A 43,996-nucleotide genomic window follows, 5' to 3' on the forward strand; every position below is an offset into this window, starting at 1 on the left:
CGTGGTACGCCTCCCGTAGCTCGCCTTTGCTGCCGTGGAACGCGTGCAGCACTCCCTGGCGCTCTTCTTGGAGGTTGCGCATTCGTTTGATGTCGCGCCGGTAGGGTTCAGCGTCGACGTAGGACAACACATACAGAGTTTTGAAGATGCGCCCGAAATGCGCCAGCGCGATACCGAGTTGGGTTGGGTTCCCGCCGTGCTGCAACACGCGCATCACGTCGCGGCAGTCCCTCCCGCCTTCGGTCACTGGAGCATCGGCACTATCGCATGTGGACTCGGCTTCGGCTCGGCCGGCACGTTCAGCACGGCCTTCCGGCAGCGGTTCGGCGTCACTCCCCGCGCTATCCGCCGATCCTGACGTCATGCCCGGATGGCGCGATCAGCTCGAAAGATCTGCCCCGCTCAGGTATCGGCCGGTGCCGACCGCAGCGCGGGTAACAGGTACCGTCGCAGGTGGCACGATACGGCCGCGGTGTCGTCGGGATCGATCGTGTCACCCGGCACCGTGCCGAGGCTGATGAGGATGCGAGCCACCCATTCGGCGACCTCGGCGAGATCGTGGTCCGGATGGATTTCACCATGGTCGGCGGCACGGTCGATATACGGGCGCCAGAACGCGGCCAGGGCCGGTACCAGGGCGGATACGCCGGCGTCGGCGCAGGCGGCGAATTCCTCGGGTTCGACGGTGCGCAGGCGCATGAGCAGGGCCCCCGGATCGTCATAGGCGCCGCGGCCGATACGCACGCCGATGGCGAGTTGGTCGGCGAAGGTGCCGATGGTGTCCAGCTCGGCGCGGGCGTCGTTCCACCAGCTGTCGGTCAGCCGCACGATCGCCGCGCCGATCAGGGCGGGCTTGTCAGGAAAGTGGCGATACAGCCAGGCCCGCGACACCCCAGCCTCCTCGGCTACCTCGATCACCGTGGTCGCGCGAATCCCTTTGGTCGCCAGCAGCTTCTGCGTCGCGTCCAAGAGCCGATCGACCACCGTCGTGGTCGTCGCTTCGCTCATGTGCCGCCCCTTTCGCTCCGCGCCGGAGCGCGAGTTTCCACCGCTTGTTTCGGGAAAACTCTAGCAATGTGTGGACAGATCTGAGAATGTGTCTACTTGTAGACAGGATTCTCAATCTGTCTACTCACCTATCGGTGTGAAAGGAGTGGTGATGTATCAACCGCGTACCGCGGTCATCGGCGCCGGGATCAGCGGGTTGACCGCCGGCAAGATGTTGCGCGACTACGGGGTGCCGTATGTGTGCTTCGAATCGTCCGACCGCGTCGGCGGCAACTGGGCATTCGGCAATCCGAACGGGCACAGCAGCGCCTACCGCTCACTGCATATTGACACCTCCAAGCACCAGCTGTCGTTCCGTGACTTCCCGATGCCGGAGGAATTTCCCGACTTCCCGCACCACACCCAGATCAAGCAGTATCTCGACGACTACTGCCGGGCCTTCGATCTGAATCGATCAATCGAATTCGGCAACGGCGTCGAACACGCGCGCCGGCTGCCCGGTGGCGGCTGGGACCTGCGAACCCAGCGAGACGAGGTGCGGCACTTCGACTTCCTGGTCGTGGCCAACGGTCATCACTGGGATCCGCGCTACCCGAAATTTCCGGGCGAGTTCACCGGCGAGACCATGCACGCGCACCACTACATCGATCCCCGTACGCCGATGGAGTTCAGCGGCAAGCGGATCCTCGTTGTGGGCCTGGGCAACAGTGCGGCCGATATCGCGGTGGAACTGTCGTCGAAAGCGTTGGACAACAAGCTGACGCTGTCCACTCGCTCCGGGGCCTGGATCGTGCCGAAGTACATCGCGGGCCGGCCGGCCGACAAGTATTACCGCACCAGCCCGTATATCCCGTTCTCCTGGCAGCGCAAGATCGCGCAGTGGGGGCAGCCGCTGACGGCGGGCCGTCCCGAGAACTACGGTCTACCCAAACCCAACCACAAATTCTTCGAAGCGCATCCGACGCAGTCGGTCGAGCTGCCGTTGCGTCTGGGTTCCGGTGATGTCATACCCAAACCCGATATCGACCGATTCGACGGAGCGACAGTACATTTCGCCGACGGCACAGCCGATGATTTCGACATCATCATCTACGCCACCGGTTACAACATCACCTTCCCTTTCTTCGATCCGGACTTCATCAGCGCACCGGACAACCGCATCGACCTCTACAAGCGAATGTTCCTGCCCGGCATGGAGGATCTGGTGTTCGCCGGATTCGCTCAGTCCACACCGACACTGTTCCCCTTCGTGGAGTGTCAAGCGCGGCTGATCGGAGCCTATGCCGTAGGCCGGTACCGCCTACCGTCGGCGGACACGATGCGTCAGGTGATCGTGGCCGAACAGCAGCACTACACGGGGCATATGGTGCCCAGTGCCCGGCACACCCAGCAGGTGGACTACTTCCTCTACGAGCACGATATGCGGGCGCGCGAGATCCCCGCCGGTGCGCGGCGAGCGCGGGTGCAGGGCCCGCCCGCGTGGGCGAGAGTAGCGGAGACCGACGAACCGGTGGGAGTGCGGCAGTGACGAAGAAATATCAGCAGGTCAGCTTTTCATCCCACGGAACACAATGCGACGCATGGTATTTCGCCGGTGCGCCCGATGGCCCATTCGACGGGGCGGCGGGTCGCCCCGTCGTGGTGATGGCCCACGGATTCGGCGGCACCAAGGATGCCGGGCTGGAACCGTTCGCCGAACGGCTCGGCGCGGCCGGGCTGGCCGTGTTCGCCTTCGACTATCGGGGATTCGGAACCTCCGACGGGCACCCGCGGCAGCGGGTTTCGATGGCAGGTCAGGCAGAGGACTATCGTGCGGCTTTGAACGCGGCGGCCGCCCAGCCCGGTGTCGACCCGAATCGCTTGGTGGTATGGGGTATTTCGCTATCCGGCGGGCACGCGCTCACGGTGGCCGCCGAGCGCCGTGACGTCTGCGCGGTGGTTGCGGTGGTCCCACTGGTGAACGGATTAGCCGCGGGCCGAACTGCATTCGGTCAGGTAGGCGCCGCGGCGATCGCGAAATCCACCGTGTCGAGCGTCCGCAGCGCGGTCGCGGGCCGATTCGGTGGGCGCCGGGTCATGATCCCGCTGGTCGGCCGGCCGGGGGCGCAGGCCGCGCTGACCGCCGACGGATATTACGAGAGCTATACCGCGTTGGCCGGGCCATCGTGGCGTAACGAGGTGGATGCGGCGATCGGGCTGGAACTGGGCAGCTATCGTGCCGACCGGCGGGCCGCCCACATCACCGCGCCGGTGCTGATGCAGATCGCCGATTTCGACCGGGCCGCCCCGGCACACGCCGCGGCCAAGGCGGCTTTCGCCGCCCGCGCGGAGGTCCGCCACTATCCGTGTGACCACTTCGACGTGTTCGCCGGTAGCGACTGGTTCGATACCGTGCTCGATCATCAATTACATTTTCTGATACGACATCTCACCGATGCCGCGCGTGACTCGCAGGCTTCGGGCAGGAAGGTGAAGGCATGACGAACACCAGCGACGCGCATACTCGCTCGGCCATGGTGATCGGTGGCGGGTCCGGTATCGGTCTGGCCACCGCACATGTACTGGCGCGTGACGGCTACCGGGTAACGGTCGCCGACGTGAATCTCGAAGCGGCCCGGACCGTAGCCGCCGATATCGGCGACACCGCGACCGCGATCGGTCTCGATGTGACCGACGAAGCGTCGGTCGCCGCGGGATTCGCGGATGCGCGGGATCTGCACGCGGTGGTGAACTGTGCGGGACTGTCGCTACCGGGCCAGATCACCGAACTCGAACTGGCACACTGGAAGACCACCGTCGATGTGTGTCTGACCGGGACGTTCCTGGTGATCAAATATGCCGGCCGGCATCTCGAGGACGGCGGCAGCATCACCTGCATCGCCTCGCTCAACGGCCGTCAACCGGGCACCGGAATGGCGGGCTACTGTGCCGCCAAGGCAGGTGTGCTGATGTTGGTCGAGGTCGCGGCATTGGAGCTGGCGGCGCGCGGAATTCGCGTCAACGCCATCAATCCCGGTCTGGTCGACACCCCGCTCGTCGCCGGGATAGCCTTCGTGCCCGGGCTCACCGAGGAATATCTGGAAAACACGCCATTGGGGCGCAGCGGCCATCCCGAGGAGATCGCGGAGGCCGCAGCGTACCTCGCTTCCGAGCGTGCCGCCTGGATGACCGGATCGGCCATCGACCTCAATGGCGGGGCTCATCTCAAGCGCTATCCGGATATGCTGGCACGGGTGCGGGCGATGGGGGAGAGCTAGACGCCAATCCGAGGACCTGCCCGGTCCGCTCGAGATTGTCATCTACGCGGTGCTGGTCGATACCAACCGGCGAGGTCATGGCCGGCATCATCTTGTGAAGCATCGGCTCCCACCGGACCTTTTCGCGGGGGAAGCACCGCGCGAGAAGGTCGATCATGATCGCGGGGGCCGTCGACGCACCGGGAGAGGCGCCCAGTAGCCCGGCGATCGTCCCATCGGCCCCGGTGACCAGTTCAGTGCCGAAGGTGAGGACGCCGACGTTGCGAGCGTCCGGCTTGACCAACTGTGCGCGTTGCCCGGCCTGGACCAGATACCAGTCGGCGGGGTCGGCGGTCGGGTAGAACCGTTGCAGCTGTGCGAATTTCGCGCGGCGCGTGGAGAACAGTTGCCCGATCAGATAGCGAACCAGTGCCAGGTTCTGGATGCCGGCCGCCAGCAGGACCGCGATATTGCGGAAGCGCAGAGTGGTGAACAGGTCGATGAGGCGGCCGTGTTTGAGCAACCGAGTGCTGAATGTGGCGTAGGGGCCGAACAACAGCGATTCCCGGCCGTCGACCACGCGTTTGTCCATGTGCGGCACCGACATCGGCGGCGCGCCGAGCGACGCCTGGCTGTAGATCTTCGCATCATGGCGGCTGACCACGTCGGGATTGTCGGTCCGCAGGAACTGCGCGCCGAAAGGAAAGACTGCATAGCCACGGACTTCGGGCAGGCGTGCCTTCTGCAGTAGCTTGAGGGCATAGCCGCCCGCACCGACGAATACGAACCTGGCTCGAACGGTGAAGCGCCGCTTGGCACCGCGGTCCCGGCCCGTGATCGTCCAGATCCCCTCCGGGTCGCGATTCAGTCCGATCACCTCATGCTCGAGCTTCACCCGTGCACCAGCCTTGGTCATCACATCGACCAATGCACCGGTCAGAGCACCGAAGTCGACGTCGGTGCCGACTTCGTATCGGGTGGCGGCCACTGGCTCGGTGCGGTCGCGGCCGGCCATCAGCAGCGGCGCCCACTCGGCGATCACCTCGGGATCCTCGCTGTACCGCATCGCCGAGAACAGCGGCAATGACCGCAGTGTCTGGAATCGGCGACGCAGATAGGTCACGTCACGGTCGCCGAACACGACGTCCATATGCGGGGCAGGGTTGATGAATGCGGCAGGTTCGGTGACGGGGCCGTCCTCGACCAGCGCGGCCCAGAACTGCCGCGACAGATGAAACAGCCCGCCGATCTGCTCGGCCTTCGCCGGATCGTCCGGATCGGGCATGTAGTTCAATTCGCACAACCCCGAATGCCCGGTCCCGGCGTTGTTCCACGCATTCGAGCTCTCCGCCGCGATCTGTTCGAGGCGTTCGAACATGACCATCGAACAGTCCGGTTGAACCTTGGCGATCATGGCGCCCAGCGTCGCGGACATGATGCCACCCCCGATCAGAACTACGTCCAGAATACCCTCCGGGACAACCGGTTTCGGATTCTCGGTGTGCGCTACGTGCATGCGGATACCTCCCTGATTGCGGTGTCGAGGGAATCGTCACGCACCCAGAATCATCCGTCTACAACCAAGACTGGGCGGATACCATCCAAGGGTGGATGAATTGCTGTCAGCCGAGGTCGAGGCGTTGGTGCCACTGCTGGCGGCATTCGATGCCACCGCTGGTGAGGGCCACATCACACGCGCAGCGCAACTATTGGGAGTCCCGCAGTCCTCGCTGAGCCGACGGTTGAAAACCGTCGAGAAGACCCTCGGAGTGCAGCTGTTTCAACCGGCGGGGCGGGGTATCGCGCTCACTGCGGCCGGACGCGAGCTGTTCGAACGCACCCGCTGCCTCATGCGCTCCCTCGACGATGCCGTCAGCGTGGTGCGCAGCAACGCCGACCCCGACAGCGGACTTGTCCGGTTCGGGTTCCCACTCACACTAGGACCGATCAGTGTGCCCTCGCTGCTCGCTGACTTCCACGCCAGCGCACCCCGAATCCGACTCCACCTGGTCCAGGCCCACGGTGAAGCACTCGCCGAACAGATCCGGGATGGCCGGCTCGATCTCGCCGTGATGATCCCCTCACCCACCGACCTGCCAGCAATAGCGCTGGGACACCAGCGCATTCACCTCTACGTCGCACGCCTCCACCGTCTCGCCACCCACGACACCATCGACCTCGCCGACCTGTCCGGCGAAACCTTCATCGCCAACCCGCCGACCTACCATCTGCGGCGTATGCTCGACTCCTGGTGCGCCGAGGCCGGATTCACGCCGAACGTCGCATTCGAGATCACCGAATTCGAAACCTTGCGCTCCCTCGTCGCCCACAACCTCGGCGTCGCGCTGCTCCCTGAGCCCGAAACCCCACACCCCGACCTTTGTCGCATCACCCTCACCGCCCCCTGTGACCGCACAATCGGCCTCGTCGCCGGAAACCACCGACCCACCCCAGCAGTCGCGCGCCTCCACGGCTACATCGCCCAGCATGCGCTGACGCACATAAACAGATCGGGCACCCAAACGAGGTGAAAGTGACCCACGCGCCATCACCGTCCGCAACGCGGCCGAGAGGGCGCGCCACCTCATTCAGTCGGAAACATTCGCGAGACGCACTGGGCCGCTGGCGATCCCCGCAGGTCGGATTCCGTCGAATCTGTAACGGTTGCCGTGTACGCGGCAATGTCGGTAACCTCGCCAATCCGACTACCTGCAGCTACTACTGGAATCCTCCCATTGTGACGCTCGGCGACCCGCCACCGGATTTCGAGGCAATTGCCTGCGACTGAATGTGTTCGCGAGGGTTTCGGTACGCGGATTTGACCTCAATATATGTTGAGGTCAGATGCTGCTGGTATGACTACTTCAACAGCGCCGCTGCATCTGGCCGTGATCATCGGCAGCACTCGGGCCGGACGATTCGGGCCAACCGTTGCCAACTGGTTTGTCGGACGGGCGGCCGAGCGAACGGACCTCACCGTCGATGTCATCGATCTGGCGCAGGCGCGGCTGCCGGTGGATCTCTCGCACGATCCGGACGTCCGGGGGGCGCAGGCATTGGCCGACGTGGGCGGGCGACTCGGTGACGCGGACGCATTCGTGGCGGTGACCCCGGAATACAACCACAGCTACCCGGCCGCGCTGAAGAACGCGATCGACTGGCACTTCACCCAGTGGCAGGCCAAGCCGATCGGATTCGTCTCCTACGGCGGGCTTTCGGGCGGCTTGCGTGCGGTAGAACACCTCAAGCAGGTGTTTACCGAACTGCATGCGGTTCCGGTCCGCGACAGCGTGAGTTTTCACGGTGCCGCACAGCAATTCGACGCGAAGGGCCGCCCAACCGACCAGATCGCCGCAGCCACGGCCGCGACCAGGTTGCTCGATCAGCTCGCCTGGTTCGGCCGTGCGTTGCGGGTCGCTCGTGCGGAGCATCCGTATGCCGCCTGAGTCGGATCCGCGGCGAGCTGCGTCGGCTGTCATGGCAACCGACGCGGCTCGCCGTAAATGCTGATCCACGTTGCGTGATCGCCGCCGCCCACCAGACGGTGAGGCCGGGCATCGGTTAGCCGAGAGCTGCCCGCAATGCGGCGAGTTCCTCGCCGCGCGGGTTGCTCACCACCGCCGATTCGGGCGCGTCGAAGGTCTGGACCAACTGGGTATCGGGTTCGAATCGGGGCCAACCCGGGTCGCCTCCACGGGCGAAAGAGACCCAGGCCGAATGGATTTCGTCGGCGAGCGGTTGCGGCGGGTTCGGGCCGGTCAGGGAGTGGGCCGCGGGAAGTGCGTCGAAGACGAACGGGATTTCCAGTACGTGGCAGGCGCCGAGGCCCTCGATCCCGGACGGCCACGCGAACTCATAGGTGTAGGTCGGACGACCTGCCGCAGCGTTGGCGTGTGCCAAATCCAAAGTGTCCAGACCGAAGGCGCGGTCGGTCACTATGGCGGCGAATATTTCGGCGGGAGATTGCGTCGGGCGATTGGCGGCGTAGAGGTCCGCGAGATCGGGCGATAGGCCATACCGGGTGAGCATGTGGGGCAGGGTGTCGGTGGTGATCGCGGCGGCGATTCCCGTCGGCACGATGAAGAAGCGGAATTCGTCACGGGTGCTGCCCGCGATCAGCGGCACCGCCCGGTCAGGATGTGCGGCAAGGACATTCGTTGCCGGTCCTTCGATCACATCACCGTCCAGCACCGGGAACAGGCTCATGATGCCGAGTCCATTGCTGATGATCGACTCGCCCCAGCGCGCCGGATCGGGATCCGACACCAGCTCCAAAGTGGTGGCGTCCTGTGCGGCTTGCAGCTCGGATGGTCCGAGCTTGCCGAAAGCGTCGGCGGTCGGATCGATACTGAGCTTGGCGGCCAGCTGTTTCGCGAGTTTCGCGGCATCCTCGGCCGTGGCGAGAGTGGAACCATTGCCGCTCTGCATGATTGCCCGATGAAAGAGCCCGCGCGAACGTGGTGAGGTAACCAGTGCCGCCACGCTTATCCCACCGGCGGACTCACCGAAAATGGTGACGTTGTTCGGGTCGCCGCCGAACGCTTCGATGTTCTCCTGCACCCAGGCAAGCGCGAACAACTGATCATGCAGCCCCCGGTTCAGTGGCGCGCCCTCGATGGCGGCGAATCCGGAGATGCCGAGTCGGTAGTTGATGGAAACCAGCACGATCCCGTCCCGCGCGAAGGATGTGCCGTCATAGATGGTGCGGGCATTCGAACCGCGAACGAACGCACCGCCGTGGATCCACACCATGACCGGCAGACCCGAGCCACCCGGATCCGGTGACCAGACATTGACGTTCAGGTATTCGTCTCCCGGTATTCCATCGCTGCCGATCAGCGCATCAATCGGGGCCTGATAGGGCGACTGCGCACACGTCGCCCCGTAGGTGAGGGCATCGCGGACCCCCGACCAGTCCGGTGCCCGGCTCGGCAGCTGGAACCTCGTCGGCCCAACGGGCGCGGCGGCATACGGAACGCCGAGAAAGGCACTGACACCAGCGTCGGTCCGGCCGCGGATCTTGCCGCCGGTGACGGAAACAATCGGTTCCATGAGACTCCTTCGTCAGCGTCGATTGTCTACTCTGTACCGCCGACCGGCCAGGAATCGGTAGAGACCGATGTCGCAATCTCTACTACAGGTCGTAGTTTCGCGGTACGGTAAAGAAGTGGCCGACGACAGCGTGGGGAGCAGCGAATGAGAGCTATTACCAGGACACGGCATTACGTGCAGGCTATACGGCAGACTCGGCGACATCGGATGGATTTGGTCGGCTGGTTGGCGCGCAGACCATTGCTGCTGCTCGGCTCCGTCGGATACGAGACCGCCATGCTGTTGAGCAATCGCCTCGAGCCGAAGCTCAAGGATCTCGCCGAGCTGAAGGCCGCCGGCATGGTGAGCTGCGAATTCTGTCTGGATATCGGCTCCGTGCTAGCCCGAGCGAGCGGCCTCACCGAATCGCAGATCACCGACTTGCCGCGATACGCGACCAGTGACGCCTACAACGAACTGGAGAAGCTGGTGATCGCGTTCGCCGAAGGTATGACGACCACACCGGTGGTCGGAACCGAACTCGAGGAATTGCGCACGCGGTTGCTCGTCCACCTGTCGGAGGCGCAAGTCGCCGAGTTGGCGGCGACCGTTGCCTGGGAAAACCAGCGCGCTCGGGTGAACCAGGCGCTCGGCGTGCGTCCGACAGGAATGTCTGACGGCATGACCTGTGCGCTGCCGGAGCGGCCGGTCGGGTAGCCGCGCACGAGTCGTCGCCGAGGAAGTCCTCGAGCAGGATTAGCAGGGCTTCGGGAGCGTCGAGCGGAATGATGTGACGTACATGGGTGACGACCGGCGCCGCTGGCGAGATCGGTGGCTTGGTCGACCTGCTGAACTCGGTAGTGCCGTACACATACGCACAATAGTCGCCAGGTTCTCAGGAAACTCTCAACAAACCTGCGCTCAGATCTCAGGACCGGCCCGTTCAATGATCCGTAGCTGCCCCGCCGGTCCGCTCTAGCCTGGCGGGGCAGCGCCAGCTTCGGATGGTCGGCGCGGCGCCTGGAAGGTCGGTGGCGACGCGGAACGGTCCTGATCCGCGTCGCCGCGCATCAGGACCGTTCTCGACGCTGTATCAGAGGTCGAAGCCCTTACAGGTAGGCGCCACAGACCGGCCAGGCGCCGGGACCTTGGGTGGCGAGCACGTTCTCCGCGACGCGGATCTGTTCGGCCCGGCTGGCATTGCTGGGGCTACCAGAGCCGCCGTTGGCCTCCCAGGTGCTCTGGGTGAACTGCAGACCGCCCGCGAAGCCGTTGCCGGTGTCGATGCCCCAGTTTCCACTGCTCTCGCACTGCGCGACGCGATCCCAGTTGTGGCCGCCCTCTGCGGACGCGGTAGCGGTGGAGAGGCCGAACGGTACGGCAACGAGGGCGCCGACAACGGCGGCGGTGCCGAGAGCGCGGGTGGTGAACTTGCGGTTCTTAGACATATGAATTCCCTGCCTGTGCCCAACCGGCCCGCGGAATCTGCACTCGGGTCCCTGCCCCCAGGAATGTCGGGGATCCTCGAACCGTGGGGCAGGGTTGCCGGTGTTCGGCGATTCGAGTTAGAACCGGACGTTGATCCGGGCCGCCAGCGACGGTAGCGGAGAAGTCGCTGTAGATCACGCTGCGATAACGTACGGAATGCCTGAACTAGTCGATGAGACTAGTACTGTTTCTGCAGTTCGCGTCGAAAAAATCAGTTATTCAGGTCTGCTGTAATTCGTTCGTTATGTGTTTGAGATCACGGCGAAATAGTGACCTATGTCGCGTCTGAGCCCAGCTGAGACCGCTCCGGGATTGGCTTTCACGCACACGACGGCGAGCCGATGCTTTGTGTGTGACGTGCCGAGATGAATGGGTTCGCGCGGGCTTCATCGAACTTCGCCGGTTCGGCGCTTCGTCGCGCTTTCCATATAACCGCACCTCAGACGGCTGAAGATCATGCGTTCAGCTGATGGATCGGGTGTCGGGAATGTGAGTTCGGCGCCAGACTGTTGAGCCGCGCGCGCGGTCGAGACCATGTCGTCGGCGCGGTCGCCGAGTCCCGGCCGTCGGTGCGCTCTGCGTTAGTCACCGCCGCGTGATCTGGGTGGTGCGGCGGCGAGTTCCTTGCGGGTCTGGAAGTGTGATACGACCCGCTGTTAACGAGGGCTCGGGTGATTGCTGGAGTCATGCTGGAACATGTTTTGAATGTGATCTTGATAGCGTGCATCCAATTACGGGACGATTGTGAAAGTGTCCGATGGCTAATGCGATGCGATCGCTTCGTGCAGTGAATCCAATGCGCCCGAAGGGATTCAGAAAGTCGACCGCGCGATACAACAAATCACTGCTGCCGGATTCTTCGGAAATATTTGCCGCGAAACATATTTCGTTGACACTGCGCGGCGCTGGCGCTGAATCACCTTGGGGAGGGTGGTGTTTGCGCACGCCCGGCTTGAGTCGCCGGGGCCTCCTGTTGGAAGATTCCGAGGATTTGCGGCATGGCTACACGGGCCGTGGCGCCGTGGTCGATGGCGCCGAGGTCAACCAGTGTGGCCTTATCGCTGTGCAGCGCTCGCAGACAGTGTTCGGCGTTGGCGTAGGGAACATTACGGTCGCCGGAGGCGGCGTAGAGGTGGACCGCGACGCGTGGTGTCCAGTCGCAAGTGCCGTCGCTGTCGGTCATGGCCTGCAACGCGGCTCCGGTGGGATGGGTGGCCAAGGCGATGAACTGCGGTGTCAACAACTGTTGCGGTGTGGTGAGTAAAGCTGCGCCGATGGCGATCTCGTTGTGGTTGCCGTCGAAGAGCTCCGCCATACGCGCCGCGTAGGGGGGTTGAAACGCCTCGTCCGGAGTGTTGTAGAAGTGATAGATCAGGTTCATCGAGGTGACCCAGTAGCTGAAGTAGATCACCGCGCTCACCGGAATAACCCGGCCATCGAGACCTGCTGGTATCTCCACATGGTGCACGTCGTACGGCCCGCTGACCGGTGCCAGTGCGGCGAGACCGAAACCACTCGCCTGGCCACCCTGTAATGCCTTGCCCAAGGCCGCCGCGGCCTGCCCACCCTGGGAGAAGCCGGTCACCAGGATATCGGGATCGAACTCGCGCTGCTGCCCCTCGGCCACCCGGCGAGCCGCCCGTAACAGATCCACCGACGCGCTCACCTCCGATGGCGCATGCACATAGGGGTGGAAACCGGGGCCTTCACCGAGGCCGAGGTAGTCCGGAGCCAGTGCCGCGTATCCCGCGGCGGCGAACATGATCGCGCGAGCTCGGTCGGGGCCATCGCTGTTCACCGATGGCGCATCCTGCTTGCGTGTCATCGTGCCATGTTCGTAGCTGACCACGCGTAATCGGTGAGAGTCCGTGCGCGGCAAGACGACCAGCCCGCTGGCGGTGGTAGTTCCGCCGCTGGGGGAGGTGGTCCGGTACACGACACGGTAGGCGTCGACACCATTGTGGGCAGTGGTCTCGATTTTGCCCTGAAGATATGCCGCAGTCTGCTCCGTTGACATCTGCGCGACCGGCGTGGTCGACACGATCTCACCATCCGCCGGCAGGGTGGCGGTCGTCGCGATACCGCCGCCTGCGGTATGCCCGGCGTCGCTCCCGCAGGCGACCGACCCACTCCACAGTGCGAACACGGCGACGACGCCGACCACGCAACACTTGGATCCGATCATGAATGTGCCTTTCCGAGCCATTCACGTACTGCATTCGATCGTAGAACCCGGTGGCTATCCGACACGACCCCGCGCGTGTACGATTCGCCCGAATAACCCCACCGCGGGAGCTCGGGTACGGCCGGGCTGAGAGGGCGAACCGACGTTTCGCCGACCGCATGAACCTGTCCGGGTAATGCCGGCGTAGGGAGTAGTGCATCAGGCATGTCCGCACCCACTCAGGAGAGTTCCCAACCGCACGAGGCGCCGCTGACGCTCGACGAACCTGCCCCAAAGGTGCTGTCGTTCTGGGATCAGAGCGCGTTCTGGGCCAACCTCGGTGTCAGTCTCATCGCGTTCTCCGGCGCCTACACGGTGCTTGCTCCCAACACCGAATACGCCCCGCAGATTTCTATCGCCGCAGGCATCATCGCGATGATCCTCGGGACCGTAATCGGCGGACTTATGCTCGGACTGGCCGCGGTTCCTGGCGCGCGGACCGGCAGGCCGGCGATGGTCCTGCTGCGCGGGTTGTTCGGCGCGAAGCTCAGCTATGTCCCGACCGTGCTCAATATCGCTCAGCTGATCGGCTGGGGCACTTTCGAATTGATCGTCATCGGCAGTGCCGCGGACGAACTGTTCGGCGGCGGTCCGCATTGGCTGTATGTGGTGGCCGCGGGCGTGCTGACGACGGCGCTGACGATTTGGCCGCTCGGCTCGGTGCGGATGTTGCGCCGATTCGTGACAGTCGGCGTTGTGATCGCGCTGGTCTGGTTCTACGTCCAGTTCCTGCACAAGGGTCTGCCCGACCTGACCACCAATCCCGGCCCGAAGGGCAGCGGTCCGTTCGGTGTCGACTGGAGCCTGTTCTGGATCGCGACCGACGCCGCGCTGGCGGTCTCGATCTCGTGGGTTCCGGTCGCCGCCGACTACACCCGCCACTCGCGCAGCACCCGTGCCGCGTTCGGTGCGGCCAGCGCCGCCTACTCGATCACTCAAATCGTCGCCTACGTGCTCGGGCTGTTCGCGCTGGCCCTTGCCACCGGTGACGGCGGCCAATACTCACCGTTTCTCCAGGTCAGCCTCGGCGGGATCTTCTTTTTCATTTTCGTGTTCCGCGAGGCCGACCAGTCCTTCGCCAATGTGTATTCCACCGCGGTGTCGATCCAGAACCTCGCGCCTCGGGCGGACCGCCGCATCTTGTCGATCGGTCTCGGCATCCTGATCACTCTGCTCGCGCTGCGGCTGAACATGGAGAACTACTTCGGCTTCCTCGGACTGATCGGCTCGGTATTCGTGCCGCTGCTCGGTGTCCTCGTCGCCGACTTCTTCTTGCGCGCCAACGGCGAATGGAACACCGAGCGCGACGCACCGTCACGCTGGGGCATGATCTTCGCCTGGCTGGTCGGCCTGTCGATCTACCAACTCATCAACCCCGGCGACGCGGGCGTCTGGACCGATTTCTGGGTGAATGTCCAGGAGCAGCTGCACTTCACCAAGCAGGCGTGGATGAGCGCGTCAGTGCTGTCCTTCCTCACCGCGGTGTTGGTCGCGTGGGTTGTCGGACGAATCTCGACCATGCGGAAATCGGTCCGGTAGCAACGCAATTCGTATGTAGTGCTCACACGGTCAGCGGTTGGCGGCCGGGCCGGGTGCGCCGCCAGGCGACCGCGAGGAAAATGATCAGGCCGAGCAATGGCAGCGAACTTATGGTCCAGCTCAGCGGTAGTGGTGGCCCCGGTTGGTCGAGTATCTCGATGCCGTCGAGGGTTCCTTCCCCATGCCCGAGTGGGCCGTCGATGGCGAAGGTGAAGCTGTAGGCGCCAGGGGAGTCGAACGCCCTGATATCCAGACCCCAGGAGTCGCGCTTGCGCGGATGACGCACCAGTGGCGCGGCCTTGCGGCCGGGTCGTATCGCCGGGCCCGCCAACCGCAGCGTGCCGGATTTATCGGCGATCCCGCCCTCGGGCATGAAGGTGAAGTCCAAGGACTTCATTGCCCGGATCGGCCAGGTGGAGAACCCGACGGTGACGTCATACGGGCCGACCCGGACACGCTCGGTGTGGACGATGTCGACCGGCGCGTACGCGGATGCGGGAGACATCGCGACCAGTGACAATGTGACAACCGCGAGCAGTGTCACGGCGAGTCTGCGCAGCATGATCATCGGACTTCCTCCGCCACCGGTGTGAGCAGCATCGATGTGAATCGGCCACCGAGAAATCCCGCCAGCAGCCCGAGCGGAATCCCGAGGATCGCAATCAGCGCGACCTCGCCGATGGTGATATGCGAGGAGGCATGGGTGAGGTTCAACTGCAATGGGAACGTCACGGCGACAATCACGCCCGCCACGGCACCCGCCACCAGCACGATCTTCTTGGCGTCGTAGCCGCGCGTGCGGACGAGCCAGAACAGACCCTCGACGGCCAGTGCCGCCACGATCATGAACATCGGCATGATGGCGGGCAGCGCCGGTGGACGCCCCGTGAGACCGTCGCGCAGCGGAAGCCCGATCGCCGAGGCGTAGGTGTGCGCGGCCCATGGCGAAAACCACCACAGAATCACCTGCATGGCGCCGAGGGACGCCGCGATGGCGACGGCCGCACCAGGTCGAGCGAGCACCGCCGCACCCAGGATGAGTAGTAACGGCCCGAACAGCACGATCCCGACGATGGTCGGATCGACAGGTAGTTGCAGGTTGTACAAGGCGTTGGTGGGGAACGGAGCGAAGGTGATCAGGATCGGAATCGCGAGGACGATCCCGATCCGACCCCAGAGTTGGTCGCGATGGGATGCGAACACCATCACGCTGCCGATCATGGTGACCCAGATCGACAGAAACAGCGCAACGTGCGACGGAGTGTTCAGCACCGCGTCGAAACCGTAGATGGAATGCCACTCCAGGTCGAGTAGTCCGTAGAGCAGGAATGACGCGGCGCCCGCTCCCGCGACCATGTATCCGAGCGGCGCGGTGAGGTTACTGCCGAACACCCGAATCGGTGTGCCGCCCATGCGCGGAACCGGTCGTCCGGCGCGTTGGGCCGAGGTGGTGATGAGCACCATCGCGAGACTGGCGAATCCCGCCAGAGCGCTGCCGGAGTACAGGAGCAAATGGGGGAGCGTGAAGAACGTATCGGGGCCGACGTCGTCGTGCCACTGGATATCCCAGCTGAGCCCGACCAATGTGACCGCGGTGCCGAACAGCACGACCCAGGCGCCGATACGGGCCGCCGTGCTGTTGTCGGATGTGGATGTCGGCGCGGCCTCGGCGTTACTCGGGGCCGGCCCGGTGCCTTCGGACGCTTCGGGTGGGGCTGGGGTGCTCATGACGGACGATCCTTCCTCTGGTCGTACTCCGGCGGGTGTATCCGAGTTCTGCGTGGTGCGGCGCGGTATCAGCCGCCGACCCATAACGGCACGGTGAGTTGGTCGATGCCGTTGTGTGTGTCGATGGACAGCCGAAGTTCCCACGGTCCGGTCATCATCAGTGGCACCGCCGCGACGTGGAAGTGGCCCGATCCGGCGGCGGTCGCCACGACGGGCGCCCCAGCATGACCCATGAGCGGCTGGATCGCCTGAACCCGCAATGCCGCGTGGCCTATCGGGGTTCCGGTTCGATCGCTGATCGCGACGTCGATATCGGTCGTGCCGACGCGAACAGTGTCGATAGAGATGCTGACGAGATGGTCCGGTGTTCCGGTCTTCAGCACGACCGGACCGGGCGTGCTCGGCCACAGCCGCCACGCCAGGGCGGCAATCACGATGGCGATGACAACACCTGTGACAGCGAGAAAGCGGTTAGACCGTGCGGGTGCGCTGGCTCCGGAGTCGGCAGTCGACGCGTTCATCGGTGTGCCCCAGCAGCCTGGGCCGCGGCGACGTCGAGCACGACGGGAACGGTGAGCACGCTGAACTCTCGTTCGACCTGAATCCACAGTCGGTAGCGGCCCGCGACGGGGAAAGTGAAGGTGAACGGAACGTCGGGCCCGTAGGCGGCCACGGTCTCGTCGGGGCCGCTCTCACCGTTGGCGGGGGGCATGATCATCGCTCCTCGTCCAGCGTCTGCCGCGCTGCTCATTCCCGGCATGTGCGTCATGCCGCTCATCTCCGGCGTGTGCGTCATGTCCGGCATCGAGGTCGGTCCCATCGAATGGGCATGTCCCCAGATGGGCGAATTCTGCACTGCCGCAGCAATATCGACGCCATCGGGCAGTGGTCCCGCCATGATGAGATGCCCGACCATACCCAGCCACGGCTGTAGGTCGGCGGTATCGCCGACCTCGGCGGTAATGGTGGTGGGTTCTCCGGCCACCGGAGTGGTCGTGCGCACGGTGATGGGGTTCGTTTCGACGACCGTCGACGCCGCACCATCACCACCGCCGAGATGGATCGGAACCACTGACGCTAACGTCGTCGTACTGGGTAGGACCGTGAAACCAGTTGCCGCACGGACCATTTGGACTCCACCGCCCCGGCGAGCCAATTCGACCGACAGCGCGTGCCGGCCGCTCTCCGGCGCGGCCAGATGGACCCGGTAGCGCCCCGGCTCGGTGCGGATCGGATGTAGATGCGACAACCGGCCGCTCGGACCGACCACCAGCAGATGCAGCAGCGCGCTGTCGTGGACGAGTAGATCGTCGACCGACGCGCCAGTGGCCGCGTCGGTGAGGACGAGATCGAGATCGCCGGGCTGACCGGCTGTGATCGGACCGCTCTCGACCCTGAGCAGGACGGGCGGACGGGAGAAGTCGGAGATCTGCGGCTGGTTCAGCGTGTAGGGGTCGGTGACGTTGTCCACGCTCGGGTCGAGCTGACCGCCGGGTTGGGGAGGCAATGGAAACGACGCAGACAGCAGTGCGGCGGTCACCGAGACCGCGACTCCGGCCACCATCCCACCGGCCGGAAGCAGCGCCCACGCACTGTGCCTGGCTCGTGTCGCGATCAGTACCGAGACCGGCAGCAGCACACCCGCCACCAGGAACCCGCCGTAGACGAGCCGCTCCGGCGGCGAGGTGACCTGCTCGGGCACGATGAACGGTATCCGCGCCACGCGCTCGCCGTCGCCGATGGCCAGTTCCCACGGCCCGGCCCGGTCCATGTCCAGCGTTGCCGAGTACATACCGGGTGTATCGCCCAGCGCGACAACGGTTTCAGCGGTGGGTACTCCGGCGGCAGGCAGCGCCGAGCCTGTTTCCGCGCCCGTCGGGATCGTCGCGAGAGTGAGTTGCCCGGCGGCGGTGCCGGTGTGGGCGACCACATCGACGCGCAGCGGACCGGGCACGCTGGTAATCCGGCGCAGCACAATCGTGAGTTCCCGATCGCCGAGGGTCTGCGCGACCGAAACATCCGCGCCGGAGGACGGTGAGTCGGCGAACGCGAGTGCCGACCCGGCAGAGGCGAGCACGGCATACAGTCCCACGACCAGCAGGACGCGGCGAACGGTGCGAGCGGCAGCAGTCACGCCCGTCATGGTAAGGACGCGAACGCGCGAGATCATCACCTCCCGTGGGGATTTCGAGTCCCTCCCTGGAGTGATGTCAGCGGCGAGGAAATCCCGGATAATGCGCGTCCACGTTGTGTAGGGTTGGGCGGGTGACGGACTCATCGGTCGGTTCTCCCGCCGTGCCCACCCTGTACGAATGGGCTGGTGGGATGTCTGCGTTCGAGGCATTGACGACCGCGTTCTACCGCGAGGTACTGAAAGACGATCTGGTCGGCCCGCTGTTTCGCGGCATGGATCCGGGGCATCCGAAATACGTCGCAATGTGGTTGGCGGAAGTATTCGGCGGACCCGAAACCTACAGCGCCGAGCGCGACGGCTACCGCCACATGGTGCGGCAACATCTCGGCAGGGCGATCACCGAGCCGCAACGTCGCCGCTGGGTGAACCTTTTGATGGACGCCGCCGACAAGGTCGGCCTGCCCGCCGACCCGGAATTCCGCGCCGCCTTCGCCTCCTACATCGAGTGGGGCACTCGCATCGCGCATACGAACTCCCAGCCCGACGCCCACCCTCCGCTGGAGGCTCCGGTACCGCATTGGGGCTGGGGTGTGGCGCCGCCGTATCGGCCGTAGAGTCGATAGCGCCCATGGCGCCGGGCGAGAGTGGACCGTGCGCTACACCTCGCGCCAACAAGGATGAATCCTGTTGAAGTACATTCCGCGTCTGGTCATGTTCCTGGCCGTTCCCGCTGTGTTGTTCCTGCTGCCCTGGTGGACGCTCGTCGAGGCCCCGTCTGATGGCACCGGGCCACTGTTCTGGCTTGGATCGGCCGTGTTTGTGCTCGGTTTCGTATGCCTGCCCGCGACGATGTTCCTCGGGCACGGGCCCGCGCAGTCGGATCCTGCGTCCATGGTGGGCGACACGCTGCTCGGCGTGATGTGGGTGGTGTTCAGCTGGTCGGTGATCGGCGATATCGTCGGTGTCGGCTTGTTCGCCGGGGGCGTCGACGATCCGGCGCGTGCGCGGATCGTCGCGGTGGGCGTTCTAGTGGTGTCGGCCGCGCTGGTTGCCTGGGGAGTGTTCGAGGCGCGGCGGGTGCCGAGGGTTCGTACTCTGGACGTATCGATCGCCGGACTCGGGCCTGGACTCGATGGGCTGCGCATGGTGGTCATCACCGACACTCATTTCGCCGCGCTGAATCGGTTGCGCTGGTCGGAGAAGGTGGTCGACGTCGTCAATGCGCAACACCCTGACATCGCCTGCCACGCGGGCGATCTCGCGGATGGATCGGTGGCAAAGCGACGCGCGCAAGTCGACCCGCTCGCGAAGGTCGAGGCCGAGCTCGGCAAGTTCTACATCACCGGCAATCACGAATACTTCGGCGACGCGCCGGGCTGGATCGAGCATATGGCATCGATCGGCTGGCAGCCGCTGCGCAATCAGCACGAGATGGTGAGCCGTGGCGGCGACAGCCTCGTGATGGCGGGCATCGACGACCCGACCGGCGTCGGTCTGGACGGGCACGGCCCCGACCTTTCCGCGGCGCTCGCCGGTGCGGACCCGCAGCTGCCGGTGGTGTTGCTCGCACACCAGCCTCGGCAGGTCATCGGCGCCGCGGAAGCCGGTGTCGCGCTGCAGATCTCCGGCCACACCCATGGTGGCCAAATCTGGCCGTTCCATTATCTGGTTCGCCTGGAGCAGCCGGTGGTGGCGGGTCTGAGTCGTCACGGCGCGGACACTCAGCTCTATACGAGTCGCGGTACCGGCTTCTGGGGGCCGCAGCTGCGGGTGTTCGCGCCCAGTGAGATCACGGTGTTGGTGTTGCGTTCGCGCTGACAGCACCGAGTAGTTCCACGCTGCCGGGCACTCTCGGGTGTGGTCGATGATGGAACGCTCTGCTGGTGAACCACATGAATGCCACTGGTGGACAGTGGATTTGCTGGCCGGGGGTGGCAGGCCGACCCGGCACCGTCAGAATCTAGGTGTGACCGAATTCCTGCTGTCGCCCCAGCGGCGAGACGAACTGGCCACCCTACTCGGCGACGACACCCGTCTGCGCACCGAATATCCGGCCGTCGCGGACTATCTCGACACGGCCGCACGACTACCCGGCACCGGGGACGACGCCGCCGATCGTGCGTTCGATATTCGGCTCCTGCACTATCTGACCGGCGGCCCGAGCGAGAATCCATACTGGGACATCGTCGCTCCCGCCGTAGCCGCGGGTGCGCGACAGTCTGTCCGCAGGGTCGTCAATGGCGGCCGGGAAAACGGAAGCGCGCGTCTGGCTTACGCACAGACCGTCCTGCAGGCCGCATACGCTTACGCCATTCCCGCACCCGAGACGCTGCGCTGGATCGCCGAGATGTGCGATGGCAGACGGATTCTCGAGATCGGGGCAGGACGCGGGTATTGGGCCGGTCAACTGGCCAGGACCGGTGTGGAGGTGCTGGCATTCGATTCCGAACCGCCCGGCATCGCGCAGAATCTATCGTTTCCGGCTGCCGCGGGTCAGCCTGCCAGCTGGTACCGGGTCGGTGAGCTCGGCGGTCTGTCGCGGTTGCGGGCCGCGGGCGGCGAGGGCGAGGCCGTGCTGCTGCTGTGCTGGCCCCCTGGCTGGGGCAACACGATGGCATCCGAAGCGCTGGCCTCCTACCGGCGGGCTGGTGGTGATCGTGTGATCTATATCGGCGAACCACGCGGTGGTAAGACGGGTGATGACGCCTTCTTCGACGCGCTCGACGCCGAGTGGCAGCTGATGGGACAGGACTCGAATTTCGTGGCGTGGTGGAACCTCGACGACACCGCGCAATGCTGGGGACCGCGGTCTTGATATCGGCGATTCGCAGTTACGTATACACAGTTGCGTATACACTCGGCGAACGTTGCTGAAAGGAGGTTTACGATGCCGCAACCAGCGTATGTGTCCATCGCGGGCGAGATCGCGAAGAAGATTCGCACCGGCAAGCTTTCGCCAGGTACACAATTACACAGCTATTCGGAAATGGCTGAGCTGTACGAGGTTTCGGGTGTGGTGATCCGTCAGGCGGTCGCGCTGCTACTGAGTCAGGGGCTGGTACGGACCATCCCGCGAAAGGGCACATTCGTCGCGGAGCGGCCGGATCTGGTCCGGGTTTCGCCTGAGCGTCAGTTCGAAAGCGTGGAAGGTTCGTTCGGCAATGAGTCCGACCGTCATGTTCATGTCGATCGTGAAGTTCGCCGGGTGTCCGCCGGCGCGCACGCCGAGGTGCTCGGTATCACTCCCGAAGACACCGTCGTGCACGTGATCACCAAGGTCACCGAGGACGGTCGACCGATATCGATCTCCGATACCTACCAGCCGGTCGCGCGGCTCGAGACCGCGCCGTTGTTCCTGGAAGAGGCGATCGCCGATCGACACCCGACCGCCGACCACGCAAGCTGGCTCGGCACGGCGGCCGGCGATCTCGTCAAGACCGTCCATCAGCGCTTCCTCAGCGACGCGGAGGACGTAGTGATGATCTCCAACGTGAGCTACCCACGTGATCGCTACAGCGCCTTCGTCTTTCGGATGAAGCTCGATGACGGCCGCGAGGCCGTCACATGGCCCGCCACCTCGAACGGAAAATTATGAAACGCGCCATCGGGTTCTTGCGGCACGATATCTCCGGCAGTGACCGGGACGTCCACGAGAGGGCGATCAACGACCTCGCCGCGGCGGAGGGCTACCAAATCGACACGATCTTGGCCGTCGGCCCGGATGTCACCCACCCATTGAGCCGTATCCTGGTGGCGGTCAGCCGGATACACGCCGACGCGGTGATAACCCCCGGCCCCGATCATGTCGCCGACTTCGCCCGCGCACTGCTGGTGGTCACCGATCTGATCACTATCGCACCGCCGCGGACCGCGCGCCGCGGAGTCCGGCACAAGACCGATCTGAACAGCTCATGACCGAACGCAAACCGCTGGGCACGAGTTTCGAATCGTGGATCGATAAACAGATTCGCGAGGCGACAGAACGAGGTGAGTTCGAGAATCTGGAGGGTGCGGGGAAACCGATTCCCGGCTCCTCGGACGATGAGAACTGGTGGCTGAAGAACTATTTGAACCGCGAAGGCGTGCGCGCTGACGGAATGCTGCCGCCATCGCTGCTGCTGCGCCGTGATGTCGAACGGCTTCCCGAGACGGTACGGGAGCTGGACACCGAGCGGCAGGTCCGCGCCGAGGTTGCCGAATTGAACCGGCGCATTATCGAATGGTTACGGCTGCCGGACGGACCGTGTGTCCCGGTGTCCCCGGTGAACGCCGACGATATCGTCGCGCGGTGGTGCGAGGAGCGCGCCGCGGCGAGCGTGAGCAAACGTGAGCAACAGCCGCGCCCCGAATCGAAACCTCCTGCCATAACACCGAGTGGGTGGTATCGGCTCGTTGCTCGGATCCGTGGACGCCGGTGAACCGCGCGTAATTGTGGCCCGCGTGCGGGTGATCAGGACAGCGGCACCGGTCCGTCGCCAGCGGGGCCGAACACCGACTCCACGGCGAAGCCGTGGCGCATCGGCTGCGCTCGTCGTGCCCTGGGCCGGGTCGTTTCCCGCTGCTCGCGTCGGGCGGCTCGTGCTCCCAGCACGGTGCCGGTCGCCAGCGCGATCATCATGGGCACCAGCAGTGCTATCGCCGTCATCGGTTCACCTTCTTCATCCATACCTCGTGTTGACTGCCCGGAGCGGGGCGCCTCTGGGTAATGCCTTTTCCATCACCATCGGCGCATTCCGTGTTACGGCGGTCCGAATAACTACTGGTGGGAGGCGGTTCGGTGGTATCGCGGGCAATCGCCGTCGGCTCGGGAGCGCGCCGAGGCCGTGCCGGGCGTGCGGACGGCACAAGAAGCCGACAGACGAACGAACAAGGAGTGAGCCGTCATGCCTTACACCTGGGTCAGGTCCGCCGGAGGCCCCCTGCTGATCGCCCCCGAATCAGAACTTGATCACTGGGACGGCGCATCCGGCGACCTGGACGGACCCGTAGAAACATGGGGCGACTACGGCCGCGCCTGCTCGATCGAGGGATACATCGGGCTGGTCACGATCGGCTCTCAGCAGGCATTGGTCCTTGGAGACCAACCCGCCCGCACGACATATCTCCCAGCCGAGCGGGTGTTCCTGCGATGGGAAGCGGCAGACTCCGCAGAAGAACTCGTCGCCGCAGCGCGGCAAGCATTACAAGAACACATCACCCGTCGTAGCCGACGGCACCGTCAGCCGTGCGTGGACGCCATTCGTGGGGCGTGTTTTATGCCGATGTGCGGTATCAGGGCACCCAGGGCGAACGAACCCGGGCCGATTATGGCGATGAGAAAGAAAGACCAGCAGAACAGGACGGCGGTTTCGCCGCCATTATCGATCGGCAGCACGCCGTGCCTCAGGTGTACGAATAAGTACGCGTACGCCATCGCTCCCGAACACAGTAGGGCCGCGATTCGGGTACCGATTCCGAGTGCCACCAGGGCGCCCGCGACCAGTTCGATGGCACCGGCCCACCAGTTGGGCCAGTTGGGGAACTCGGCGGTGTGGCCACCGAGCGGTGGCGTGGGTTTCCCGAACAGGGTCGACAGCCCGTGCACAGTGAAGGACAGGCCGACAAGGATGCGGAATAGGCCGAGAACGATCGCGCCCGCGCTGCCCGGTTTCGGGCCTGCGGTGGCATCGGTGGTCAGCAAATGCATTACACACCTCGAATCGTGTGGACAACCGATGGTCGGCAATGCCATCGGTAACTGTCACTACGGTCCGTGGCGGCAGAAAGTTCAGTCCGGGAGGGATCGGTGCTGATGAGAGACTATTTCGGCTGATCCGGAACGGCCTGACCAGTGGGTGCGACGGTCGGCGTCGGCTGGCCTGTCGTGCCGGCCTCGGACGTGGGGGCGGGCTGCGCGGTTGTCGTCGGGGACGCGGTCGTGGCGGGTTTATCCGCCCATTTGCTGGTCCCGTCGGCGGCCTGCAGCGTGGTGAGCAGGTCGATGCCGGTCGCGATGAGTGTGGGGCCGCCCACCACGATCGTGCCGAGGATGCCGCCGATACTGGCGCCGGTGGCAAACCCGGCGATACAGCCCGCGGCGATGGTGAGCACACAACCGATCGTCGCGCCGATAGCGGTTCCGACGAACCCGCCGACCGCGGTCGCCAGGCCGAACTGGCTGGCGAATTCGTTTCGGGCACGCTGGTTTTCGACCAACGACGCCACCGGCGCGGCGACCAGTGGCTGGGAGATCGTCAACTCTTCGGGCTTGCGCGGCGTCAACTCGAGGACAGTGGCATCCTTGGTCACCTCCGACCGCACCGGGATACCCGTGCCCGCGACGCGGAACTCCAGCGGCAACGTCAGCACGATATGGCCGTCGCTGTCCTTCACATCGACCACGTCGACCACATCGGCGTTATCGGCGATCCCGCCAGTGGGATCGACAAGCTGTCCGTCCTGTTCGACGAGCCTGCCATCGACTCCGGAGTCGAGCTGATCGCGCAGCGCTTTGGAGGTCTCGAATCTGCCACCCTTCAGCGAGGTGACGACCGTCTTGTCGACCAGCTTCACCGAATAGCCGATGTCCTGACGCGAGGGCTCGGCGGCAGGCTGGGCGTGCACGGTTCCCGCACCGATGGTGACCGCGCCGATGGCCAGTAGCACCGCTCCCGTTGTGCCACGCAGTTTCATTCGATTGTCCGTTCCGTCATCAGGTTTCGTAGCTGCGTCTTCCCACGAGGACCCGCGCACGCCGACGGCGCAAGCCAAGCAGATGAGGTCGGTCGCAGCCTAGAGGACGCGAACATGGGATGCCAGTGGCGGGTCCGGTGTCTGCCCTCGGCAGACACAGCCATGGACACGAGCTCGGCGGCGGTAGACCGGAACCATGATCGAGACATCGCAGCCCGACTATCGCAGCCAACTGACCGACCGATTGTTCCGACACCGAACCATATTGCTGACCGGTGAGGTCAACGACGCCATGGCCGAGCAGGCATGCAGTGAGATGGTGCTGCTCGCGGCCGCCGATCCCGATCGCGACATTGTCGTCTACATCAATTCGCCCGGCGGATCGGTGCTCGCCGGGCTCGCGATCTACGACACCATGAAACTGGTTCCCAACGACATCGTGACGGTCGCGCTCGGATTCGCGGCGAGCATGGGGCAGGTGCTGCTTGCCTCGGGCAGCCATGGCAAGCGCATCTCGCTGGCCCACAGTCGGATCATGATGCATCAGCCGTCAGCCGGAATCAGCGGCACGGCAATGGATATCGCGATCCAAGCCGACAATCTGGACTATATGAAGCTGCAGTCGGAACAGATTCTAGCGGCGGAGACCGGGCACACCATCGAGGAGATCGCTCTCGACAGCGACCGAGACCGGTGGTTCACCCCGGAGCAGGCCCGAGACTACGGGATCGTCGACCAGATCGCCGACAGCTTCACCACCATCGCGCCGTTCGCGGCCGGACACCGGGCGGGGTTGTGATCATGTCCCAGTACACGATTCCCAACGTTATCGAACGCACCCCCAACGGGGAACGGTCCTTCGATGTGTTCAGCAGGCTACTGAACGAGCGAATCATCTTCCTTGGCACCGAGATCGATGACGGCGTCGCCAACGTCATCATGGCGCAGCTGCTGCATTTGGAGGCGGAGTCACCCGATCGTGAGATCGGTTTGTATATCAATTCGCCGGGCGGTTCGTCGACGGCGATGCTCGCCATCTACGACACCATGCAGTTCCTGCGACCAAAGGTTGCGACCTATTGCATGGGGCAGGCCGCGTCGGCTGCCGCAGTACTGTTCGCGGCGGGCGCACCCGGCAGCCGCTACGTACTCGCCCATTCGCGCGTGCTGTTGCATCAACCGTCGACGCAGGGCCAGGGCACAATCTCGGATATGGCACTGCAAGCCGCGGAGGTGCTGCGGCTGCGCGCGGAGACCGAGAAGATTCTCGGTAAGCACACCGGTCGCACGGTGGCGCAACTGCGTAAGGACACCGACCGCGACCGGATCTTCACCGCCACCGAGGCCGTCGAATACGGCCTCGCCGACGAGTTGATCCGTACTCGAGACTGACGTTCAGGCCGCCAGCATCTCCACTCGTGGCTCGGAGACCGGGCGCTGACCCAGCCGGCGTACCGCGCCCAGTCTCCGAGCACCCCGTACAAGTAGATGTTCCAGCGGCAACCCGAGCTCGGTGCACACTGATCGCAGCATCTCTGAAGACGGTTCTTTGCGACCGCGCTCGATCTCCGACAGGTACTGCTTGGACATACCGACCGCGTCGGCCACCTCGGCGAGCGTCCGCTCCTGATCGCGTCGCTCGTCGCGCAGGATCGCGCCATAGACATCGCGCAGCAGCGGCGCGGCGGCACCGGTCCGGTGCGGCATCGCTCGCCGGCGCCAGACACCGAGATCGACTACGATACCGTCCTCATCAGCTGCCATACCGCGAGTCTCGCACTTTCCCCGCACGATGCCGGCCGTGTTCACCGACAGGAGAATTGGCCGCGACACCGCGCGATGTGGGCTCCCGATATCGGCCGGGTTCGTTATTGTTCGAGAATGCCTTCGATCGCTACCGCCCGTCACGCGGAGCTTCCTGAAGTCCTCGAATTCCTGCGCGGTCGCCACCGCGGGTTGCTCTACACCGTGCGTGCCGGCGGTGGTCCGCAGCTCTCACCGGTCACCTGTGGGGTCGACTCCGGTGATCGAATCGTGGTGTCCACCTATCCCGGAGTATCTCCGGCGAGCATCCGGATTGGTCCGAATACCGTACCGCGATGCAGCGCCAGGACAAGTCGCTGATCCGCATCCAGATCGAACGCTGGGGTCCCATCGCGACGGGGGGGGGGGGGATTCCCGGCACGCCTGGTGGATTGAGCCGCAGACCGGGCGCGCCTGCGACCAGATCCGATTACTCGCGCAGGGCCGTCCGCACGAAGCCCTGCGCGCTGTCGAGTAGTTCACGTGCCGCTGCCGCGTCGACCCCCGCGAGGCGCATGACGATGGCGGTTTTCGGATGACCGTCCGCGGCGTTCAAAAGCGAAGCGGCAGTGGCCGGGTCGACTCCGGTGGCCTCGGCGACGATGCGGCGGGCGCGGTCGATGAGTTTGGCATTGGTGGGGTTCACGTCGACCATCAGATTGCCGTAGGTTTTGCCGAGGCGGACCATGGCCGCGGTCGAGAGCATGTTGCAGACCATCTTCTGCGCCGTCCCCGCTTTGAGGCGCGTGGAACCGGTCACGACCTCAGGACCCGTCTCGACCTCGATCCCCACATCGGCATGGGCACTCAATTCGGCCCCGCGATTGCACGAAATCGCCACTGTCGCAGCACCTATCGATCGGCCGTAGCGCAAGGCCCCGATCGCGTACGGGGTGCGTCCGCTCGCGGCCAGCGCCACCACCACATCGTCCGCGGTGAGGTGCACGGCGGACAGGTCCGCGACGGCACGCGCCGGATCGTCTTCAGCGCCCTCCACCGCCTGGGTGAACGCAGACGATCCACCCGCGATGATCCCGATGACCTCACCGGGATCGGTGCCGAATGTTGGCGGGCACTCGACGGCGTCGAGCACGCCGAGCCTGCCGCTGGTCCCGGCACCGATGTAGACCAACCGGCCACCGCGCCGCCGGGCGGTGACGATCAATTCGATCGCCCGCGCGATATCCGCCACAGCCTCTGCCACAGCCTCCGCCACGCCCATATCCTCGGCGTTCATGACGCGTAGCAGCTCATCCACCGACATGGAATCGAGCGCGGTGGTGTGGGGATTGGACTGCTCGGTGGTCAGTGCTGCGATGTCATTCATCGTGGCTCCTGTGTCGCGCGGGCGGTCGGCGAATCGGTAGCCCCGGTCCGACGATCGGCCACCGCCTCATAGGTGCGTCGCAATGCCCTCGGTGCCGATGGTGTGCGCTGCAGGACTCCGACGTAGAGCGCGTCGACGATCAGGAGTTGGCTCATTCGGCTCGCCATCGCTGCGGAGCGGAAGCCGTCTTCCCGTCCGGCGACCAGAATCGTGTGTGCCGCCGCTCGAGCCAGCGGGGACCGTGCACCCGCCGTGACGGCGACCGTCGTTGCCCGGCCGCTCGCGGCGCGCTCGACGGTCTCCACGACGGCGGAGGTCTCGCCCGAGTGCGAGAAGGCGACGATCACGTCGCCCGCTTCGAGCAGGCTCACCTGTACCAGCGCTTCGTCCTCCGATGTGCAAGCACCGCACCACATTCCGATGCGCGTGAGCTTCTGTGCCATATCCATGGCGACGAGCCCGGAGGCGCCGATTCCGACGAGCTGTACCCGTCGCGCACCGACCAGCGCGCCGACGACCGCCTCCATTGTTGCCGGATCCGCGAGTTCGGCGGTGGCGAGCATTCCTTCGGTTTCGAAGGCGGTGAGCTTGTGCAGCACTTTCGACAGTTCGTCATCGGCGTCGATATCGGTTGCGAAGACCGGCGAACCGGCTTCGCGCTCCGCTGCGGCGAGTGCGAGCCGCAACTGCGGATATCCCTCGTAGCCAAGGGTTTTGGCCAGCCGGACAACGGCGGATGTGCTGCTGGTCGACAGTTCGGCGAGTTGATTCACCGTCAATTGCGCCGCGCCCGCTGGATCGTGTTGGATCACTCGCGCAACCCGTTGACCGGTTGGGGTCAGTCTCGGCAGTGCAGCCAGTAGTCGGGTGCGGAAGTCGCCGCTGTCGGTCATGGCTCACCCGACCAGCGTGAGTCGTCGCGGGGCTGCGGGCAGTGCCGGAAAGTCGAGTCGCGCGGCGCCCGGTGTTATCGAACCGAGCACGGTCGCACGGGTAGCGCCGGTGCGGGTCGCGTCATTGCCGGGCAGACCGTGGATGGTGAGGAACCCGAGCACGGCGAAGGCCGTGGCCTCCTTAGCCTCCGACGGCAGACCGAGCGTGTCGGAGCTACACAGTTCGGCGGGGCCGAGGCGCGCGCCGAGCATCGCCATCAGTGTGGGGTTGCGGGTGCCACCGCCCGATACGATGACTTCGGTGAGTTCGTAGCGTGCGAGTGCGTCGGCGATGGTATCGGCGGTCAGCGCGGTCACAGTGGCGACGATATCGTCAGCCGACATCGTGCGGTGCCCCAGCACGGACTCGAGGTAGGCGCGGTTGAACAACTCCTTGCCTGTGGTCTTCGGTGGCGCGCCACGATAGTAGGGCTCGGTGAGCAGTACTTTCAGCAGTTCATCGTCTACCTTTCCGCGCGCGGCCCGGATGCCGTCGAGGTCGAAATGTTCGGTGCCGCCGGTGCTCAGCTCTACGGCCGCGTCTATGAGGGCGTTTCCGGGGCCGGTATCGAATGCCACCGGCGAGTGCCCGATAACCGTCGCATTGGCGATGCCGCCGATATTGAGTGCGGCGCAGCGCCCGGGCTGTCCGGCCAGCCACAATTCATCGAATAGCGCGACAAGCGGCGCGCCGTGGCCGCCCGCGGCGATATCGCGGGAGCGGAAGTCGCTGACGACCGGCAACCCGGTCCGTTCGGCGATCCAGGCCGGTTGGCCGAGCTGCAACGTGCCGTGCGTTTTGTCGTCATGGACCCAGTGATAGACGGTTTGCCCGTGCGATGCGACGAGATCGGCTGTGCCGTTGAAGAACTCGCGAACCGCCGCGTCGGCGACCTCCGCGAATGCCTGTCCGATGGCGGTGTCGAGGCGGCAGACCGCACCCATGTCGATCGGATTCGGCGGCAGCGCGCCGATGAGTTCGGAGCGCAACCATTCCGGGTAGGGCCTGCTGAGTTGGCCGGCGATGCGGACACGAAGAGTCCGGTCCCGCGCCGTGATTTCCGCGGCGACGGCATCGATCGCATCGTGTGAGGTCCCGGACATCAATCCGATCACGCGCATTAGGCCACCGCCTCGACGAGGTCCGGCGGCATCGGCTCCGGTGCGGGATGAAAGCGGCTGGTGATGCCTCCGACGACAAGCGTCACAATCACGCCGATGGGCACCAGCCATTGTGCGGCGATGCCCTTCTCGGTCACCTTGCCCGCGACCGTGACGTCGATCTTGATCACCCGTACCACGAAGGTCATTACGATCACGGTGACGACGAACGCCACGATCGCGTCGAACTGGTTGGCGCGCTTGATGAGCCGGCCGAGCAAGAATGCGCCGAGCAGCGCGCCGTAGGTGTATCCGGCGATCGTGAGGGCGGTGAGATACACATTGCCGGTGGTGGCGCTGAACCCCATCGCGAACAGAGCCATGAGCACCGCCCATACCAGCGTCATGATGCGGGCCAGGTCCAGCAACGCCTTATCCGACAGCGCCTTCGGCGAGAAACTTCGCACGATATCCGCGACAGTAGAGTTCGACATCGAGTTCAGCGCCGAGGACAACGAACCCATTGCGGCACCGAGGATGCCCGCGACCAACAATCCGGATATTACTACCGGTAGGCCGTGCAGAATGAAGTTCGGATACAGGCTGTCGGCGCTGGAAAGACCGAGCTCCTTGGGTGTTTTACCCTCGTAGTACGACCACAGCAGCGCACCGACAAGGGAGAACGCGGCGAACTGAATGGCGACGAAGACACCCGAGGCCATCATCGCCTTCTGGCTGTCCCGCAACGACTTCGTCGCGAGGATGCGCTGCACGATCAGCTGATCGGAGCCGTGCGAGGCCATCGCGAAGATCGCGCCGCCGATGATCGCGGTCGGCAGTGCGAAGGTGCTGGTGAGGATGTGCGCGAGACCGAAGTCGGTATCGAACACGCGGAACTTGCCCGCGTGCAACGCATCCGACCATCCCGAAGCGCCGACGTGACCGGTGAGCACACAGATCGCGATGAGCGCGCCGGTGATGTAGAGACCCATCTGCAACGCGTCGGTCCAGATGACGGCCTTGATACCGCCAAGGTAGGTGTACACGACCGTCAGCAGCGTGAGCACGACGATGATGACGTCATAGCCGAAATTCAGCCCGAACTCGCTGAGTAGCAATTTGATCGGGATCGCGGAGGCGAACAGTCGCACCCCCTCGGCCAGTAGCCGGGTGAAGACGAATGTCACCGACGCGACGCCCTGCAGGTAGCGGCCGAATCGAAGTTCGAGGTACTGATAGGCGCTGACGAACCCGCCGCGCTTGTACAGCGGGATCAGCGCGATCGACACGATGGTCCGGCCGATGATGTAGCCGAGTGCCAGTTCGACGTTGCCGAATCCCTGATCGGTGTAGGCGCCGCCGGGAACGGAGATGACGGTGAGCACGCTGGTTTCGGTCGCCACCACCGAGAAACACACTGTCCACCAAGGCATTCGGCCCTCGCCGACGAAGTAGTCACTGCTGGAGGTCTGCTTGCCGGATAGACGTAGGCCGATCCACGCGACCACGACGAGGTAGATGACGATGACGGCGAGATTGAGTGCGTTCATCGCAACTCCCCGGTGACGCAGCGGACGAATTGCAAATAAGTGTCAGGCGTCACGCGTTGGCTGTCAATGAGTTTCAGCCAATTCGTACAACCATCGATTCGAGCGTGGTCGAGGTGTCGAGCGCGAGCAGCATGGCGCCATCTATTGGGCCGCCGTGGGATTCGCGCCGTTCGATCACCTCCGCTATCGAACGATTCAGCGGATCCAGCAGCGCCGCACCGAGTTCGACCAGCCCGCCGGTAATCGCATACGGCACCGGAGGATGGATTCCGGACTGGCCGATCGCGGCGAGTACCGTGCTGGCGAGGGCATGGCCCGCGGCGGTCATGATGGTGGCCGCAACATCGTCGACTGCGGCGACTGCCGCGACGACCGGTGCGAAGCGAGCTGCGACCAATGCTGGATTATCGTGTCGGCCAAGGTGCTTCGGCAGCTCGTCGAGGCCGATTCCGTAGCGATCGGTGGCTGCCGCCGCGAGGACGGTCTCAGGTCCGCGCCCGTCGTGAGAGCGCAGCGCGGCGCGCAGCCCTTCGACGCCGATCCATCCGCCACTGCCCTCGTCGCCGAGTAGCGGACCCCAGCCGTCGACTCGCGTGAACCTTCCCGCTTCGTCGACCGCGGTCGCGACGGCGCCGGTGCCGACTGCGAGGACAACGCCGGGCGAGCCTCCCAGCGCCCCGGCGTGCGCCGTCACGGCATCCGAGGTCACCGCGACCGCCGCGACTCCCGGGAACTCGGCCAAAAGCCGGGCGAGTAGCACGGCGGCGTCCGGTGCGGAGGCCGCACCCGCAGCGCCCACCGACAGTATGAAAGATGTTCCCGGCGAACCTATCTGGTCTATGACGCCCCGGATCGCCTGTTCGGCGGCGTTGACCCCGCCGGCGTTGGCGAGGCCAGGGGAGCCGGCCACCTCGGCGGATCGAATTCGGCCATCTTCGGATCGCAGGGCGCCACGGCAGCCGGTTTTGCCGAGGTCGATCGCAAGCACATGGCCGGTCATGCGGACCATCCTCGCATCGCACCAACCATCGCCAAAAGGCCCGCGGCTAAGTGACCCGACGCGGCGAAATATCAACAGGACACCGATCCGATCGCCTACGATGCCAGGAAAGCGCGCGTATTCAGTTTCCGCCAGCGACGGTTGCGCGGACATTACGGGTCCGCGCCGGATCACGTCCTGCGGTTGGCGAAACTACGCCGCACCCATCTAATCGACTCGGCACGATCGGTCAGCGCAGTCATGCCGTTGGCCGATGCCGAGAATGCGGTGCAATGCGCTGGAAACCATGTAGGGCAACCCGATTCGGATTGCTCGGAAGCCGTGACATGAAGCCGGTCAACCCGGCTGACATATTTCGATCGGATGATGGCCGGACACCTGGATGAACGGAGTATCGGCGGAACCGTCGACGTTGGGGAGCAATTCGATCGCGCTGGCTCCGGCAAGGATGATCCCGGCCGTAGCGAGGATCAGCGTGAAAGGCTTCATCGTCTACCTCCCTCGGGGTGAAATGGGCCCGAGCTCGCGAATCAATCCAAACTTCCGCGACCCGCGAGTGTCCACTCCCATACACATACGGGGCACGTTCGGGCGGGGGCCGACACTTGCCGGTGACGGTTATAGAAGGCGTTCCCCAAGGTTCGTGGGCTAAACCCAATACCGTTCAGTTAAGTGTTCAGGCGGTATTGTGTCGGTGTGCCTCGTGGTGGATGGGTGAAGCCGGCCTCGGATCGTCGTCTGTCGGATTTGGTGTCGGTGGGGTTGTTGACGAGGGTTTTTCCGGCTGATGTTGTCGATGAGGTGATCGCTGAGGCGGGACGTACGCAGCAGCGGCATCGTGCGCTTCCGGCTCGTGTGATGGCGTATTTCTCGATCGGGATGGCGTTGCATTCCGAAGGCTCGTATGAGGATGTGTTCGCCCAGTTGACCGATGGTCTGTCGTGGTCGTCGGGGTGGTCGCAGTCGTGGTCGCCGCCGTCGAAATCGGCTATCTTCCAAGCACGTTCACGTCTGGGATACGAACCGGTGCGTGATCTGTTCTTCCGTGTCGCGCGACCGGTGGCGGGGGTGGACACGCCCGGTTCCTGGCTGGCGGGACGCCGTTTGGTGGCCATCGACGGCACCTGCCTGGACCTGGCGGACACGCCCGGCAACGCCGAGTTCTTCGGACGCCCGGCGTCGAGCCGGGGCGAGAAGTCCGCGTACCCGCAAGCACGTCTGGTCGCGGTGGCCGAGTGCGGGACACACGCGGTATTCGACGCGGTCACCGGCCCGTGCGCCACTTCCGAGACCGAGATGGCTCGCGAGCTGTGCGGTCGGCTCACCCCGGGGATGCTGGTGCTCGCCGATCGCGGCTTCTACGGATTCACGCTGTGGAGACAAGCCGCCGCCACCGGCGCCGACCTGCTGTGGCGGGTGAAAACCAATCTCCGGCCCCAGCACGTGGAAACCCTGCCCGACGGGTCGTGGCTGGCGCGGATCGTCCCCACCTCGGGGGTGAACCGCGCAAAGACCGCACCCTCGATGGTGCGGGTCATCGACTACACCCTCGACGACGGGCGCGAGCACCCCGAGCAGTATCGACTCCTTACCACGATCCTCGACCCCGACCAGGCCGGCGCACACGATCTGGCCCTGGCCTACGCGCAGCGATGGGAGATCGAGAACACCTTCGACGAACTGAAAACACACCAGCGCGGCCCCCGCGCGGTCCTGCGCTCGAAATCACCCGAACTGGTCCAACAGGAAATCTGGGGGCATCTGTGCTGCCACTACGCGATCCGCACCCTCATGCTCGACGCAGCCACCCAGGGCGGGCACGACCCGGACCGGATATCTTTCACCGCAGCACTACGGATTACCCGTAGATCCTTGTCCCACAGCACATTTCCCCCCTCGCAACCATAAGGCTGCCGGCAGCGCGCCATCGACAAACTACTCCAACGCATCAACCCGGCACGCCGACGACGATCCAACCCGCGCGTCGTCAAACGCAAAATCCTCAAATGGGCAGCCAAACGCTCACACCACGCCCAGCACCCCCAACCAACTCACGACCCAAAGGCCACCATCCGCACCCCTTAACTGAACGGTATTGGGGCTAAACCGCGTCGACGGGTTCCGGCCGCCGCCGCGTCGAGGCCCTCACGAGCTGGTGACCTGTACGGGTTCGTTGGGCACCGAGAGCCGGAACTGGGATGAAGTCGGTTCGGTCGGCATTGCGGCGACCAGCCCACCACCACGCGCTACACGATGTCCTCGAAGTCCGCCCGGTCGACCGCACCGATGCACCCGTCGCGGCCACACAGGCGCCCAAGACCGACATACGCCATTTGCGGCTGCGCGTCATCGATGCCTGCTATCGGATGGCGGCCGGGCGCGTCCGCACCTCATCCGAGGGTGGCGATCGGGATGGTGATTGTGACGCTATGGTGTACCGTGCGATTAATCACGGTCGAGTCGGCGTAGGTCCTATCGCTCAATGTGAATTATCGGCACGAACCCATGTTTCGCCGACCAACGCGACGCGGGAGGCTGGCTGATGTTCAATGAGGCAGTCAATATCCTGCGGAAAGCCACCAGGATCCTGACAGGTGAAACACGCCGGGCATCCACCGCTATTTCGGACGGAATCACCGCGACCAGCGGACCTGTGCACGGTGCCGGCCACATTCTGCCGGACAGTGATCAGAGAATCCGCGATCAAGTTGCGCGGTCGAACGATTCCACCGTCAATTCGCCGCCTCCTCGGGCCGTTAGGCAATCGGACGAACAGGGAGTCGTGGAATCCGGCTCGAAGCAGCTGACCAATGGTGAAAAACATTCTCTGTATAACTATAGCAAATTTGGCAGCGCCGGATACAACTCGTCTATGCGAAACGGTGAGCCAATCGGGTTCGCTCGCATACGAATCGAAGAGATTGTAAACGCGATTAAGAAATTGCCGATATATTCCGGAATTGCCTACCGTGGCGAGAAACTTTCCCTTGCGGAGATCGACCGGTACCAAGAAGGTGCGATTGTCGTCGATCGCGGATTCAAAAGCGCATCTTCGGACGAGAAATTCGCTCATACAGGTAACGCTCAATTCAGGATAAAATCGAAGAATGGCAGAATTCTTGGGGAGTATTCCTCCATTCCTGGTGAAAGTGAAGTCGTGTTTCTGCCTGGTACGCAATTCAAGGTTATAAAGGTGGTCCATGACAAAGACCTCGAGAAATACACGATTGATATGGAGGAGCTGTAGAAAAGTGTGAAGCCGATTGCGGCGAACTGTCGACGCACGCTGCCCGGTTCTCGACATCGCGATGGCACCGATCGTGGTGCGTAGCACACTCGAAACCGCCTAGCGCACCTCATGATTCGGCGGTTTCAGTGCGGTGGTCGCCGCAGTTTCTCGCCCGGAGCGCACAACAGGCGAAGGAAGTAGCAGTCCGAGGACGACGGCGGCGATTGGGACGAAGCACAGGATGGTGAGCACGGCTTGCGGGCCGTGGTGGTCGGCGACGACACCGAGTACGGGAACGAACAGGCCGCCCGCACTTACCGCGAGCCCCAGCGTGACACCTGCCGCCGTGCCGGGCCGATTGGGCAGATAGTCCTGACCCAATTTGACCAGCACCGCGAACGGAATATTGACCGTGATCCCGGCGAATACGGCCAGCAGGAGTCCGAGGTGCGGGTTGGGTACCGCGCGCAGCGCGACGAGCGCGGGAATCGCTGCCACGCTTCCGATGTGGATGGTCCGCAGCATCCCGACCCGGTCGGCGATGCGACCGCCGAGCAAGGTGCCCGCGACACCGCCGACAAGGAAGGTCGCGAGTGCGGTACCGCCGAGGCCGCGTGACGCGCCGAGATGATTGATCCAGTACAGCGCGATGAAGGTGTTCATGCCGAAGTGCAGCGATGAGCGAACGATTTCGACGGCGGTGAGGACAAGAAACGGAAGCCACCGATCGCTTCCGCTGCTCGTCGTCGGTGTGGTCGTGGTGTCGGCCTCGCGGCGCTGCTGGTAGCGAAGCAGCACGTATCCCATCAACACTGCGGGCGGGATGAAGATCGCGGTCGCTCCGACGCCCAAACCGACCAACGCGGGCGTCGCGAGCGCGGGAGCGAGGAAGAACCCGACACTGCCACCCGCCGCGAACAGGCTCATGGCGGTGGCGCTGCTACCCGCGTCGCGGCGCGCATCCCGTCCGGCGGACGGGTGGAAAGCGGCCACTCCCAGGCCCGACAGCAAGAGCAATGCCCACACCAGCGGGTAGCTCGGCGCAAGCCCGGCAAGTCCGGCACCGGCGCCTGCCAATACCAGCCCGGCGGGTGCCAGCCACAGCATTCGCCACCGATCGGCGATCACACCGAGCGCGGCTTGAGGGAGCGAGCTACCAAGGGTCGCGGCCAGCGCGAGCCCGGACGCCTGGACATAGCTGTAATCGCGTTCCAGCACGAAGAAGGGAATGCTCGCGGGCACCAGCCCTTGATAGAAGTCGTCCACCGCATGCGCGATTACCCAGTGCCGCATGCGTTTCCATGCGGACTCTTGCGCGCCAGCGAATTCCCCGACCGACGTACTCACCATCACGGGCCTCCATTTCTCCTGGTCCGATCAGTCAGCGTAGGAAAGGAGCAGACTGCCGACTTCCGATAAAGTGCCTCAGTATGTCGATAATCGGCCATGACCCTCTCGCGTCGACTTCGGCGCGCGTACTGCAGGCGGGAGCGCGGATAGAACGGCATCGACACACCGAACATCAGGTCGTGTATCCGAGCTCCGGTGTCGCCGAGGTCAGGACGGACGCGGGGAATTGGATCGCGCCCGCCGATCGGGCCATCTGGATTCCCGCGGGCTGCTGGCATGAGCACCGCTTCTACGGTCCGACCCGGTTTCATTGCGTCGCATTCGCGGTAAGTTCCGCGCCCGATTGGACGACACCCTTGGTGGTCGCGGCGCGGCCATTGGTCCGTGAGTTGATCATTACGTGCACGGCCGTCGAGCAGTTGCCTGACCATGAAGCGGTCCGATTGCGTCAGGTCCTACTCGATCAGCTCCGTCGCTGTCCCGAACAGTCCTTACGGCTGCCCGTGGCCGGAGATCAACGACTCCGAAACGCTTGCGCGCTGGTTGAATCGGACCTCACCATCGTTTGGACACTCCCCGAGCTCGGCAGGCGAGTCGGCGCCGCCGAACGCACCCTCACCCGGCTGTTCCGCGTCGAGTTCGCCATGACCTACCCGCAGTGGCGAACCCAGCTCAGGTTGCACCGGGCCATGCAACTGCTCGCCGAGGACCTACCGGTCACCGTCGTCGCGCACCACTGCGGCTGGGCGACGCCCAGCGCGTTCATCGATGTATACCGGCGAGCGCTCGGACACACACCCGGCGCGTATCGCGCCGATTCGATCTGAACCGGCACTCCCGTCAGGGATGGCGGTGGATCGGGTCGACCCAATAGACGGTGTCCGGCTTTTCGACCGGCTCGATATCGAGATTGACGACGACGGCTTCACTGTCGCTGCGTACCAGCACGCATTCGAGTGGCTCGTCGGTGCTGGCATTGATTTCTTGATGGGGGACATAGGGCGGTACGAAGATGAAGTCGCCGGGTTCCGCCTCCGCGACGAACTCGAGGTGCTCGCCCCACCGCATGCGTGCCCGACCTCGGAGCACGTAGATGACACTCTCCAGCGCACCGTGGTGATGAGCGCCTGTTTTGGCGTCGGGATGTATGACAACCGTTCCCGCCCAGATCTTTTGCGCACCGACACGCGCGGCATTGATCGCGGCCGCACGGTTCATTCCGGGTGTCTGCGCGGTATTCGTATCGAGTTGATCGGCCTTGATCACCCGCACACCGCTATGCCGCCAGTCGTCGTCCGGATGCGAATGCGATTCATTCTCTGTCACGTGCGGACTCCCTCGTTCGACTGCGTTGTGATTCTATCGCCGAGCCGCACCGAACGCCGCAACACGAGGATCACCGGCCGCTGGCCGCGGGGATGTGAGATCCGCTTTTGAAGATTTTGCCTCACTATCCTGCCATTATTGCTGGCAAGTTTATACCGAGTGTTCAACGATACTGTTAACGCCATGAATGCGGCTGACGAGAATCTGATAATCGAACTCAGCATGGCCGAGCTACGTGAGGTTACGGCCTATGCTCTGGCCTGTGCGGAGCCTGTTTTGGCGATCTTCGAGCGCGATTGTCCCGACGACCCGCGTCCCCGTGCCGTGCTCGACGAGGCGCGCAGGTTCGCCGCCGGAGGCAAGCGGACGAAGGCGCTCCGCGTGACCGCATTGGACGCGCACAGGGCCGCACGGGCAGCTCGAGAGACGGAACATGAAGCCGCATTCGACGCGGCGCGCGCCGCCGGTAACGCGGGAGCAGCCGCGTACCTGCACCCGCTGGCGAAGGCGACCCAGGGCGGACACATCCTCATGTCGGCCGCCCACGCGGCTCGAGCATTCGAACTCGATGCCGGCGACGACCGTAACGTCGGCGCCGACTACATCGAGAAGGCAACGGGTCTGGCCAGTCCGATCGTGGTGAGCGTCCTGATGCGCTACCCACCGGCCCCGCGTGGTCGCGGCCGTGTGGGAGACCTATGGCGGGAGCTGGACGCATCGTTGCGGCGGCTGGCGACCGATTGTTGACCGACGGTCGCCTGAGCAGAGCGCGCGTCGAGGTCGATCGCGCATCCGCTACTGCGCGCGCAGCACAATGATGCCGGGGGTGGTCCGCACATAGTCGGCGAAGGAGGAGTCGACCACTTGGTTGTTGGCGGCCAGAGAGGAGGCGTTGCGGAAGATCGGGCCGGTGGGGGTCATGACGAAGATGCCGACGTGCGTGACGTCCAAGCCTGGCTGGTCGGTGTAGGCGCCGATGTAATCGCCGGTACGGAGTTGTCCGATGACGTCGTCGTCCACGGCGGCGCTGGGAATGTAGGTGATGGCTCGATCCACCACCGGCAACCCGGCAAGATAGGTGCCGCCGTCGGCTTTCGCATTGAGTTGCTTGCGCACGGTCGCGGCGGCGGGGCTCAATGTCGCGGTGATATCGGCGGCGGCAATTCTCGCTGTGTGTGACCAATCGCTGAAGAAGTGTTTGCGCTGCAGGAACTCGACTCGGCCACCGGCATAGCGCGTCTCGATGAGGTTCGCGACAAACTGGTCGCGGTCGGCGGATCGACTGAGCGCCTCGACATAGTCGAGGTAGGTGAAGCAATCCACTCGGCGGAAATCGACGACCAACTGTTCGGGCTGCGTCGCCGAGCCGACGAGCATGTCGGCACCGTAGGGCGTGCCGAGGAATTGCCGGGACAGTAGTTCGATCAACTCACCCCGGCCCTGCGCATCGCCTCGGAGTGCGAGAAGCTCATCGATTTTGCGAGCGGTCATGTCATCGATGTTCGCGGTGGTCGGTTCACCGGATGCGACGGGCACGATCGCCGCGGTGCCGCAGACGAGCGCCAACATGACGAGCAGTACGCGAGCGATGGTCCGCAAGACGCCTCCACGAGCGGTAGACAGTTGGTCGACCTCACACGTTAGTCCGGCGATCTCGGCTGCTCGACGCCCGCACACCAGACACGGCTGATTGCGCGCGTGGCACTGATGTCGGTGAGTGGATTTCCGTCGACGAGGACCAAGTCGGCGCGCGCTCCCGGCTCGATCACCCCACGGTCCGGCAGTCGGAAATGGCTGGCGGGCAGGGTCGTTGCCGCATGCAATGCGTCTACGGGGGTAAGTCCCGCGGTCACCAGCAGCTCGAGTTCCCGGTGCAGGGCGGTGCCGAACTCAGGATTGAAGGGGACGCCGCGCTGGGCGTTGGCGTCGCTGCCTGCCAGGATCGGTACACCGGCCGCGTGCAGTGCACCGACCGTAGCGAGACATCTATCGAACACCCTGGGAATGTCGGCGTTCGTTGCGAGGCCCTCCATCATGGTGAGGGTGGGTATGGCGATGCAGCCCTGCTCGAGCATGCGGCGCACGTCATCGGCGGAGAGTTCGGCATCCATCGGCACGTGCGTGACGACGTCGACGCCCACATCCAAGGCTATTCCGTAGGCCCCACGCGACGACGCGTGTGCCACTACCCGCAGGCCACGCGCGTGCGCCGCTTCGACAACCGCCTCCGCCGCGGCTCGATCGGGTCCGCCCGCGCCGGGTGCTTCCAACATGATCTTCACGTAGTCCGACCCGGCGAAGGCACGGTCGGCGACCATTCGGTCGGCCTGACCCGATTCGGTGATGATCGCGGCGGCCAGGCCGGATAGCTTGGCGTGCATACCGCCCGCACCGACAATCGGTGTGCCCGCGCTGCGAATATCGGTGGTACCGGACTCTTTTCGCAATGCGGCCAGGTCCTCGGCGGGCCATGTCGCCATATCGAGGGCGGTGGTCACGCCGAAAGCGGCCAATTGGTCGAGCGATTCCGGTCCCCGCAGATGGATGTGGGCGTCGATCAGGCCTGGCAACAGAATCGCGCCGCCCGCGTCCACGAACTCGGCACCGGTTGGATCGGTGCCGATGACGGATCCCTCGATGACCACCGTTGTCGGCGCGGTGTTTTCACGACCGTCGAAGACTCGAACATCAGTCAATGCGATCTTCGACGAATACGTCGAGGAAATGGGATTCACGCCAACCCTCCAGTGCCCGGTACCGCTGCGTGGCGTCGAACATCGCCGCCTCGCTCCACAGTATCGGTGGGCACCGATGGGCCGCGCGGCGAGTGCTATACGTCGTGCGCGGATTTATAACTCGCTCAGCGCATTTCGCCCTTGCCGCAGGACGCATCGGCGTTGTCGTGCCCGGAACGACACGGTGAGGTTCGGTGGACCCTAACCTCACCGGCGAGGGTGATCTGTCAGGCTTTGTCCTGAGCGGAGGACCGGGCGGGGTTGGTTTGCCTGGCCGCCTTGGGATCAAGTTTTTTCTGTTCGGCCCGCACGTCCGCTTCGACGCGATCACCGAGGTTCTTATCCACGTTGCGCCAATATTCGAAGGCTCGCGTCAGGACCGGCACGGTGACGCCATTGAGCAGATGGCCGACGATATTGTCCACCAACCGATCTCGCGCCGCGTCATCGAGGACATCACGGACCATGGTGCCGGCTTGCCCCCAATCATCGTCGTCCTTGCGCAACGTGTACGCCTCCCGGACCATCTCACCGTCGGTGTACCAGCCCGGGGACTCGCCCGAGACGGCCGGATCGGCGTGCGGTCCGCCTTTCGAATTGGGCACGTACACCGGATCGCCCGGGTTGTGGTGGCGCATCGCCCCATCTTTCGAATACGAGCGCACCGTAGCCGCGTGTGCCGAATTGACTGGTAGCTCTTTGTAATTGGCGCCGATCCGATGTCGATGCGCATCCGGATAGGAGAACCACCGGCCGAGCAGCATCTTATCCGGACTCGGGCCGGTGCCCGGTACCGAACTGCTCGGCTCGAAGGCGGCCTGTTCGATCTCAGTGTGATAATCGGCGGGATTCCGGTTCAAGGTCATCTTGCCGACCTCATGGAGCGGATAGTCACCGTGCGGCCAAACCTTGGTCAGGTCAAACGGATTGAACCGATAGGTCTTCGCCTCCTCGAACGGCATGATCTGCATCTTCAGCGTCCAACTCGGATAATTGCCGCCTGCGATGGCCTCCCACAGATCACGTGTGTGGTAATCGGTATCCATCGAGGCCATCTGATCGCCCTCGTCCTGGGTGAAGAATTCGATGCCCTGGTCGGTCTTGAAATGATATTTGACCCAGAACCGTTCACTCGCCGCGTTGACCCACAGGTAGGTGTGGCTCGAGTAGCCATTCATGTGCCGCCAGGTGCGGGGGATACCGCGGTCACCCATCAGCCACGTCACCTGGTGCGCGGATTCCGGTGACAGCGTCCAGAAGTCCCATTGCATATCGTGGTCGCGCAGATTGTTGTCGGCGCGGCGCTTCTGGGAACGAATGAAGTCCTGGAACTTCATCGGGTCACGCATGAAGAAAACCGGGGTGTTATTCCCGACCATGTCGAAATTGCCCTGTTCAGTGTAGAACTTCAGGGCAAACCCCCTCGGGTCACGCCAGGTATCCGGGCTGCCACGCTCTCCGGCGACGGTCGAGAACCGAGCCAGCATTTCGGTCTTCTTCCCCGGTTGGAAGACATCTGCCTTGGTGTAGGCGCTGACGTCGTGGGTGACCTCGAACGTGCCGAACGCCCCGCCGCCTTTGGCGTGTGGCTGACGTTCGGGTACCCGCTCGCGATTGAATGCCGCCATCTTCTCGATCAGGTAGGCGTCATTGAGCAGAATCGGACCGTCCGGCCCGATGGTTAGCGAATGCTCGTCGCTGGGAACCGGAATACCGGCGTCGTCGGTCGTGTAGTTCGGATCAGACATGTCTCTCCTCTTCTACAGGTCATGCGGTTTTGGCCTACGCGGCCCGTCGCCGAAGGCTGCCCAGCCATTGCGGGCGAGGTCTCGGAACGCGACGGTCAATTGGCGATACCCTTCCGTATCGGTTTTCCGAACGACTTCCCAGGTGTCTGCCCATCAAAAGTAGCTTGGGCGCCGAACATATGCAGCCAGAATCGGTCGAGATTATCCAGCGGATTGTTGCGGCAAAATTTTTCCGCCGCTGATCGAATCGGAGGATCGATTTGCCATCGATATCAGTTCGATGACCTGGCACATGCCGCCGATAACGCGTTCATCCACGCCATGCATATCAGGACGGTCCGGACCATGCTGATCACGCTGTGCTGAGCCCGTACTGGTGATCGTCCTGCGCCCGGACCGCACGCCCACCGAACCAGCGGAGCGGGCCGATGTCCTGGAGTCGGCCGTTTCGTGACGAGCAACCAGCGCGGGGCGTGGTGACATCGGCAGTCCGGTAGAGCCGATCACGCGATCGGCTCTACCGGCGGATCAGCTCAACAAATGCCGGACGAGGAAGTCCCGCGCGACAGCCGATGCCTGGCTGAATCGGTCCTCATACACCGAGAAATGCCCACCGTCGATCAATTCGAGTTGTTTGGGCTCCAGCGCCTCGGCGTAGCTCTGCAACGCCAGGTCGGCCGGAGTGAGCGTGTCGCGCTCGGCGACGATCATCAGCAACGGCGTGGGCGACACCCGGTGGACGAACGCCTCGGGTGCGTAGGACTGCATCTGGTCGATGCTGGACACGGTCACCTCGTTGCGCCAGGTATCGACCTGCGGCCCATTGGCCATGAGC

At 64.3% G+C, this 43,996-nt stretch carries 44 protein-coding genes, 5 pseudogenes and 1 riboswitch (1 of these 50 cut by a window edge); of the genes and pseudogenes, 22 read left to right on the forward strand and 27 right to left on the reverse strand.

Translation table 11 applies throughout. The annotated features are described in order from the left end of the window. Window positions 1-214, reverse strand: a pseudogene (locus LKE06_RS25040) (Tn3 family transposase); it reaches 254 nt to the left of the window's first position. On the opposite strand from LKE06_RS25040, the gene LKE06_RS25045 reads away from it, so the two are divergent. Then, window positions 158-358, forward strand: a complete 201-nt coding sequence (locus LKE06_RS25045; protein WP_228001815.1) for a helix-turn-helix domain-containing protein — start codon at window positions 158-160, stop codon at window positions 356-358. The pseudogene LKE06_RS25040 and the gene LKE06_RS25045 sit on opposite strands and share 57 nt — an antisense overlap. A gap of 44 nt (window positions 359-402) precedes the next feature. Here the strand turns inward: LKE06_RS25045 and LKE06_RS25050 are convergent, their stop codons facing one another. Continuing rightward, window positions 403-1,008 carry a TetR/AcrR family transcriptional regulator gene (locus tag LKE06_RS25050; RefSeq protein ID WP_228001816.1) on the reverse strand — a complete coding sequence of 202 codons (606 nt, stop codon included), beginning with the start codon at window positions 1,006-1,008 and terminating at the stop codon, window positions 403-405. A gap of 151 nt (window positions 1,009-1,159) precedes the next feature. On the opposite strand from LKE06_RS25050, the gene LKE06_RS25055 reads away from it, so the two are divergent. The 3 genes from LKE06_RS25055 to LKE06_RS25065 are packed head-to-tail and all read left to right on the forward strand — an operon-like array spanning window position 1,160 to window position 4,265. After that, on the forward strand, window positions 1,160-2,536 hold the full coding sequence (locus LKE06_RS25055; protein ID WP_228001817.1) for a flavin-containing monooxygenase: 1,377 nt from the start codon (window positions 1,160-1,162) through the stop codon (window positions 2,534-2,536). Continuing rightward, the gene (locus tag LKE06_RS25060; RefSeq protein WP_228001818.1) at window positions 2,533-3,489 is read left to right on the forward strand and encodes an alpha/beta hydrolase; all 957 of its coding nucleotides are present in this window, start codon (window positions 2,533-2,535) and stop codon (window positions 3,487-3,489) included. Before LKE06_RS25055 ends, LKE06_RS25060 begins: the two co-directional genes overlap by 4 nt. Continuing rightward, window positions 3,486-4,265, forward strand: a complete 780-nt coding sequence (locus LKE06_RS25065) for an SDR family NAD(P)-dependent oxidoreductase (protein ID WP_228001819.1) — start codon at window positions 3,486-3,488, stop codon at window positions 4,263-4,265. The genes LKE06_RS25060 and LKE06_RS25065 overlap by 4 nt, the downstream gene beginning before the upstream one ends. On the opposite strand, the gene mqo is transcribed toward LKE06_RS25065, so the two are convergent. Then, complete coding sequence (gene mqo, locus LKE06_RS25070) at window positions 4,213-5,760, reverse strand: malate dehydrogenase (quinone) (RefSeq protein WP_228001820.1); 1,548 nt, start codon at window positions 5,758-5,760, stop codon at window positions 4,213-4,215. The two genes, LKE06_RS25065 and mqo, sit on opposite strands and share 53 nt — an antisense overlap. 91 nt (window positions 5,761-5,851) lie before the next feature. Here mqo and LKE06_RS25075 point away from each other — a divergent pair, with 91 nt between their 5' ends. Next, window positions 5,852-6,775 (forward strand): LysR substrate-binding domain-containing protein, encoded by a 924-nt coding sequence (locus LKE06_RS25075; RefSeq protein WP_228001821.1) that lies wholly within the window; start codon window positions 5,852-5,854, stop codon window positions 6,773-6,775. 324 nt (window positions 6,776-7,099) lie between these two features. Beyond that, window positions 7,100-7,690 (forward strand): NADPH-dependent FMN reductase, encoded by a 591-nt coding sequence (locus tag LKE06_RS25080; protein ID WP_228001822.1) that lies wholly within the window; start codon window positions 7,100-7,102, stop codon window positions 7,688-7,690. 115 nt (window positions 7,691-7,805) lie between these two features. On the opposite strand, the gene LKE06_RS25085 is transcribed toward LKE06_RS25080, so the two are convergent. Then, window positions 7,806-9,296, reverse strand: coding sequence for a carboxylesterase/lipase family protein (locus LKE06_RS25085; RefSeq protein ID WP_228001823.1), 1,491 nt, complete (start codon window positions 9,294-9,296; stop codon window positions 7,806-7,808). 144 nt (window positions 9,297-9,440) lie between these two features. On the opposite strand from LKE06_RS25085, the gene LKE06_RS25090 reads away from it, so the two are divergent. Next, a complete protein-coding gene (locus tag LKE06_RS25090; protein ID WP_228001824.1) occupies window positions 9,441-9,992 on the forward strand; it encodes a carboxymuconolactone decarboxylase family protein in 552 nt (183 codons plus the stop codon). 395 nt (window positions 9,993-10,387) lie between these two features. On the opposite strand, the pseudogene LKE06_RS25095 reads toward LKE06_RS25090, so the two are convergent. Continuing rightward, window positions 10,388-10,723: pseudogene (locus LKE06_RS25095) on the reverse strand (transglycosylase family protein); the annotation flags it as partial. Between the two features lie 956 nt (window positions 10,724-11,679). Beyond that, window positions 11,680-12,948, reverse strand: a complete 1,269-nt coding sequence (locus LKE06_RS25100; protein WP_228001825.1) for a hypothetical protein — start codon at window positions 12,946-12,948, stop codon at window positions 11,680-11,682. 93 nt (window positions 12,949-13,041) lie between these two features. Next, a riboswitch (TPP riboswitch) is annotated at window positions 13,042-13,157 on the forward strand. On the opposite strand from LKE06_RS25100, the gene LKE06_RS25105 reads away from it, so the two are divergent. Next, window positions 13,153-14,526: a purine-cytosine permease family protein gene (locus tag LKE06_RS25105; RefSeq protein WP_228001826.1), complete on the forward strand. Its 1,374-nt coding sequence runs from the start codon at window positions 13,153-13,155 to the stop codon at window positions 14,524-14,526. (Overlaps the previous riboswitch by 5 nt.) Window positions 14,527-14,548: 22 nt before the next feature. Here the strand turns inward: LKE06_RS25105 and LKE06_RS25110 are convergent, their stop codons facing one another. The 4 genes from LKE06_RS25110 to LKE06_RS25125 form a co-directional block, all read right to left on the reverse strand. Next, complete coding sequence (locus LKE06_RS25110; protein WP_228001827.1) at window positions 14,549-15,094, reverse strand: hypothetical protein; 546 nt, start codon at window positions 15,092-15,094, stop codon at window positions 14,549-14,551. Next, on the reverse strand, window positions 15,091-16,254 hold the full coding sequence (locus tag LKE06_RS25115; protein WP_228001828.1) for a hypothetical protein: 1,164 nt from the start codon (window positions 16,252-16,254) through the stop codon (window positions 15,091-15,093). Before LKE06_RS25115 ends, LKE06_RS25110 begins: the two co-directional genes overlap by 4 nt. Before the next feature lie 68 nt (window positions 16,255-16,322). Next, complete coding sequence (locus LKE06_RS25120; RefSeq protein ID WP_228001829.1) at window positions 16,323-16,775, reverse strand: FixH family protein; 453 nt, start codon at window positions 16,773-16,775, stop codon at window positions 16,323-16,325. After that, complete coding sequence (locus tag LKE06_RS25125; protein ID WP_228001830.1) at window positions 16,772-18,388, reverse strand: DUF8832 domain-containing protein; 1,617 nt, start codon at window positions 18,386-18,388, stop codon at window positions 16,772-16,774. Before LKE06_RS25125 ends, LKE06_RS25120 begins: the two co-directional genes overlap by 4 nt. A gap of 131 nt (window positions 18,389-18,519) precedes the next feature. Here LKE06_RS25125 and LKE06_RS25130 point away from each other — a divergent pair, with 131 nt between their 5' ends. The 6 genes from LKE06_RS25130 to LKE06_RS25155 all read left to right on the forward strand — a co-directional run bounded on the left by LKE06_RS25130 (window position 18,520) and on the right by LKE06_RS25155 (window position 22,806). After that, a complete protein-coding gene (locus LKE06_RS25130) occupies window positions 18,520-19,002 on the forward strand; it encodes a group II truncated hemoglobin (protein ID WP_228001831.1) in 483 nt (160 codons plus the stop codon). Between the two features lie 73 nt (window positions 19,003-19,075). Continuing rightward, window positions 19,076-20,206, forward strand: a complete 1,131-nt coding sequence (locus LKE06_RS25135; RefSeq protein ID WP_228001832.1) for a metallophosphoesterase — start codon at window positions 19,076-19,078, stop codon at window positions 20,204-20,206. Between the two features lie 148 nt (window positions 20,207-20,354). Continuing rightward, window positions 20,355-21,203 (forward strand): class I SAM-dependent methyltransferase, encoded by an 849-nt coding sequence (locus LKE06_RS25140; protein ID WP_228001833.1) that lies wholly within the window; start codon window positions 20,355-20,357, stop codon window positions 21,201-21,203. Window positions 21,204-21,275: 72 nt separating this feature from the next. Beyond that, window positions 21,276-21,983 carry a GntR family transcriptional regulator gene (locus LKE06_RS25145; RefSeq protein WP_228001834.1) on the forward strand — a complete coding sequence of 236 codons (708 nt, stop codon included), beginning with the start codon at window positions 21,276-21,278 and terminating at the stop codon, window positions 21,981-21,983. After that, on the forward strand, window positions 21,980-22,303 hold the full coding sequence (locus LKE06_RS25150; RefSeq protein WP_228001835.1) for a hypothetical protein: 324 nt from the start codon (window positions 21,980-21,982) through the stop codon (window positions 22,301-22,303). The genes LKE06_RS25145 and LKE06_RS25150 overlap by 4 nt, the downstream gene beginning before the upstream one ends. Further along, the gene (locus LKE06_RS25155) at window positions 22,300-22,806 is read left to right on the forward strand and encodes a DnaJ family domain-containing protein (RefSeq protein ID WP_228001836.1); all 507 of its coding nucleotides are present in this window, start codon (window positions 22,300-22,302) and stop codon (window positions 22,804-22,806) included. The genes LKE06_RS25150 and LKE06_RS25155 overlap by 4 nt, the downstream gene beginning before the upstream one ends. Before the next feature lie 32 nt (window positions 22,807-22,838). Here the strand turns inward: LKE06_RS25155 and LKE06_RS25160 are convergent, their stop codons facing one another. Further along, a complete protein-coding gene (locus LKE06_RS25160; protein WP_228001837.1) occupies window positions 22,839-23,033 on the reverse strand; it encodes a hypothetical protein in 195 nt (64 codons plus the stop codon). A gap of 238 nt (window positions 23,034-23,271) precedes the next feature. Between LKE06_RS25160 and LKE06_RS33355 the strand changes: the two are divergent. Next, a pseudogene (locus LKE06_RS33355) lies at window positions 23,272-23,565 on the forward strand (Imm21 family immunity protein); the annotation flags it as partial. A 41-nt stretch (window positions 23,566-23,606) separates the two neighbouring features. On the opposite strand, the gene LKE06_RS25170 reads toward LKE06_RS33355, so the two are convergent. Next, on the reverse strand, window positions 23,607-24,074 hold the full coding sequence (locus tag LKE06_RS25170; protein WP_228001838.1) for a DoxX family protein: 468 nt from the start codon (window positions 24,072-24,074) through the stop codon (window positions 23,607-23,609). A gap of 113 nt (window positions 24,075-24,187) precedes the next feature. Then, entirely contained in the window at window positions 24,188-25,060 is an 873-nt protein-coding gene (locus LKE06_RS25175; protein WP_228001839.1) for a DUF8020 domain-containing protein, read from the reverse strand. A 199-nt stretch (window positions 25,061-25,259) separates the two neighbouring features. On the opposite strand from LKE06_RS25175, the gene LKE06_RS25180 reads away from it, so the two are divergent. After that, the gene (locus LKE06_RS25180; protein ID WP_228001863.1) at window positions 25,260-25,859 is read left to right on the forward strand and encodes a ClpP family protease; all 600 of its coding nucleotides are present in this window, start codon (window positions 25,260-25,262) and stop codon (window positions 25,857-25,859) included. A gap of 2 nt (window positions 25,860-25,861) precedes the next feature. Continuing rightward, window positions 25,862-26,452 carry a ClpP family protease gene (locus LKE06_RS25185; RefSeq protein ID WP_228001840.1) on the forward strand — a complete coding sequence of 197 codons (591 nt, stop codon included), beginning with the start codon at window positions 25,862-25,864 and terminating at the stop codon, window positions 26,450-26,452. A gap of 3 nt (window positions 26,453-26,455) precedes the next feature. Here LKE06_RS25185 and LKE06_RS25190 read toward each other — a convergent pair whose 3' ends face one another. Beyond that, a complete protein-coding gene (locus tag LKE06_RS25190; RefSeq protein ID WP_228001864.1) occupies window positions 26,456-26,767 on the reverse strand; it encodes a helix-turn-helix domain-containing protein in 312 nt (103 codons plus the stop codon). A gap of 174 nt (window positions 26,768-26,941) precedes the next feature. On the opposite strand from LKE06_RS25190, the pseudogene LKE06_RS25195 reads away from it, so the two are divergent. After that, window positions 26,942-27,228, forward strand: a pseudogene (locus tag LKE06_RS25195) (pyridoxamine 5'-phosphate oxidase family protein); the annotation flags it as partial. Between the two features lie 65 nt (window positions 27,229-27,293). On the opposite strand, the gene murQ reads toward LKE06_RS25195, so the two are convergent. The 6 genes from murQ to LKE06_RS25225 all read right to left on the reverse strand — a co-directional run bounded on the left by murQ (window position 27,294) and on the right by LKE06_RS25225 (window position 33,262). Then, complete coding sequence (murQ, locus tag LKE06_RS25200) at window positions 27,294-28,190, reverse strand: N-acetylmuramic acid 6-phosphate etherase (protein ID WP_228001841.1); 897 nt, start codon at window positions 28,188-28,190, stop codon at window positions 27,294-27,296. Further along, the gene (locus LKE06_RS25205) at window positions 28,187-29,083 is read right to left on the reverse strand and encodes a MurR/RpiR family transcriptional regulator (protein ID WP_228001842.1); all 897 of its coding nucleotides are present in this window, start codon (window positions 29,081-29,083) and stop codon (window positions 28,187-28,189) included. Before LKE06_RS25205 ends, murQ begins: the two co-directional genes overlap by 4 nt. A 3-nt stretch (window positions 29,084-29,086) precedes the next feature. Beyond that, a complete protein-coding gene (locus tag LKE06_RS25210) occupies window positions 29,087-30,244 on the reverse strand; it encodes an anhydro-N-acetylmuramic acid kinase (protein WP_228001843.1) in 1,158 nt (385 codons plus the stop codon). After that, entirely contained in the window at window positions 30,244-31,773 is a 1,530-nt protein-coding gene (locus tag LKE06_RS25215; RefSeq protein WP_228001844.1) for a sodium:solute symporter, read from the reverse strand. Before LKE06_RS25215 ends, LKE06_RS25210 begins: the two co-directional genes overlap by 1 nt. Before the next feature lie 73 nt (window positions 31,774-31,846). Then, window positions 31,847-32,773, reverse strand: a complete 927-nt coding sequence (locus LKE06_RS25220) for an N-acetylglucosamine kinase (RefSeq protein WP_228001845.1) — start codon at window positions 32,771-32,773, stop codon at window positions 31,847-31,849. A gap of 336 nt (window positions 32,774-33,109) precedes the next feature. Continuing rightward, window positions 33,110-33,262: a hypothetical protein gene (locus LKE06_RS25225; RefSeq protein ID WP_228001846.1), complete on the reverse strand. Its 153-nt coding sequence runs from the start codon at window positions 33,260-33,262 to the stop codon at window positions 33,110-33,112. A 207-nt stretch (window positions 33,263-33,469) separates the two neighbouring features. Here LKE06_RS25225 and LKE06_RS25230 point away from each other — a divergent pair, with 207 nt between their 5' ends. Next, on the forward strand, window positions 33,470-34,681 hold the full coding sequence (locus LKE06_RS25230) for an IS4 family transposase (RefSeq protein WP_228001751.1): 1,212 nt from the start codon (window positions 33,470-33,472) through the stop codon (window positions 34,679-34,681). A 634-nt stretch (window positions 34,682-35,315) separates the two neighbouring features. Beyond that, window positions 35,316-36,020: an ADP-ribosyltransferase gene (locus LKE06_RS25235; RefSeq protein ID WP_228001847.1), complete on the forward strand. Its 705-nt coding sequence runs from the start codon at window positions 35,316-35,318 to the stop codon at window positions 36,018-36,020. Window positions 36,021-36,119: 99 nt separating this feature from the next. On the opposite strand, the gene LKE06_RS25240 is transcribed toward LKE06_RS25235, so the two are convergent. Next, the gene (locus LKE06_RS25240; RefSeq protein WP_228001848.1) at window positions 36,120-37,352 is read right to left on the reverse strand and encodes an MFS transporter; all 1,233 of its coding nucleotides are present in this window, start codon (window positions 37,350-37,352) and stop codon (window positions 36,120-36,122) included. An 80-nt stretch (window positions 37,353-37,432) separates the two neighbouring features. On the opposite strand from LKE06_RS25240, the gene LKE06_RS25245 reads away from it, so the two are divergent. Beyond that, a complete protein-coding gene (locus LKE06_RS25245) occupies window positions 37,433-38,179 on the forward strand; it encodes an AraC family transcriptional regulator (protein ID WP_228001849.1) in 747 nt (248 codons plus the stop codon). Window positions 38,180-38,192: 13 nt separating this feature from the next. Here the strand turns inward: LKE06_RS25245 and LKE06_RS25250 are convergent, their stop codons facing one another. Next, window positions 38,193-38,678 carry a cupin domain-containing protein gene (locus LKE06_RS25250; RefSeq protein WP_228001850.1) on the reverse strand — a complete coding sequence of 162 codons (486 nt, stop codon included), beginning with the start codon at window positions 38,676-38,678 and terminating at the stop codon, window positions 38,193-38,195. Between the two features lie 183 nt (window positions 38,679-38,861). Between LKE06_RS25250 and LKE06_RS25255 the strand changes: the two genes are divergently transcribed. Beyond that, entirely contained in the window at window positions 38,862-39,425 is a 564-nt protein-coding gene (locus tag LKE06_RS25255) for a putative immunity protein (protein ID WP_228001851.1), read from the forward strand. 48 nt (window positions 39,426-39,473) lie between these two features. Here LKE06_RS25255 and LKE06_RS25260 read toward each other — a convergent pair whose 3' ends face one another. From LKE06_RS25260 to LKE06_RS25280, 5 genes and pseudogenes are all read right to left on the reverse strand, one after another. Then, window positions 39,474-40,277, reverse strand: a complete 804-nt coding sequence (locus tag LKE06_RS25260) for a DUF1460 domain-containing protein (RefSeq protein WP_228001852.1) — start codon at window positions 40,275-40,277, stop codon at window positions 39,474-39,476. A gap of 41 nt (window positions 40,278-40,318) precedes the next feature. Continuing rightward, entirely contained in the window at window positions 40,319-41,413 is a 1,095-nt protein-coding gene (locus LKE06_RS25265) for an amidohydrolase family protein (RefSeq protein ID WP_228001853.1), read from the reverse strand. Between the two features lie 227 nt (window positions 41,414-41,640). Continuing rightward, window positions 41,641-43,161 carry a catalase gene (locus LKE06_RS25270; protein ID WP_228001854.1) on the reverse strand — a complete coding sequence of 507 codons (1,521 nt, stop codon included), beginning with the start codon at window positions 43,159-43,161 and terminating at the stop codon, window positions 41,641-41,643. 201 nt (window positions 43,162-43,362) lie between these two features. Then, complete coding sequence (locus tag LKE06_RS25275) at window positions 43,363-43,668, reverse strand: hypothetical protein (RefSeq protein ID WP_228001855.1); 306 nt, start codon at window positions 43,666-43,668, stop codon at window positions 43,363-43,365. Between the two features lie 21 nt (window positions 43,669-43,689). Then, a pseudogene (locus tag LKE06_RS25280) lies at window positions 43,690-43,996 on the reverse strand (alpha/beta hydrolase); the annotation flags it as partial.

Source organism: Nocardia australiensis, from assembly GCF_020733705.1.
GTDB lineage: Bacteria > Actinomycetota > Actinomycetes > Mycobacteriales > Mycobacteriaceae > Nocardia > Nocardia australiensis.

Excerpts from the sequence above, each read along its gene's own strand:
- LKE06_RS25110 (WP_228001827.1), bottom strand. The coding sequence starts at position 15,094 with ATGATCATGCTGCGCAGACTCGCCGTGACACTGCTCGCGGTTGTCACA.
- LKE06_RS25245 (WP_228001849.1), top strand. The coding sequence starts at position 37,433 with ATGTCGATAATCGGCCATGACCCTCTCGCGTCGACTTCGGCGCGCGTA.
- LKE06_RS25235 (WP_228001847.1), top strand. The coding sequence starts at position 35,316 with ATGTTCAATGAGGCAGTCAATATCCTGCGGAAAGCCACCAGGATCCTG.
- LKE06_RS25045 (WP_228001815.1), top strand. The coding sequence starts at position 158 with ATGCGCCAGCGCGATACCGAGTTGGGTTGGGTTCCCGCCGTGCTGCAA.
- LKE06_RS25090 (WP_228001824.1), top strand. The coding sequence starts at position 9,441 with ATGAGAGCTATTACCAGGACACGGCATTACGTGCAGGCTATACGGCAG.
- LKE06_RS25100 (WP_228001825.1), bottom strand. The coding sequence starts at position 12,948 with ATGATCGGATCCAAGTGTTGCGTGGTCGGCGTCGTCGCCGTGTTCGCA.
- LKE06_RS25175 (WP_228001839.1), bottom strand. The coding sequence starts at position 25,060 with ATGAAACTGCGTGGCACAACGGGAGCGGTGCTACTGGCCATCGGCGCG.
- LKE06_RS25225 (WP_228001846.1), bottom strand. The coding sequence starts at position 33,262 with ATGAAGCCTTTCACGCTGATCCTCGCTACGGCCGGGATCATCCTTGCC.
- LKE06_RS25185 (WP_228001840.1), top strand. The coding sequence starts at position 25,862 with ATGTCCCAGTACACGATTCCCAACGTTATCGAACGCACCCCCAACGGG.
- LKE06_RS25115 (WP_228001828.1), bottom strand. The coding sequence starts at position 16,254 with ATGAGCACCCCAGCCCCACCCGAAGCGTCCGAAGGCACCGGGCCGGCC.
- LKE06_RS25190 (WP_228001864.1), bottom strand. The coding sequence starts at position 26,767 with ATGCCGCACCGGACCGGTGCCGCCGCGCCGCTGCTGCGCGATGTCTAT.
- LKE06_RS25210 (WP_228001843.1), bottom strand. The coding sequence starts at position 30,244 with ATGCGCGTGATCGGATTGATGTCCGGGACCTCACACGATGCGATCGAT.
- murQ (WP_228001841.1), bottom strand. The coding sequence starts at position 28,190 with ATGAATGACATCGCAGCACTGACCACCGAGCAGTCCAATCCCCACACC.
- LKE06_RS25155 (WP_228001836.1), top strand. The coding sequence starts at position 22,300 with ATGACCGAACGCAAACCGCTGGGCACGAGTTTCGAATCGTGGATCGAT.
- LKE06_RS25065 (WP_228001819.1), top strand. The coding sequence starts at position 3,486 with ATGACGAACACCAGCGACGCGCATACTCGCTCGGCCATGGTGATCGGT.
- LKE06_RS25205 (WP_228001842.1), bottom strand. The coding sequence starts at position 29,083 with ATGACCGACAGCGGCGACTTCCGCACCCGACTACTGGCTGCACTGCCG.
- LKE06_RS25215 (WP_228001844.1), bottom strand. The coding sequence starts at position 31,773 with ATGAACGCACTCAATCTCGCCGTCATCGTCATCTACCTCGTCGTGGTC.
- LKE06_RS25170 (WP_228001838.1), bottom strand. The coding sequence starts at position 24,074 with ATGCATTTGCTGACCACCGATGCCACCGCAGGCCCGAAACCGGGCAGC.
- LKE06_RS25105 (WP_228001826.1), top strand. The coding sequence starts at position 13,153 with ATGTCCGCACCCACTCAGGAGAGTTCCCAACCGCACGAGGCGCCGCTG.
- LKE06_RS25085 (WP_228001823.1), bottom strand. The coding sequence starts at position 9,296 with ATGGAACCGATTGTTTCCGTCACCGGCGGCAAGATCCGCGGCCGGACC.
- LKE06_RS25240 (WP_228001848.1), bottom strand. The coding sequence starts at position 37,352 with ATGGTGAGTACGTCGGTCGGGGAATTCGCTGGCGCGCAAGAGTCCGCA.
- LKE06_RS25270 (WP_228001854.1), bottom strand. The coding sequence starts at position 43,161 with ATGTCTGATCCGAACTACACGACCGACGACGCCGGTATTCCGGTTCCC.
- LKE06_RS25150 (WP_228001835.1), top strand. The coding sequence starts at position 21,980 with ATGAAACGCGCCATCGGGTTCTTGCGGCACGATATCTCCGGCAGTGAC.
- LKE06_RS25120 (WP_228001829.1), bottom strand. The coding sequence starts at position 16,775 with ATGAACGCGTCGACTGCCGACTCCGGAGCCAGCGCACCCGCACGGTCT.
- LKE06_RS25050 (WP_228001816.1), bottom strand. The coding sequence starts at position 1,008 with ATGAGCGAAGCGACGACCACGACGGTGGTCGATCGGCTCTTGGACGCG.
- LKE06_RS25160 (WP_228001837.1), bottom strand. The coding sequence starts at position 23,033 with ATGACGGCGATAGCACTGCTGGTGCCCATGATGATCGCGCTGGCGACC.
- LKE06_RS25055 (WP_228001817.1), top strand. The coding sequence starts at position 1,160 with ATGTATCAACCGCGTACCGCGGTCATCGGCGCCGGGATCAGCGGGTTG.
- LKE06_RS25080 (WP_228001822.1), top strand. The coding sequence starts at position 7,100 with ATGACTACTTCAACAGCGCCGCTGCATCTGGCCGTGATCATCGGCAGC.
- LKE06_RS25145 (WP_228001834.1), top strand. The coding sequence starts at position 21,276 with ATGCCGCAACCAGCGTATGTGTCCATCGCGGGCGAGATCGCGAAGAAG.
- LKE06_RS25220 (WP_228001845.1), bottom strand. The coding sequence starts at position 32,773 with ATGACCGGCCATGTGCTTGCGATCGACCTCGGCAAAACCGGCTGCCGT.
- LKE06_RS25255 (WP_228001851.1), top strand. The coding sequence starts at position 38,862 with ATGAATGCGGCTGACGAGAATCTGATAATCGAACTCAGCATGGCCGAG.
- mqo (WP_228001820.1), bottom strand. The coding sequence starts at position 5,760 with ATGCACGTAGCGCACACCGAGAATCCGAAACCGGTTGTCCCGGAGGGT.